Genomic DNA, 57,671 nt, shown 5'->3' on the forward strand with positions numbered 1-57,671 from the left:
GACACCAGAGGATAAAAGCACACCAACCGCCCGAACCTCCTCAGGTTTGCCGAACAAAGTCACCATAGGATACAAACAATACACGCCAAGGTCCATCAGGGAACCATTGGAAAAGGCCGGGTTAAACGCATTCAATACCTTACCTTGCTTAAAAGCATCAAAGCGGGAGGAGTATTGACAGTAGCTTGCAAAATAACGCCGAACCCGGCCTATTTTATACATATGATCCTTTATTATTTTAAAGTTAGGCATAAGTGTGGATTTAACGGCCTCCATCAGCAGAACATCGTTGTTGCGCGCGGCTTCGATCATACTCTTCACCTCTGCTGCATTAGACGCAAAAGGTTTCTCACACAACACGTGCTTTCCGTGATTCATACATAAGATCGCCTGCTCCGCATGTAAGGAATTGGGGCTGGCAATATATACGGCATCGACCTGGTCACTTGCGGCCATTTGCGCCAGGTCTGTAAAAACCTCCGGCTGGCTGTTATATTTGTCAGCAAAAGCTTTGCCCTTATCCTCTGTGCGTGAGTATACCGCCGTCAGGGAAAATTCGTCCGTCTCCATCGCAGCTTGAATAAACCTCTCTGTTATCCAGTTGGTTCCAACAATACCAAAACGCATCACAGTATCCCATCCTTCCCGTGAGTCATTACAATTCATATGTACCTATTCTCGCATTCCAGCCTAAACTTGTCCACTATACCGTTAGTCATATCTCGTGCTTCAACATGTTTATTCGACAAAAAAAGACTGCGGTCTATCAGCTTAATTTATACTGATTGTACCACAGTCCCTGTCAGTTATTTGGGGTTATATCTCTATTTTTTTGATATTACTTTTCCTACTTCTTCCAAAATAGCATCCATGGAAGCAGGGTCATGTACATCATACTCATCAATGTTCAGACGCAGTACAGGGCAGGCATCAAATTCGTTGATCCAATTGGAATATCTGCGATGCATTTGCTCCCAATAAGAACGCTCGGTCTGGATCTCCATCTCGCGACCGCGCTCCTCAATCCGACTCAGAATGGAGGGCAAACTGCCTTCCAGATAGATCAGCACATCAGGGTGAGGGAAAAACGGTGTCATCACCATCGCCTCAAACAGGCTAGTATACGTTTCATAATCGGTAGGATTCATCGTTCCCTGATCGGCATGCATTTTCGCAAAAATGCCTGTATCCTCATAAATAGAACGATCCTGCACAAAGCCTCCACCAGACAGGAAAATATTCTTTTGTTCCTTGAAGCGTTCCGCGAGAAAATAAATTTGCAAATGAAAGCTCCATCTTTCGAAATCGTGATAAAATTTCTCCAGATAGGGATTATGATCGACCTGCTCCAAAGAGGTTTTAAAACCAAGGCGTCCGGCCAAAGCACCGGTCAACGTGGATTTACCTACACCCACTGTGCCCGCTACCGTAATCAAGGCATTTGCAGGAATGTTGTAATTATTCACTATATAAGCTCCTTTACATCGGAAACAATTTGTTTAAATTGTGCCTGATTTTCTACAAAATCAATTTCATTCCCGTTCACGGTCAATATACGAGGGGAAGGGGACTGTTCAGCGAGAAACTGCATGCCTTTATCATAATCTATGATCAATTGCTCCAGATAGGCAGGGTCCATCTCCTGTTCAAAAGAGCGTGCACGCTTGCGAATTCTCCCCAGCAAGGTATCCAAATCTGCTTTGATATAAATGATAATGTCCGGCTTAGGCATATCATCTGTGAGCAAATGATAGATTTGACGATATTTTTCGAGCTTCACACCCTTAAGCGTACGTTCAGCAAAAATCAAATTCTTGTAGATATGATAATCAGAAATAACAGGCTGAGCTTTCTCGATATATTGCAGACCAGTATCCTCCAACTGCTTATACCGATTGCAGAGGAAGAACATTTCCAACTGGAAACTCCACTCATCTATATTCTGATAAAATTTATCGAGAAATGGGTTCTCCTCGACAATCTCTTTGATTATCGGCCAATGTAGCTCGGTTGAAAGCATCGAAGCTAACGTCGTTTTGCCTGCTCCGATGGGCCCTTCAACGGCTATAAATGGGGCTTGTTTCATGCGGTTCTGCTCCTCCTTGTACTCCAGTCCATCCTGTGGACAACTATCCTATTGTATCACAAGGTAGTACGCTAAAGGCATACCAAATCTATGGATAAAACAAAAAAACAGAGCGCTATATTTTGCTTCATAGCGTCTCTGTTTCTCATTTAAACCAACCTTTTTCATTAAAACGTGTAATCGCTTCGATCCGGTTACTGACACCCAACTTATCGAGAATGACTGAAATATAATTGCGCACCGTCCCTGTCGTTAAATACAGTTCACCAGCAATCTCTTTTGTGTTCTTTCCGTCAGCGATGAGCGCCAAGACGGTCTTTTCACGCTCTGTTAGCGGGTTGACTTCGGCATAAGCATCATCGACCAGTTCCGGAGCATAGATACGCCGACCTGCCATAATACTGCGAATGGAGGAAGCCAGCTCTTCACTGGGACTGTCCTTGAGTAGATAACCGTGTGTCCCCGCCTTGATCGCTCGTTCAAAATACCCAGGGCGGGCAAACGTAGTTAAAATCAGCATCTTGCAGTTCAAGCCTTTGAGTTCTTCAGCCGCATCCAATCCGCTCTTTATTGGCATTTCGATGTCCATAATGCATATATCCGGTTGATGCAGCTTCACCAGTTCTATAGCTTCTTCCCCGTTGCTTGCTTTTCCGACTACTTTCATGTCCTCTTCCAAGTCTAGCAGAGAAGCTAGAGCACCCAGCAGCATACGCTGGTCTTCTGCAATGACAATTCGAATCATGGCCCCACCTCCTCGTTCGGCTTTTCAGGGATATTGGGCACTTTAATGACCAAGGTCGTTCCCTGATCTGAACGCAGCTCCATACATCCGTTCACGAATTCGAGCCTTTCCTTCATACCTTGCAGGCCGTTTCCACGAAGGGTTCCATTTTCTCTCGTAATACCGACTCCATTATCCTGAATCCGAAGAGTTAATTCCTTACGAGACGGCTCAATCGTGATGGAGCAAGCGGTAGCTCCACTGTGTTTCACTACATTGGTTACGGCTTCCTTCATACACATGCTAAGAACATTTTCATTCATTAATGATGTATGCTCCAGCTTCGGGTCGCCCTCTAGAGTTAATTCAATGTGAGCAGCCTTTAAAATCTGCCGAATACGTAGTAGCTCATCCTCTAGTCGCATACCGCGCATTTGAGTAACCATTTCCCGTACCTCTTTTAACGCGCTTCTTGCCGTGAGACGAACATCGTTAATTTCGACATGCGCCCGCTCCGGGTACTGATCCATCAGTTTGCCCGCCAAATCGCTCTTCAGCCCAATGAGTGACAACTTCTGACCTAAGGTATCGTGCAGGTCACGCGCAATTCTTTGCCGTTCCTCCAGCTTAATCAATTCCGATATTTTCTTATTGGCATCCTCCAATTGGACTTGGAGCCGATCGCTTTTGTTGCGATTAAAATTCGTAATCGGAAGGAGAATCACACCGATCAGATTAAGCAGGATAAAAGGAATCTGTTTAATAAAAACGGGATTCTGAGAAACAAAACCATAATTGATCAATCCAATCGTAATAACCATTAAAATAATATACAGCGTCGTAAATGCAGCCTTACTTTTAATATTACCGATCAAATAGGCGATAAATATGGAAAAGTACATATAGCTGAACAGCAGTGTCATGGTAATCGATATGGCAATCTGTACACTGGTCCAAAAGTATATGAGCCAGCCTTTTGAGACAAAAGCCAGTACATAACATGCAAAGAATACCAAAATAATAGCAGTACCCAAAATAATATGACCTGTAGATGAAGAGCTAAAGTAGTAAAAGGGCAGGATGTAAAAGACGACCCAAACATAAGGGCTAAGCCCTGTATTTCTTTGGAAGATCTGATACCATTTTTGCATCCTGCCCACCCTCTTCTACTTCACATGACTTATATTCCTTATCTTATCATACCAGGTTTTGTTCAACGTTATTTTCTTTCTGTGCCTACAACAGGTGTAGGCATGGGTTTCGTAACTGCTACACGTTTGCTGAGGAGCGGCTTCACTTGTTTAAAGGTCAAAAAGGTTTTCGTATTTTCATCCCAAAGTCGGAACTTCAACGATTGCAGACTGCTACTCACTGTGATCGTGGTCGCCTTTTGAAGTAACGGTGTCGCTTCATGTGCTTTCTCCAAATTATAATTTGGAACTTTGGGACTCAGGTGATGAACGTGATGAAATCCGATATTGCCCGTAATCCATTGCAATACTTTAGGAAGCTTGTAGTAAGAACTGCCTTCTACGGCTGCATTAATATAACTCCACTCTTCATCGTGCTCAAAATACGAATCCTCAAATTGATGTTGTACATAGAACAACCAGATTCCCAACATACCGGATACAAAAAAGATAGGTGCCTGTACGAGAAGGAAGGCCTGCCATCCAATAGCCCAGCACAACAGTGCATACAATGCAACGATGGATATATTCGTCACATGAGTGTTCATTTTTTCCTTGCGTTTGGCTGTCTTGATATTAAAGCGATAGGAAATCAAAAAAGTATAGATCGGACCTAGTCCGAACATAACCCAAGGATTTCGGTATATGCGATAGGCCAACCGTGTCCATGTGGAAGCCTCTGTGTACTCTTCTACCGTAAGCACCCACATGTCACCTGTGCCTCTTTTATCCAGATTACTGCTGGTTGCATGGTGGATCGCGTGACTATTTTTCCATTGGTGATAAGGGCAGAGCGTAATAATACCTGTAATCGTTCCCACAATGTCGTTCAGCTTGCGGCTTTTGAAGAAGGATTGATGACCACAATCATGAAAAATAATAAACGTCCGTACCACAAACCCCGATGCAACAATGGCAATGGGAAGCGTCAGCCAGTACGAGACCGACAGGCTAAGATAAGCAGCATACCACAATAGGATCAGTGGACCCAAGGTATTGATAAGTTGCAGAACGCTGGATTTCGTGTTTATTTTCTCGTAGGGAGCCATATTTTTTTTCAATTGGGCTAATGGGAGTTGTGTCATACTCATTATGATCCTCCTTTAAAATGACGCCTATACCTTGATCCTGTTAGGCGTACATGTTGATCTAATCTCAGTATAAGGAGAACGCTCTAGGCGCTGTAGTCATAAACGTCAGTTCGTGTATATGACATTTGTCATATAGACAAGTAACATAACCCGTTTTCCAAATGTTCGCGGGTTTCTTTTCTGATGATTGTTTGTTAAAATATAAGGTATAATAACGCTGTATGTGACTGGCGAAGTCAGTGGAATGAACCACGAGGGAGCATACAAAAAAAGCGTACCGTTCGCCTGGGAGAAGTATTTGCAGAGGATTCGTCTGTCTTGACGACCTTGTGCAAATACTTTTTTTCGTTTTACAAGACCATGACACCCTGTTGATTCCATTATGCAATAAATTCAGAGGAGGCTCGGACTATGGCTATTATCATGAAATCCAAAGAAGCAGCTGAGCAAGTATATGCAACGATCCGTTCACAGGTAGAAGAAATGAAGCAGCAAGGACACCGTCCCCATCTGGCAACCCTATTGGTAGAAGGTGATCCGGCATCTGCATACTATGCACGGACCAAGCAAAAAATAGCGGAGAAGCTGGGCATCTCATTTCATCTCCATACGTTTGATCGTCATGTTAGCGAAACCGAGCTACTGCACCTGATCGGCAGTCTGAACGATGCATCCCATGTACATGGCATTATGCTGGAACTGCCGCTTCCCCAACATCTTTCCGCCTCCGTTATTAAACAATCCATTGCCCCCTACAAGGATATTGATGGGATTACACCCGATAACAAGCTGGCTACTGTAACAGGTGACGCCGGACTATATCCCGCAACACCTCAAGCCTGTATCGAGCTGCTCAAGCATTACGGTCACACATTGGCAGGCAAAAATGTCACGCTCGTGGGCATCGGACAGACAGTGGGACTTCCCCTTTTCCACATGTTGCAAAGAGAAAACGCCACCGTTACCGCCTGTCATGCAGGTACGCGTGATATTGCAGAGCATCTGAGCCATGCAGACATTGCCTTCGTGGCAGTCGGATGCCCTGATGTGATTACGCAAGATATGGTTCATCCCGGTTTGATTTTGGTAGATGCGGGAATTAATGAGACGCTAGAGGGAAAAATAGTGGGAGATGCCGCTTTAGACGTGGGGGAAAAAGTACATGCTATTTCTCCGGTTCCCGGCGGTGTTGGCACCTTAACGACTGCGATTTTGTACAAAAATCTGCTCAAAGCAATACATCTGCAACACTACTCCAGAGAGGTGGTTTACTCATGAGTGAACTGTCGTGGAATCATTCCATCGGACATTTTCTGAAAGAGGCTGCAAGTGCAGCTCCTACCCCTGGCGGAGGAAGTGTATCCGCACTGGCTGCGGCACTAGGCGCGGCTATGACCTCCATGACCGCCAACCTTTCACAAGGAGAAAAATACGCGCACATCCATGAACAAATCACGGACGTCATTAGCAGCATGGAAAGATTGTCTACACATTGTGAGGAATTAATGGTCGCAGACATCCAATCCTTTGAACAGTATATGACTGCCCTGCGTTTGCCCAAGGAAACAGACGAAGAAAAGCGCTATCGTACCCATTCCCTACAGACAGCGGTGATCGCTGCCATTGAGGTACCCATGCGCCTGCTGGAAGTATGCCGAGACGGATTGTCGCAAGCCTATAACATTGTGGAAGTGTCCAATAAAAATGTGATTTCGGATCTTGGCATCGGCGCGATCCTGTTCGAAGCCGCCGCTCAATCTGCCCTGCTTACCGTCGACATTAACCTTGCTTCGCTGAAAGATTTGGATGTCAAACAATCCTACGAAGCTAAAACAGCCGCACTCCTCCGTGAAATCGGACAAATCAAAGAACAAACCTTATTGATGGTGCGCAGCCGAATAACGGGCTGACCATTGGAAGAACCCGTCCCAAGTCATATTCTGCTTCCATGCTCAAAAAATAGCCTCTCAAACCCGCCTCTGCTCGTGGGTTTGGAGGCTATTTTATTGGAATCCAACGATTTGTGGAAAACTTTTCTATATATTCTTCGTCTATTGATAAGGAGATATTCCCCAAGGCGTTATTTAACCTTATATACATTGATGAAGAAATGAGGAAAAACGCATGAAAAGACGTACTCTGTTAATCAGTATGATCGCGCTGTTATTGTTCAGCTCCAGTGCATGGGCGGCCGGTGATGAATCGGCGTCCCGTATTCGCTCCTATGATTCCGGGAGTCTGATTCAATCCGATGGGAGCTTGTGGTTATGGGGCTATAATCAATCCGTACCGACTCGTGTAGAGGATAAGCCAAACGTTGTAAGAACATTTTCGAATATAATCCAGGAAGGCGATCTGATATTTACCTTACAAGATCATTCCGCCTGGTATGTGCCAAGAAACAACATTTCTGAATCCGTGAAATTCATTTCTCTGGAAGGACTACCAAACATCATAAACGTGCGTATTATGAATGATCATGTGCTCGCCCTAAACGCCGAAGGAACCGTATTATCCGCTGATCGAATCGAAAATGGTGGCAACTTTGCTCCTTTTCAAACCCTATCCGGCATCGAAAATGTTACAGAATTGGATAGTTACTATGAAAAAAGACCGCAATATGAGGAACGCTGGATCTTCTTGAAGAAGGACGGAAGTGTATGGAAAAATACAAGGTCCTTGCAGGGCTTCGAGCTTGTTCCATCATTAAAGGATATTACTGCTATCTCCAAAAACATAGCCTTAAAGAAAGACGGTACTGTATGGACATGGCCCAAAGAATTTGATAAAAATGTAACTCCGTCCGAAACTTTATCCGTATCGCAGATTCAAGCCTTATCGGACATCAAAATAATTAAGACCAATGGAAGTTCCAATCTCGCGATTGATCGACAAGGACGGTTATGGTTCTGGGGTGAAACGGTCACAGGTTACTCAGATAATACAACCTATCACAATGAAAATACCCCTGTGCTATTATCAGGAGTAAAAGATGTTAAAGACGCCTTTTTCGCCGAACGCTCCATACTCGCCCTCACCACAGCTGGGAATGTATATGTTGCGTCTCTAGATGGTGAAAAGTTACCATCCAACGCCCCCTTTACATTGCTTGCTAAAAATATTCAAAGTATCAAAGCAGGTCCACGGCACGTAATCATGCAAAAAGCAGATGGGGCCTTATGGGGCTGGGGTGTCAACAAACACGCGCAGCTAGGTATAGGAGACTATGAGTTTCTGTATAGTTCACCAGTTCCTGTACAAAAACCGATTCTTGTCCGTCTCAATGGTTCGCCTGTCTCTCTGAGTAATGGTGTCATTACCCGCAACGGGCAAGCGTTTATTCCCCTTCGTTCTGTTTTTGATAAACTGGGGGCCGAGATCGCTTATGATTTCAACAGCAAAATAGCAAAAATAGATCAGTCCAAGGCAGAAGATCACCCTGTCTTTCTAGAAATAAATTTCAAAACCAGCCAAGCAAAAGTGAACGGTAAGGCTGTAAAGCTTACCAATCCGCCCTTCATGGTGAATGGTATTGGTTATCTTCCATTAAGGCTGATCAGCGAAACGCTGGGGGCCAAGGTAGATTGGATACAAAAAGAAGATACTATTGAAATTACGACAAAATAGTAAATCAAAAACCAGTCCAAACATGATTCATGTTGGACTGGTTTTTAATGCTATATACTGTGTATAATATGCGATCTCTTATCTATTTCAACAATTTGTTATAGCGCAGAATCTGCTTATTGTTTAGCTTTATTCTCTTTTTCTCTTTCGACCAGCATATCTACGATCATATCAATCTGTCCTGTAATAGCGATTGGATCATAGCGATAATACGTATCAAAATCGTTAAAGAACACTCTATTGTTCTTCACCGCAGGAAGATTCCCCCATACAGCGGACGACTTCAGTTGCTTGAGCGCGTCACCCTTTTTCTCCGGGTCATACGTAGTCAGGAACATATAATCTGCGTCATACTGCGGCAATACCTCCATCGAAAGCTGTACCGTTTGTTCCTTGGAGTTCACTGTTTTCTTTGGCAAGTTCAGTTTGAGCGCATTGTACACGGCTTGTCCACCGCGACCCGCATTGTCGCCAAAGATCCAAAGTGCATGCTTGTCCGTCAGCTCATACAGACCGAAAGTTGCCTTTTCGTCAATCACACCTTTAAGACGTGCGCGACCTTCAGCGGCCTTTTTATCAAATGCAGCAATAAATTGCTCAGCCTTCTCCTTTTCCCCGGTGATATCGCCGAACAGCTTGACCGTATCATAAATATTAGTCGTCGTGCCGTACGGAATGTACAGGGTAGGTGCAATTTTAGACAAAGCCTCATAATTCGTATCCTTCATAACCACGATCAGATCGGGTTTGAGTTCCAACGTCTTTTCCAAATTGGTCGGATCACCCACCTCTTTGGTTCCTTGTTCCTTCAGCAAATCGGTCAGAAAAGGATTTTGAAACGCAGTCGGCTCTACACCCACCACGTTAGCACCCACGGACAGCAATTCTCCACCGTAAAAATCCGTTACAATGCGCTGTGGCTTGGTCGGAATTTGAATATCCCCTTTAACCGTTTTAAAGCTTCTCGTCTCTCCAGTAGAAGCCGACTCTTGCTTATCTCCTGAAGATGAAGCCGGATTACTTCCATTATTATTTCCGCCGCAAGCGCTGATGAATACAGACAATACAAGTAACATAGCTGTCATCATAAAATACGATTTCCTTTTCAACTGATTAGCCCCCTATATATTGTGCAGATGATCTCCCGATACATGTGATAATGATTATCAATATCGTAAGAAATATATCAAGCGTCGTCCTTGCTGTCAACTGAAAAACGAACTTTGCACATTCCTTTTTAATAAACCAAAAGACCTGCCAAAATGATGGCCAGGTCTTTTTCGTGGAGCCGTCTTCAAAAACCTACACATTGGGGCTAGGTTGCTGAAGACTGCTTTCTGGTGATCGCTGTTTTGTTTTATATTCTTCTCCCCAATCTTTCATCAAGTTAATAATCGGTATGAGCGTTTTCCCGAATTCGGTGAGAGAGTATTCAACCTTAGGCGGAACCTGCTGGTATACTTCACGGTGAACGACACCATCCTCTTCCAGCTCGCGCAATTGGAGTGTCAGCATACGCTGGGTGATCCCCGGACATATCCGCCGAAAATCACTAAATCGCTTAGTCCCATACATGAGATGATACAAAATAATCCCTTTCCATTTGCCCCCAATCACGTCCAGCGTGAACTCAACTGGACACGCCTGATCATTTCCAGCGGTACATTCCCCAAAGCCGCCTTTCCGATTGCGCATAGGCTTTTCTCCTCCTTAGTATCATTTTATATACTACAGCACATTAATGTGCGTACTTCAAAAACGATCATGTATATTCTAATATTAAGCATGTCACTTGGTAAGCGTCAATTTTAATCACATCCATAAGGAGTGGAATAACGATGGAAACCTTAGCTACTACTAAAGATCAAATCTTATCTGCATACGAGTTCAGACATGCAACGAAGGAATTCGATAGTCATAAGAAAATTAGCGATTCTGACTTCGACTTTATTCTTGAAACCGGTCGTTTATCTCCAAGCTCGTTTGGCTTTGAACCTTGGAAATTTGTTGTCGTTCAGAGTAAAGCTATGCGTGAGAAGCTACTGCCTTACTCTTGGGGGGCCCAAAAACAACTGCCAACAGCCAGCCATTTTGTACTCATCCTCTCTAGACTTCCTGAAGATATGATAGCCTCCTCCGATTATATCAAGAGTATGATGGAGAACGTGCAGCAATTACCAGCTGAAGTGATGCAAGGCAAAGAGAAAGTATATGACGCCTTCCTAAAATCAGATTTTGCGCTGGAGGAAAACAAAAGAGCCTTGTTCGAGTGGGGCTGCCGACAAACCTACATCGCACTGGGCAACATGATGACTGCCGCAGCTCAAATCGGCATTGATTCCTGCCCTATCGAAGGTTTTAATAAACAGGAAATCGAACGCATCCTCTCTGAAGAAGGCATTATGGATGCCAAGCATTTCGGTATTTCTTGTATGGTGGCATTTGGCTACCGTCTCAACGAGCCGCGTGGCAAAACTCGGCGATCTGTAGATCAGGTTATTGAGTGGGTGTAAAACCTTTTCTCTAAAACAAGGGGGTGTCCCCACAGCCATTTCGATGGCTGTGGGGACACCCCCTTTTCATAAAACCTCAGCTCTTAACTCTTTCCAATTACTTACTGATAATTTACTTCTTCTGCAAAGTAAATATCCTTCAAACGATCCTTTACGCGTTGAATTTCATCCGCTGTTAAAGGAGCCGTTGGACATAGCTTGAAGTTCCTTCCGGTGACATAGCTTACGTCCGTGTGACCATCCAAGTTGTAGTCCATCTTCGGAACCGGTTTTCGGGTATAATCGGTAAAGTCAATAATGGACCATGTCGCATCTCCATCCTCTTTGGATAAAATAATCCGCTGTGAGGCATTTTCGGTCCACAAATAGCGCAGATTTGCTGGTGAATTATTGGAATCCATAGCCGTCTTAATACCTGAGCCTCTAAACATGAGCGTAAACTCCGTATGATCATTATTGGATCCTGCTACCGATTCATAAATCTGTTTCAGCCCGTCCACGCCTACAATCTCAACCTTGCGATCAACAGGGAAGTGGTTCACAAAATTCTCCCATATTGGAGCCATGTTATGGGTGTTGGCAAGTGCGTTGATGTCCAAAATAATGGACAAGTAGTTTACCGTATTTATACGTTGATAAGGGTTATCCAAATATTGCTGTACTATATACAGTTGTGGTGCTGCATCCGTCTCAGTCACATATGGGTCAAGCGGATGAAGAGTCCAGCGTGAGGAATCTTTCGTATAGCGTGATCCAATCGGATCAATCGTAACCGAGTTCATGAATACGGTACCGCTATTATCTGCTAGTCCCTGTGCGGGAACAATTGGATTGTCCTTATGGGACCAGTAAGGCATCAATGGAGAGCCCTCACCATACATACCGTTCACATTATATTGTGTAGCCGACCATCCCATCGCGGAAGTAATCCGATAGTGATCTTTAAGCCATTGAGTCTGTTCGGGATTTACCGTAAAGCTGGTCAATGATTTCGGAAGATACTTCCGATATTGGTCTGTATCCATGCTTTCAAACACCGATGGTGATCCCATTGTACCGGATTGGTGCAGCTCATTGAATGCATTGTAACGATACATATACATCCACTCGTCCATTCGAGCTTCCCAAATAGGAAACTTTAACTGGTTCGGATACCCATCCAACATTCCGACTTCATCTCCATACTGATCGACGAATGCCAAAACCTGTTTAAGCTGCGGGCGATTTGCTTCTACAAAAACAAATCCGTTTTCCATCGCCCACGTCACTTTGATATTGGGACCAAAGTGGTCCATCAGCAATTGACGCGCTTGCTTGATTTGATCTACCGTAGTCGCGCTTCCCTGCAGCATGATGGAGACAGCAAAGTATTGCTTTTTGCGTTCTCCCGGTACTACTGTTAATTCCGCATCGGATGTGAAGAGAACCCCTTGAGATGGCGACTCAACCGTGATTTTTAATGGAATGACCGAATTTACTACCGGAATCAAATGCAGGTTAGCAATTTTTCCATCCTCATCAAATATCCCTCTGGAATCCTCTACCCGAAGTATCAAGTCTGAGGGCAGCCATCCAGGAGCTATAACCTCTCCATTAGCATTATGAAATACGTAGGACATATTCCAAGCAGCAGGATCTAAAGTAGCAGCCTCTGAAATGGTATACGTAGCCAAGTATACGGACCTGATTACGTTCGGTGGCTCTGCCGGCGGAGTCTTCCCTTTCACGATCAGCTTGGCCTGAGCTGTAAGGACCTGATAAGGTTTGGCAACGGTGACCTTCATTTCTACAGGAATGAAGCTGTCCGCAACCGGAATATTTTCGGGATGTGCAATTTTCCCTTGTTCATCAAAAATACCTAACCCATCACTAAATGTGTACGTAACACTTGTGACGCTGGCAGCAGGAATGCTTACGGGTCGCCCTTTATTGTAGAGCTGAAAAGATAGCTGATACGAAGGGTATGTCTCCGGTTGATTTACCAGCTCCTGCGCCTTGATTACGACCTCATCTACCAGAAAATCCGAAGAATGATCCGGTGGATCTACCGGAATTACTGGTGGTTTGGGTTTAGGTCCCGGCGGTGTCACCGACGGTTCCGGCTTCGGTTCTGGTGGTGTCACCGGAGATGCTGGTGAATCAGGGCTTGGGCGATGCCTTTTAGGCTCCTCGACTTCCGAATTCACAGGTTGTTGACTAATTTCCGGTGTCACATCGACCTCGATCTTCTTCGATTCTTGTTGGCTGGTCGTCTGAGGCATCGTTGCAGTTCCATCTCCTAATGACCCTAGCAAACGCTTGGCACGTTCTCTCAGACCGTCACCGCCTAACCATATTCGATAAGCAACCAGCGTGGCATCCTGCCGTCTCACAGACTCTTTAGGATGGAAATAGTGATTCGTATCTCCCTCGATCAGTTCCAGCCGTTCCATCAGCCATACGCTCGTTTGTGCATAATCTGATATATCAGATTGATCCACAAAACTGGATATACCAGCCGATCGGGTATCTTCAGTAACACCAAAATAGCGGGCATACCAAACGGCCATATCCTGACGAGTCATATTGTGCTTGGCACCGAATAATTGATCACTAATTCCTTTCGTAATGCTCTCTTCCTGTAAGGCCTGTACATAAGGTAGAGCCCATGGTGACACATCACGAAAAGAAGTTACGCCTCTGTTATTCGATGTTCGCTTTAAGGTTTTAGCGAAAATGCTTGCCCATTCCTGTCGCGAGATAAAATGTAAAGGTCGAAAGCTCCCATCCTGATAACCCGTAACATAACCTTGAGCAGCCATGGCCTCAATCGCATCAGCTGCATAGGAATGTTCGATATCGTTAAAGGCTCTGTCCGCAAAAACAGGCGCACTATGTATACAGAACAACCAGACAGCCAGTAAACCAGCCATGTAATGCCTAATTTGTTTTAACTTTTTTTCATAATTCATTATTCGGAATCATTACACCTCCTTTACTAGATAGCACTGAGCCACTTTCGCCTGTACTTTCATATCAACTTTGAAAATTAGTCTCTCTTGTTTTCAATCGGTTTTTCATTACTGTTAACACCAAACTGTATATACTTGAATTATCGGAATAATCTCCCTAGGATTGAATAAAGCCAGTAAAAAAAGTAGTTTTGGCAATCTACTATCCTGTTTATTCACCATCTTTTTTTAAGCCGTAATTCCCTATCACTAAACAATGGTTTTCATTGGTAATTAAATATTTATCATCTTTTTGTGTTACTATGTTGATCCCGTATACAAATAAAAAAAGAGATAACATCTGTATCCGCATTCGCTTGAAGAATACAAAATGTTATCTCGTTCTCGTGTACATATATACTTATAAAATCCTGTCTGCTGTTTTAATTCTCTTTAAACTCAGAACCCTTATAAACATAAAAGTAGCCGTTTAAAGCCCCATTTTGTGGATAGGCAGCAGGATCTTTGCCTTTTATTTGACCAACCAACTCTCGATTTATAAACGCAGGGGGGCCTTCCTCAACTAGCGCTTCAGCAGACATTCCAGTGATTGATTTTACTGTGTTGGACCAGAATGTAACTAAGTAGACATCGTCAGCATTAAAATGATAGCGTCCTTCACTTGGAGTTCCCTCATAAAACAGCTCTGCCAAAGAAGCTGCCTCAGACCCTCTCATAAAAATTCGAATCTCATCGGTTCCGTTCCATGTATGAGGAACTCCACCTTTTGGATTAACGTATTCTACAGTTTCTGGCTCCTTGTCGCTAATAAAATCAACAACTGCATATTTATAAACCTCATCTGTTACACTCTTGGTTGCAATTTCAGTTGTTTTCTCTGTTCTATAGCCACTGAACTTTCCATACACATTCGGGGTTTTGCCAATAGCAGCTAAGGCCTTTTCCTGATCCATGAATCCGGCTCTTCCAGCTACTGGTGTCAGCCTGTACGTCTTGATTTCAGTCCCCTTGTACTGATCCCAAGTGTATTCGTAATAATATTTCGCATAAGATACTCCACTGTTCCAGCCTACGGATAACAGCATGAGAATACCTATCATGAATACTAACGGCCATTTTTTCAACTTCATACCCTCAACCTCTTTTCTCCAAGTACACTCAAATCATCATTAGCATTATAGCTTTTCAATAAATCTATCGACAGTTAAATATTAGAAGAAAGTGTGGATAAATTATGTCCTTGATAATTTACTATTTGCCTGTGTTTTACTGATCGGTTGCAGCTTTGAGACGTTTTTCCATTTCTGTAGACACCATAATGTTTAATAGCCCCATAAGATTATTGGTCTCATCTCTTGCTTTTTGATAGGCCGCAGCGAAGGCTTTTTCATTCGCGGCAGGGTTTTTAATGTCACTTAGTTTCTTCCACTCGGGCTTAACGCGTTGATCGTACATATCGTACAAGCTGATGTCTGTAGGTGTCTGGGCAACAGGCATCATAGACTCAAATTTCGAGGCAACCTTAAAAAATCCCAGCGTATTTTGGACCGATGGACTAGAATAATCATGCGTCTTCATCGCTTCTTCTAAAATATGAAGTCCCTCTCGTGACAAATAGAGCATTTTGACGAGTCCTCTTTCAGTATTAGAGGTTTCCTCCCACTTCTTGTAGGACTCACCTGGAGCAACTCCCTCTGTAAAAAAATTATAAGCTTCATGAATAAATTCATCTGTATTCAGGTGGATGGGTTCTTCTGTATATAAATTCACGACAGAATCACTGTAATTTGCAATGTTTACATGTTTCCCAGTTGGATCGGAAACCCGCCGAATCGGATGATCCTGCACTCGTACCAGTCCATAACGATCGGCAAAGGTAAGAAGCTGCTCCTGCGTCGTATTTAACCCTATTTGTCCTGCTGGCTGATCGGGTTTCGCTGCTTCTTTAGCCACGTCGGAATACGTCTTTCCATTACTTTTTGTAGCTTGGTCTGTAGTATTGCTCACAACACCATCCACACCAGCCTGTTCCGCATTGTCCGCCTTGGCATTCTGGGTAGTCGTAGTGGTTGCCGTTGCTGCTCCAGTCGTAGATTCACCTTCAATTTGCTTCTTGGAGTCACCGCATGCGGTCAGCATAGCAGTTAAACTTATTACAGCAGTCAACAAAATAATATACGCTTTTGCCTTCATCAGTATCTTCCTCATTTCCTTATGTATCATTCTTTCGTGGTTTGATAGTAGACTTCAATAATATGGAATTAATCTTATCAAAAATAAAAATGAGAGAATACTGGACCATACTCCTGATTATCTTCGATGATTCTATAGTAATTCGTTGTTTTCTGAACTAAAGTCGTGGCTCTCAACCTACATAATGGGCAAATTGCCCGTTGACTTTCGGAATACTTGATCCTCGGTACTACTCCTGCCTGTTCAAGTTACATCATATTTGGTTCCTAGTTTTCTAAAACCGATCGTGCTGTTTTAAATCAGTAGGTTGTAGTAAATCGAATATTACAAACGAAAGCACCTGTAATTCATATAGAAATGGATGAATTACAGATGCTTATCTATTAGTTAGTAATGAGACTCCCTATTTTATTGTTTTTATGAATATTTTCCGTTCCGGCATCCAATGCAGTTTTGTAATATGAGCATTTATGTTCAATAACTTCCATTGTTTTTTTAAGTTCTTCCATTTGTGCTTCTACAGTTGCTTTTCGTTCCATAAACATGTCATATCTTTGTTGTAGTGTGGAATCCCCACCAGAACACCAATCAATGAAATTTTTAATTTCTTTGATCGGCATCCCGGTGGATTTTAGACATTCAATTATTTTTAAAGCGTCGATATCGGATTCTTTAAATAATCTTGTTCCGCTAGATGTCCGTTCTACAAAAGGCATAAGTCCCTCTTTGTCGTAGTAACGCAAAGCGTATGCTGTAAGATTCAATTCTTTTGCAACTTCGCTGATAGAATACGTCTTCATCATGTATCTCCTATTCTTAATGACATAGACTTCGAGTTAACTCTATGATATAAGGGGGATTCTATCAAGGTATTTGTAGAATGTCAAAGTCCCCTTATAGGAAAAGTAGAATCAGATGCTATCTAACGAAATATAATTAGCAAGAAAACAACATTACTGAATAGACGCTTATAAACCTGCGCTTGACTTAGAGTTAACTATAAGGATTAACATTGATTTGCAAGAGAAAAAGTATAAATGGAAATGAATGAAGGGGAACTTCAACCGACTTCAGCTAGTTTTCAATTTATACCGATATAACTGCATTCTCTTGAAAAATAAAAATAATTGGAGGCTATTTATGATAACTGCTAAAGCACGAGCTGTCGATGGCCCAGACAAACCGTTTCGATCGGCTGAAATTAAACGACGGGATCTTGATTCACACGATGTTCTGATTGAAATTAAATATGCCGGCATATGCCATTCTGACATCCACACTGCTCACGGCGAATGGGGCCCAGTGAACTACCCTCTCGTACCTGGACATGAAATTGCAGGGATTGTCACGGAGGTAGGATCTGAGGTTACAAAGTACAGCGTTGGTGACCGGGTAGGGGTTGGCTGTATGGTTGATTCCTGTGGCGAATGTGAGAACTGTCGTAAAGGAGAGGAACAATACTGCCTTAAAGGAAATGTCCCTACCTATGCTGGTGTTGACAAATACGGCGAGCCTACACAAGGCGGATATTCTACCCACATTGTCGTAACTGAGGATTTTGTAGTGAAAATTCCAGATAACATTGAGCTTGACGTGGCTGCTCCATTACTTTGTGCAGGTATTACGACTTATTCACCGTTGAACCGCTGGGGTGCTGGTCCAGATAAAAAAGTGGCCGTTGTGGGAATGGGAGGCCTTGGTCATATGGCTATCAAGATTGCACATGCTATGGGTGCTGAGGTAACCGTTCTATCCCAAACATTAAAGAAAAAAGATGATGGCTTGCAATTTGGTGCGGACCACTATTATGCTACAAGCGAACCAGAAACATTTAAAAAACTTGCTGGGCACTTTGATTTGATCATTAACACGGTAAGTGCTGCCATCGATATGGATGCTTATTTTGCACTACTCAATCTAGACGGAACTTTGGTGAATGTCGGTGCCCCTGGGGAGCCGTTGTCACTAAATGTGATGTCCCTTATCGGACATCGCCGTTCATTTGCTGGTTCAATGATAGGAGGCATCCGTGAGACACAGGAAATGTTGGATTTTTGTGCAAAACACAATATTGTTCCTAAAATTGAAGTAATTTCGGCCGACCAGATTGACGAAGCCTACAAACGAGTGTTAGCTTCTGATGTGAAGTATAGATTCGTGATTGACATTAGCACAATGTAAGCTATGCAAATCATAAGTTGTACAAGTGATTTTAATTGTGAAGGTGTCCCCAAAGTATTACTTGGGACACCTTCACTTTATTCTGTGTACCATCCTATTGTCCATTTCCTCTTTTTGTATTTATTTGTAATCCAAAGATTCCACCCTTAGAATATAATACATTAGGAATAAATAGGAAGGTGGAACTTATCTATGTTTAAGAAAATGGATATTTACAAAATCCTCACTTTAATATTTGCTGTAGTTGTTATGATCTCTTCCTCTTTATCACTCGCATACCCAAACACCTACGAGGATTTGTACAAAGTCTCACAATTTTTTCTAGGGTTTATATTTTTATTTTCGGGAATTACAGAGTTTAAGGCTAACCGTAAGAGTATGGCAATAATCAACTTCTCCATTTTCGTTCTCACTTTTTTTGTATTTGTATTTACACTTGTAGTGCGAACTGGATAACCACACGGTTCTATACCTCAGTAACAACCTTTCCATAGCCCCTCCCTCGTCATGTAAAAGAAAAGCCGAGCGAACTCAGGTCATCTGAATTGCGCTCGGCAAATGTTACGTATTTAGCAATCTTTTAGTTTTCCTCTAATTCTTCAATTCTCTGCCGCTTTCCTATGCCAAAGACAAAATATCCAACAATGACGATCGCCATGAATGTTGCCCCGACAATCAACGACAAGCGTGTGTCTGGATTAAACCACATTCCAACGATCACAAGCAACAAAAAGACAATGGTGATGTAATTACTGATTGGAAAAAAACGAGATTTAAAGGTGTGATCCTTCATTTCATCCTTCCACTTTTTCCTGAATTTAAATTGACTGATGGCTAATGCAAACCACGGTACCATGCCTGGAAGAACACTGGCGCTGTAAATATACAGAAACAGTTTGGAATCAGGCATTAAATAGTTAAATAACACCCCTACCAGTAGCAAGGAAATGGTCGTTATTATACTATTTCTAGGGACGCCGCTTGGAGAAACTTTCCCAAAGAACTTAGGAGCTTGTCCGTTCTTAGCCAATGTATATAACATTCTGCCCGCACTGTAAATACCACTGTTACAACCAGACATCGCAGCTGTAAGTACAACAAAGTTAATGATACCCGCAGCAGCCACAATTCCTACCTTGGCAAAAGTCAGAACAAATGGACTACCGATCTCGCCTATTTGGTTCCAAGGATAAATCGTAACAATGACAAAGATTGCACCCACGTAGAAAATCAGAATACGCCAGATGATGTTTTTAATGGCTTTTCGCAGTGTCATTTTCGGATTTTCTGCTTCACCTGCCGTAATACCCACCATCTCTATCCCTTGGTAAGCCGCTGTTACAATGCAGAGTGCAAATAGAAACCCTTTCAAACCACCTGCAAAGAAGCCGCCCTGGCTGTACAGATTGGATAGACCTATCGGTTGTCCACCGTTACCGAGGCCAAAGAAGATCATCCCCGTACCCACTACTAGCATGAAGATAATGGCGACAATTTTAATCATCGCAAACCAAAACTCAAATTCCCCATAAAATTTCACAGCCGCCAAATTGGCCAATGCAATAATAATTACACCTGCCAAAGCCGGCAACCATTGCGGGATATCCGGGAACCAGTAGCCCACATATACCCCAATCGCAGTGACTTCTGCCATCCCTACGGTAACCCATAAAAACCAATAGCTCCAGGCGGTCAAGAAACCGGCTAAAGGGCTGATATATTTATGAGCAAATGTAGCGAATGAGCCTGTCACCGGTTCAAGAATCAGCATTTCCCCCATGATCCGCATGACAAAAAACATAATAATCCCAGCTAAGAGATAAGCCAACAGTACTGAGGGACCTGCCCATTTTATCGTACTTGCCGACCCCATAAACAAACCGACGCCAATCGTGCCTCCAAGCGCAATCAACTCAACGTGCCGTGGCTTTAGCCCTCTCGTTAATTGTTTCGATTCCAAAAGAACGCTCCCCTTCGTATATGTTCATCATCAAACGCTAATGATCCGGAAAACTGCCCCCAAACATTATTAATTTTTCAGACTGACGTGGTCGTGAGTGAACGACTACAAAGTAGTTCCACGATTCTTAAATATACAAGGAAACCACGTCCTATTTACCGTCCAAACCTTACTGTTTCTAAGACCGAGTCCGTAGCATTAGATGCATTGTATGACAAAAAACGCCTAAATACAACTGCTAATTAACAGACATATTTAGGCATGAAATGGAAAGGAAGGTGATTCACGTTTTCTGAACAATGGTCAATTTAATGCGATGCATTAGAGTACTAAACACAACTAGTTTTTCAATGATAAATATCACGATATTAAGCCTATGTATTTATTTAAGATTTTTTATAAAATTTTTCTGATCCTTGGTAAACATATAGCCACGTCGTTCATAGAACCTGTGGGCCTGTATCCGACTTGGGTGAGATAACAGTTTGATCCCGGAAAATCCATGGGACTTTCCCCACTGTTCAAGACGCTCAATCAACATGCTACCTACACCTTGATTTCTATACTTTTCTTTAACAACAAATCCTAGTATATTCACCAGAGATTCAGAAAAAAGTAATTCATGTGGGCTTCCATGAATATATCCTAATACCTCGTTGTTTTCTTCATAAACAAAGATCATATCTTTTGATTCCTTTATAATCCTTTCAATTTTCTCTTTTACTTTTACTTCAGGAAATAGATATAGATCGGGATTAAAGTCTTGGTTTAACAAATAAATATCATGATAATCAGTTGCCCTAATTTCCCTAACATTTTTTTCTTTCACTTTTTGAAAGCCCCCTATTTTCATCATCCGATGCTTTATGTCGAATCATTACTCCTCGCAATCTTGACCGTTAAAACAATTCAGCATACCAATAAACGCTTCAAGTTTGGAATTCTCCCATGTTGAAATACGTTGATAAAACTCATTTTCTTTTTCTTTTAAAGCTTCTAGGGCTTTTTCACGACCATTAGCTGTCAGGGATATTAACACTCCCCGACGATCCTCAGGGTGAGTTTCACTTTTTACATAATTCAAGTGTTTAAGCTGAGTAACAAGTCGGCTGACAGAGCTTCGATCCATAGCGGTGGATTCCGCCAAAAATGTAGCGCTTGCCGGACCGTACGAAAGAAGGCAGCGTACGATCAGAAAAGCCGCAGGTTGTAATGATGGATCGAAAAGTGCCGCTGTTCTTACATTGAGTGCATGTGACGCGCTTATAAGTGCATTAAGTTGTTCACCAAGATTCAGTTCTAATTGCTCTCTTGTAGAATTTGAATGTTGAGTTTTATGATCCATATGTCTCCACCTTATTTGAATGAGTTCGAATATATTTGACATATATCAATTAAAATACATATACTTGATATATATCAATCATATTTTCGGCTTTGATAAGTGTCAAGCAGAAGATCTACAGTATAAAGCATCTACAACCTTAAAGCGTAAGCATGAATAAGAATGTAATTGGATCGAGAATTAGGAGGATGATGTATATGTCGACATACCCGACTATTGTAATCACTGGTGCTACTAACGGTCTTGGACAATTAGTAGCAATTGAATTAGCCCAACGCGGAGCGCATCTAGTCTTAACAGCCAGAAATGAAAAGCGTGCTGAAACGACTAAAAATGTTCTAAAAGATCTGGCGCCAAGTACAAAGGTAGACTTTTTTTTCGGGGACTTGTCTCTTATGAAAGATGTCAGGCGTATTGGTGATGAAATTAAAGCTAATTATCCAAAGATTGATGTATTAGTGAACAATGCTGGATTACATGGATTTGAACAGCGAATAACCTCAGAGGGTTTGGCAGAAATGATAGCCGTAAACTATCTTGCCCCGTGGCTGTTAACGCATACCCTACTCAATTCACTCATGGAATCCACAAATGCTAGGATCGTCAATGTGGCTTCTGAAGCGTCACGCAACCATGGCGAATTAAAATTACCGGAGGATTTAACAGATATATCTGCATTTACCGCAAGAGGCTCATCTAAGATATACGGAAAGACTAAACTTCTTAATATCATGTTTACAGAAGAACTTGGACGTCAGTTGTATGGAACCGGAATCGTAGTTAACGCACTTAATCCAGGATTTAACGTTACCGGCCTTGGCCGTGAGTTAGGATTTTCTTCAGTACTTGCAAAAATATTGAACGCTTTGCACATCGGAGACCCACGAAGAGGAGCAGAAATTATTATTCGTTTAGCAACAGAATCTCAATATCGAGAAGTGACAGGTGGATATTTTAATGTTGGCACTGGTAAGCCGATTGTGCCGACATATCCTGGTGGGGATAGCAAGATGCAACGCCTACTTTGGAGTACTACTACCGAATTGTTACGGCAAAAAGGGGTTATGGCATGAAATGGGAGCTATTATCAAATAATGCCCCCCAACGAATGGTTCATTTTGTAAACTAAATCTCTCTTTTAACCGATAAATACATATGCTGGTTCTGTACTTAAATATCTCCTTCCATCTTTACATATTCAAGTACAAACGTGTATTTTTCCTAAAAGGGGGCTTCCTATGAACTATCTAGACGAGCATATACTTAGCCTCAAAGCTAAAATGGTGGATCGGAAGACAGCTAATAACGATAATGTGAAATCCATTCCAGCTCAAACTCAGAAATCGGAACAGTACGGTTCCATGTTTGAAGAAACAAAGCTACTTCATATTGAAAACGATTATCTCGCATTGGAGCCCATTACAATACTACACGGAGAAATTGGTTTCTACATTCCCAAGTCCTTTACTCCTATGCCAATGGAGCAAGCTATAATCAAATATCCTTCAGAGCATCGACCAAAGGTCATTTATACCTCATCTGAGGAGACTATCAATATCACTTTTAATCCTACAGATACTGCTCTGGAAGCGGAAGAGCTGCCCGATTTTGTAGAGCAAATGGCGGATATTTTACGGTCTGTACAACCGATTCGCAACTGGTTAGGTACCGAAATGGTTATCAACGGTTCCGGACTTTCAGTTGGGCAGATTCGTTTTGTGGCGGCGGGGATCGACGGTAATCTATACAACGAAATGCTATTCTTCATCCACAATGGACGAGTTGTCATAGGTTCCTTTAGCTGTCTGGAGGTAGATCTCGAAATCTGGTTACCTGTAGCAGAATACTGGGTTCAATCCCTTTCTGTCCTTCCACCCTCCACCTATTCTACAAATGAGAAAGGAATGACTACACCATGAGTCTGGGATACGATCAAATTCACATTCACCCTTATGAACAAATGGACTTAGAAGAGCTCACCTTAACGAAAAAAGTTAACGAGCATACTCGGCTTTATTTTACAGGTGTTATCCCCGAAGACTTGCAAGACAGTTACGTGGAAACGACAGAAAAAAATACCATCATTGAAGTCAGTCAACAAGATGAGTCTGGCGCAAGCAAACCGCTATTTAGTGGGATTGCCCTCTCGGTCGAGGTAAAAGTCGTGCGAGGTGTGTACTATCTGGAGGTGGAAGCTATTTCCCATACGTACCGGATGGACATGAAGCAGCGTACTCGTTCTTTTCAGTATACGAAAATGACGATTCCTCAAATGCTGGAGCACATAGGTAAGGACTATGAAGGACTGGATGTGATCGACGGAGCTACTGGGGGAGAAGCCATCGGGCGGCTTGCCATTCAGTATCAGGAGACAGACTGGGCTTTTTTAAGACGCATAGCCTCCCGTTATCATACGAGTCTGATGCCTGTAGCCCGTTTTGACAGTCCCAAATTTTATTTTGGTATTGAGGACAGCCCTGCACAGGCGATACTGGATCATACCCGTTATACCGTACGTAAGCAATTGCTTCCTTTTCGTTATTTTCAGGAAAATGAACAGACCAAACTGAGTGAACACGATTTTATTTTTTATGAGGTAGAAACGGATGAGGTACTCGACTTGGGCGCTCAGTTGAATTTTCAGGGGCATAACCTGTATGTCATGGAAGCCTACACCGCCATGAGTCAAGGACTGCTGCGGCATCAGTATGTGTTGGGTTCTTACCAGGGATTTCGGCAAAAAAGCTACTACCAGGATAAGCTGGCAGGAGCCTCATTAAGCGGTGTTGTACTGGACGTACGTCAGGATCAGGTACGCATTCATCTGGATTGTGATGAACAACAAGACGCAAGCAAAGCACACTGGTTCAACTATTCTACTGTTTACAGTGGCGGTGGCCATACTGGCTGGTACGTCATGCCAGAAAAAGGCGATTCCGTTTCTCTCTATTTCCCCGGTAGTCGGGAAGAAGACGGCGTGGCAGGTAGTGCGGTGAGACGGGCAGATCGCAAGAGTACGCATAACCATTTTTCCAATCCACAAATGAAAATATGGCGTACCCCGCATGGTAAGGAAATTCGGCTGGGACCGGATGAACTGGTCGTTACAGGCAAGGACGGCGCTATTTACATCAAACTGGATGATAAAGAAGGCATTCATATCACCAGCAGCAAGCAAGTGAATATTTCGGCAGGAGGCAATCTCAGCCTGTCTGCGGGAAAGACGATGAGTCTGTCCGCAGGTAGTCAGCTCCGTATGGATTGTAACGGCAGTCATATTGAATTAAGCGGGTCAGCGGATATGAAAGGCAGCGAAGTGAAGTCAAATTAAGGATGATTAGCAATGGAAAAGCAAACAGATGTGTTAGATCAGCAACAAGCAGCTCTTCAACAGGCTTGGTCTCTCATTCGCAAAGAATGGGCGTTGAAATGTAAATCAAAACAAACACAACGATTACAGCATATAGTAGAACATTTTCGGGCCTTTTGTGAGCTCGTTCGGCAAAAGCAACTCACAGGTCGTAAAGGTCATATCGGTTACATCACCTACTCCATGCTGCGCACCACATGGCTTGAACAGAAGCCCGTTTATCTTGTTGAAGCTACGGATGCCTTATGGATGCTTGATGCTGAACCCGTTCAGTTGGAATACGATGCAAGTTGGATTTTTCTCTATTGGACTCAATTACATGAACAACTTGGGGCTGAAACCTTGAACCAGCAAGTCTCCCTTTCCGAACTTGAATTGGAACAGATCATGCTGGAAGCAGCGGGATATCTTCATACGATGATCGTTAGTCTGGTTCGTCAGGCTATGAAGCAAGCAGTCGACCTACCAGAGTTTGAGGCGTTGGATCGTGAAGAAGCTTTTGAGATTCGCGTCGGAGAGTATATGGATCATAGTGTCTCTGTGTATCGGGAAGATCGAAGACCCGTGGATGCTAACATCATAAAGTCTTGGCTGGAGGAAAAAGAAGAATCGGCCTACAGCTACCATGCACTATCTCAAGTTCAACTGTCGGATGGAGATTATAGTTCCTTGGATTTTCGCTATACAGTCTTTCGCCAGATTGGGATGCAACAAAGTCGATTGCATCACTGTATCCTCGTAGGCACGATATGGCAAGAAGCTCAGCTAGATGGAACCGACTTTTCGCACAGCCTGCTTCACGGAGCCGATTTCCGTGGCTGTTCCCTGCAAGAGGCTGTACTGGACGAAGTTATAAGCAATAGCGAATATGGATCGGATGCTTGGCTGGATTGGGAACCGCTAGGATTAGATGGAGTGGATTTTACAAGAGCTAATTTACAGGGAGCTCGTTTTCAGCATGCACAGCTTCAAGGAGCTACTTTCCAAGATGCCACGCTGCAAAGAGCTTTATTTAACGGCGCGGATCTAACAGGTGCCTGCTTTGTAGGAGCCGATGTTACTGGCGCTTCGTTTATAGGTGCATGTTTAGTAAAAGCTAATTTTACAGGGGCAAAGCTACACCGGGCAATCTTTACAGATATCCAACTAAGCGAAGCCATTGGTCTTGCTGCTGTAGAAGCACCCCTGGTTACACAGGTAACAGATACAGTGAGTAAGGAGAGTGGGGGTAAATGAGATATTTTCGACTCATGGTGGACGAGCGCGTAAAGCATCGGGTAGAGACTGCGCCCCTGTCTCCCTTGCAGGTGGAAGAACTCCTTTCGGGTCATACCATTCAGGCGGAGGACACTCCCCTGTTTTTAGCAGTACATACAGATCCACGAACCGTATATCCGGATTTTCTGGAGTTCCCTTTGCCACTGGTTTCAGACTCCATGAAAGTCCTGTTGGAAAAATATATGCCGGAGCTGGAATGGAAGGTCGCTATACTTACCGATTTTCAGAAGGCCAGGCAGGATGTGTACTGGATATTGCGTCCACCTGTGGTGGATTGTCTTTCCTCACAAACCGAGTGGTATCCTGACCATACCTTGAAGCAGTTGGTACTTAAACACGGAAAAATCCAATCGTCTATATTTCGGATCGCCGGCTTGTTGGAAGCTCATATCTATATCAATCTCGCGGTAGCGGAAAGTCTGCTGCGTCGTCCATTTACAGGTGTTCGTGTGCAAAAAGTGGAGATGTCCACAAAGGAGGAATAATCCGTATGGAAGAAGCAAGTGTGCAGCCTGGGTCAGGTGCGAAAAAAAGCTATGTCGTGGCAGGTGCGATTTTAAGCTGTAGTTACGGTACACAGCCTACGCGTTTGAAGCGCCCTTTTAGCCACGGGGTGTATGTCAAAAATAAAGCCCAGATGAATATTGGAGATTATGTGCCTGGAGTGAACATAAAATCTTTTGGAAATTGCTCCAGTCCGCTGAATCCGACTGTGCAAGCCAGTGAGATGGTCGATATTTATGGGGTGAAAAAGGCTCCATGTATTCCTGTTCTTACGATGCCTTGGCTGAACGGAAAAAGCGACATGCGCATCGAAGGCCAGCCTGCTCTTACACAGAACTGTACGCATCAATGTCTTTATTGCGGGCACATACAAATCGAAAATGACGGTCAAGAGCTGGATTAATTAGTTGCAGCCTACCAAAATAAAAACAAAATGCGCTGGTGAGAGAATGGCTATCTTCTCCACCAACGCATGAAATAGGTTATCATCGAGTTGTTCAACATGATTACATTACATTAGGTACCGCAAAAGGTTCGGTATGAGCAGTTGGATTTCTCAGGCAATGTAGAGTAAATAGCCTGTTCGTCAGAATAAGCATAAGGGTTCGAAAGAACTTCAAGGAGTTGCTCCATCACATGGTAGTCTTCTCGTTCCACCGCAGCTTCCAATGCTTCTTCTACTCGGTGGTTGCGCGGGATGATTGCAGGATTGCTGCTGCGCATCAGCTGATGCGATGAATCTTGGGATTCCTGCTGTCTGCCCAGTCTCGCCTGCCACTGCTCGTGCCACTGGGTGAATTCCTCAGTGCTGAACAGAACCGTATCCTCCAGCTTGTCCAAAGTTAGGGCACGGAAGGTATTGGTGTAGTCAGCACGATGCTTCTGCATGATATTCAGAAGATCCTCAATAAGAGATTCATCCTCCTGCTCTTCGTTAAAGATCCCTAGCTTCGCTCGCATTCCTGCAAGCCAGTGACTGTGAAACATTTTTACAAAATCTGAAATTGCATCCTCAGCCAGTGTGACAGCCTGCTCCCTGTTGTCATGCAGCAGTGGCAAGAGCGTCTCAGCAAATCTCGCGAGATTCCACGCAGCAATATGCGGCTGATTGGCATAAGCATAGCGTCCCTGCCTGTCGATGGAACTGAATACCGTCTCAGGATCATAGGTATCCATGAAGGCGCAAGGACCATAATCAATGGTTTCTCCGCTAAGGGTCATATTGTCGGTGTTCATCACCCCGTGAATAAAACCAACCAGCTGCCATTTGGCAATCAGCTCGGCCTGACGCTTAATCACTTCCTGAAGCAGTGAAAGGTAACGGTTTTCGTCATTGGCAACTTCCGGGTAGTGTCTTTCCAATGTATAATCAGCCAGAGCACGGAGATCTTCGGACGTGCCCCATGCTGAGACGTATTGAAAGGTTCCGACGCGAAGATGACTGGCAGCCACACGGGTCAGAATGGCACCGGGCTGCTCGGTTTCCCGGATGATCGTCTCACCTGTGGATACCACCGCCAAGCTGCGGGTGGTAGCAATACCTAGCGCATGCATCGCCTCACTAATGATGTATTCACGAAGCATCGGACCAAGTGCCGCACGCCCGTCACCACCACGGGAGTATGGCGTTCTGCCAGAGCCCTTGAGCTGAATATCAACCCGTTCACCCAAGGGATTGATCTGTTCGCCAAGCAGCAGAGCACGACCGTCTCCTAACATGTTAAAATGCCCGAATTGATGTCCTGCGTAAGCTTGAGCAAGAGGCGTAGCCCCTTCAGGAATTTGGTTGCCGGCCAGCTCCGCTACGCCATCATTCCTTTGCAGCGCCGTGCCGTTCAACCCCAGTGATGCTGCCAACGGATGATTAAGTATAATCAGCTTTGGTGAGCGGACAGGAGTTAGGTTGAGCTTTGTAAGCATGGATTCCGGCAGACGAGAGTAACTGTTGTCGAAGTTCCACCCTATTTTATCTGCTATTTCTTTTCTCTCCGTCATAGTGTCTCCTTTTCTGCTGTGGTATCTTGGATTTTCCCCTTTTAGTTTTTACCTCTGTCCATTTATTATCCACTTTTCACCATGCTATTGTGCTTTTTAGCTTTTAACAACCTTTTTATTGTAATCGATTATCAAACATTAATTGTATTTGAATACCGAACGGGTCTTCAATAATACCGTAGGCTTGGCTAAACATATTATTAGATAAAGGCACGATAATTTTCACGCGATTATCTGTAATTAAGCTATGATAGAAATGTTTAATTTCTTCTAAGTCAGCACTTTGAATACATAATGAAGTGTTATTACCAACTGTATATTTTTCACTGGGATTCATTGTATCTTCTGCTATCATTACTTTTGTTTTTCCGATGGATAAGACAGAATGAGAAATATAATTTTCATTTTCATCCGTAATCTGTATGGAACTGTCACGTTGGGCCATGTCTTGATAGGTAACCAGAAACAATTCCTCTGCGTTGAAGTGTTTTTTGTAAAAATGCATAGCTTCCTTTGCCTTTCCGTTCATGGATAAGAAAATAGCTACTTCCAGTGTTGCACTCATGATATCAATCTCCTTTATATATAATCTTAGTCAGGATTTTGTAAAATCCTCAGGTAGATATCTTATGAATTTGATATATTCCCTTAAGCTTATTATCATATAAAAAGGTATCAAAACATGACACCTTTATAAGGAGGTTTAGATGAAGAAATCAGAAAGATTAAATGATATGATCAGATACTTAAACAGTCGAGAGTTCTTTAATTTAAATGACCTGATGGATAAATACCATATTTCAAAAAGTACAGCTCTACGTGATATTCATTCATTAGAACAATTAGGTATGCCTATTTTTTCGGAACATGGCAGACATGGGCGATATGGTATCTTAAAAAATAGGTTGTTATCTCCCATTATTTTCACGATGGATGAAGTATATGCTCTGTACTTTGCAATGTTGACGTTAGAAGCTTATCAATCCACCCCCTTTCATTTAAGTATTAATAAACTCAATGAAAAGTTTGAACACTGTCTTTCTAAAACACAAATAGACCAGATTCATAAAATGAAAAAGGTCTTACAATTTGAAGTATATCAGCATACTCATGTTAGTCGTTATTTAGATAAAATTCTAACAAGCATTCTTAATGAGAGTACCTGTAAAGTTAAATATGTAAAAAATAATCAGAAAAAAAGTTACTATATTCAATTTTTCAAAATTTCCGCTAAGTTTGGTCAATGGTATGCTACTGGCATAGAGTTAAATACGAATAAATATAGAGTTTTCAGATGTGATCGAATAACCTTAATAGAAGAAGAGGAGAGCAATTCTGACTTTTCTATAGATGAGCTCCTTAATCGTTCATTAGAAATGTATCAATCCGAGAAGAGCATTGACTTTGAAGTAGAGATTGTAGAACAAGCGAAGGACATTTTCTATAAAGAACATTATCCCTCTATGAAAATAGAAAATGGTGATAAGACAGTCATTAAGGGATTCTATAATCCTGGAGAAGAAGAGTTTATCGCTCATTATTTTATGAGATATGGTCATTATGTACGATCTGTGAAGCCTGAATCTTTAAAACAGATTATTAAAGAAAAAGTTGAGCATCTCTTGAACCACTATCAAAAATTATAAGATCATCGAAGGTTTGTTCAACATTTCCTCTACCTTTTAGCAAGGAAAAGAAGGATCAAGCTCCTTTTCCTTGCTAACGATGACATTTGAATTATGGCTTCCGTTTGGCGATAACAGCATAGGAGACCGTTCTTGTGAATCCAGTTGGATTCCATGCAGTAAAGAACCATCTGTCTTCCGCCGCAGAATAGTTATCGAGAAGAAACCCTTGCTGATTTCCAGAGAAAATCCATGAACCGCTAATCAGATTGTAGGCGTTACCGTTAATCGTAGTGCTTCTAAAGCTATTTGGGGGGATAGTAACCGCAGCGAAAGTGAAACGCGCAAATCCATCTCCAAGTTGAGTTACACGAATGGCTTTTTTAAGATTCATAACCACGTGACTTCTTTTTTTTAACTTTCTTCCCAACTTGGCTTCCGCATTTTTAATTTTCATTAAGGTTGCCTTTCTCAAAGAAATCATCTCCTTCATTGTTTTACTTATAGTTAATGATGGAGTAGATACTTTTGAATGGACAAAATCCCCGGTAAATTGGCTGGATTTTCTGGAGGTGCTAAAACAAAGAGCCCTTCCTTAAATAAAGGAGGGCTTGACACAGCTACTCTTATTATTTTCCGTTTCTATACCGATTTTGTTAAGCCAATACGAGTGATCATGGTGTCATACGGATCTAATTCCATCGTTTGTTTGCCATATTCCGTATCAACCGTCGTTCTTTGAAGTTGATCGCTATTGTTAATAACCACCAACATTTTACTTTCTGGATAATAAGCACACTCTGTATATAGGTTATCCGTAATATACTTCGTTTCATGTAACTCATTGCCCGCAAAGCGAATCATATTCAGCAGCAATCTTGTGTTCTCCCAGCTGAATTCGAATGAAGGAAGGTAAATTCCCTTTCCTTTACCGAAGGCATGTATAGACAGTGTTATCATACCACTTGCTTCCTCCACTACCACAGCTGACCCATCCGTAAGATAAATGCTATTCTTTGGCGTTATACTTGCCCCCTCAGGCACCAAACCATACTCATCCCTAACCTCATATGTCCATCTTCCATGACCTACCCTGGAGCCTGTATCCTCATCCAGTCCGAGAACATGCGCCATTCTAAAAAAGCTGTCGTGACCTTCTACCGCCGAAGGCTGATTGATGCCAATAAAGGTACCCCCCTCATAAACCCATTGGGTCAGTAAGTCCACACACTTGTTGTCATTCCAGTACTCCCCACCACTCCATGCTGAACCAGCAGAGCCGGCATTGATCACTACATCACAATCCTGTAGAATTCCCTGACGGATATCTTCAAAATTAATGAACTGCACTTCAACCGGCAATCCAGATAAAGCTTCATTGACATGAATCAAATCATGCATATACGTTTCATGGAAATGGCCGGACAAGGTCCACGATCTCAATTTCCCCCAGCTATGCAGAATAGCTACCTTCGTCTTCATTTGATAGGGTTTGCCTTCATGATGTAGTTCTTTAATTTCTCTAAATTCATTGGCAATCTTTTCGATATAGTCACAAAAATCCGGGTAAGGCTCTACAAGATGCAAATATCCCCCCAGCCCAATCCGGTCAATAGGCTCCCGCAGCAAGGCGCGCCGGATATTAATCCAATACTTTTTGGCATCCAGCGTGGGGTTTCCCCCTTCCATAAAGGTCGGAAGCCCGCCTAAGCCAACCGGAAATAAGTAAGGATGCAGCCGAATCTCATGTGTATTCACTTTTACACCTGAACACAGCCTCGCCTCATAACCTGAGAATACACATTTAATCAACCCGTCAAATCCAAACTCTTGAAAACGGTCATTGTAAGGCTCCATGCCAACCCAACTGTCATCATAGAAAACATAGGCCAGCTTGTCGTGCTTATGCACAATATCAATTAATTTCTTGCCAAATTCGATTACAAAATCATTGATAAATGCCATCCAATCCAGCTTGCGCTGCTCAGCCGGGATATGACTGACGCGGTATTTCCCGCCATTAACAAAATCCTCGGCAGTCATCGAATACCCGTATTTCTTGGCAAACAGATCAAGCGCCCTTGAGCTTACCGTAAAATCGTATGAACCCCAGTCTGAGAACAGATGGCGATTGCGCTCATTACTGCCCCAGATCCAGACGAAATTATAAAATAAGGAGGTAAACCGAACAACCGTGGTTTCCTTATGATGAAGACACCAATCTTCCATCCAATCCAGCAGATATTGTTGCGTTTCTGCATAGATAGGATCAATCTGCATCAAATGCTCTTTGTCCCAATGATTCGTGGTGTGATTGTACATGGAAATCTCTTCCCAGATCCGGTAGGCCATAAAGCTTACCGTGTATTTATGCCAAGGAACAATTCCGGTAATGACCACATTTCCGGATTCCCTTTCATAATTCCACTGTTCTCTTGGAACTTCCTCTCCGGTCGTTCTGTCAAAAACCTGCCAATAGTTAAACGCTTCTTTGGAATCATTCACTTTGAACTGTTCAGCAAAAAAATCCTCCATCAGATAGATGGACACATAATCTTGTACAGCTACCTTTGGATTTGTAATTAAAAAACACTGCTGCAGCTTATCCAGATTACGGGACGCCCACTCATTATGATCTCTGATGATACAGATTGTCGAATATATGCCGTACCCAGCGTTAATAATCTCATCGGACAATTGCGTGCCGTCACTATCACGGATGACATCGGCACCCCACCGTTCAGCTAATTTCAGGGTCAGCGCCTCATAACCGGATTCTCCCGGTAGTGTAAAGTTCCCCGTAGTTTGTTTGGACAACTTGCTTCCCTCCTAATTCAACATATCAGACAGAAAGGCCAATGCCAGGCCTTGACCCCAGCCCTGAATCCAGTCCTTTGGAATATTGCGATACCCATCCCGATCTTTCATAACCGCTGTGCCGCCCGACACACCTAGTACCCGACCGTCCTCGCTAATATGGTTCAAGATGCCCTCCAATGCCTTTTGCACGTATTTGGTATGCAGCGGATTGCCGTTATTGATCATGGCCGCCGCGATACCGCAAGATGCCGACACTTCTTCATAGGACTCCTCGTCATCCAGTACCGTCCGCCACAAACCATTCTCCGTTTGAACACCCTTTAGTGCCGCCAGTTGATCCCGAAGCGAACACTCTACGTCCATGCATTGCGGATACAAGTACCAGTCTTTTAAATGAATTTTGACTTGCGACATGGTATATGCTCCCCAAGCATTCGCTCTCCCCCAGAAAAATCCGGACATGTGATCCTGCTTGACATTATTGTAGCCATGGTACCAGAGACCGCTACTAGGGTCTTGCAGGTATTTGATATGCCAGTAATATTGATTTAAGGCGTCCTGGATCATTGCCTCATCCTTTAATTTGGTTCCTACACGCAGCAGAAAAAATGCCGCCATAAACAATGTGTCCGCCCATGCCTGTTCTGGAAAATCATTAGCCACGGATACCGTATGCTGCAAAACATGGTCTCCGAACCGGAGAGCATTGTTTTGGATGTAATCCACCTTGCTCATCACAATATCCCAATATTTTGGGTCTCCTGTTTCTTCATACAACGTGATCAGCATATGGCCCATAGCACATGTGTTTACCGTCCAGTGCGGCAGACCCAGCTCGATATATTCATCCGCCCACTGCACAAGCATATTTAAATACTCTTTATTTCCTGTTTTCGTATAGGCTCTGGATACACCATAGTAAGCCACACCGCAGGGCCAATCCCACGTTAAATCCATCGTCATGGTTTTTCTGACGACTTTGTCGATAACTTTTAATATCTCTTCCTTGTCACAAACCAATTGAAGCATCTTTATTCCCCTCTCTTAGCGCCCACGCTCCCAAAAGCGCTTGAGAGCTGTTCGTCACTATTTTGAAAACGCTTTACTTATTCCATTCTACGCAGTAAAATAGTCTCCATCTAAGCATATTCGCAACAAAACTGCGCATTTCCAATCATTTATGTGAGGATTTTACAAAATCCTGATGTATATCTGCTGGTTAAAACCAAAGTCATGGGGGTATTGAATATGCCCAGAAAAAAGAAGCCCGTTATAGAATATCGACACTATAGCTTGCCCATAAATTTCCCTGTCTTGCTATTAAGCGGTGAACGTTGGAAGATTTCTGATATTAAAAGTGAGCATCTCCATTTCCATAACCATTTGGAGATTGGTATATGCTATTCAGATAGCGGCGTCATGGAGATCAAAGGAGAATCTGTACCCTTCAAAGCCGGCGATGTGACCTTCATCCCCAGGTATCTTCCTCATACCACGTATAGTTCGCCAAATACAGCCAGTCTGTGGTCTTATATCTTTTTTTCACCAGAGGATCTCTTTCAACATTCATTTAAAAGTGCTTACAGCAACTTCGAACCAAATTTGTGGGTGGTGAAGGGAAAAAACTGTATATTGAATAAGGAGCAGTATCCCAAGGTTTATACACTTGCAACTTCGATCGTAGAAGAATTAAAACAGCAGAATCCTTACTATCAGGAAAGTGCCTATGGCTTATTGCTATCCCTTTACATAGAACTCCTTAGAATTCATTCCAGGAATGAACTGTTGGCAGATCAAGAAACAGAGCATAGCCTGAAAAACGATTTTGTCATTTCTCCGGTTTTGGAATACATCACGAAAAACTATATGAACCCCATTACGATGGATTTTTTGGCCGACCTGTGCCATTTAAGTACAACTCATTTTCGAAGAAAATTCCATGAAATTATGGGGACGTCGCCTCTCGATTTCCTAAACAGCACCCGAATCGAAGAGGCTTGCAAGCAGTTAAAAAGCACGGAGGATTCTATTCTTTCGATCTCCGAACAAGTCGGTTTTCACTCCATTTCCAGCTTCAACCGTTGCTTCTCCAGGCTTATGGGAAAGCCGCCAAAAGAATGGCGTAAAGGGGCACAATCTGAAGCGCAATCTGCGAAAGCGTCTATACTGGAGTTTACGGGATGGGTTTAGCATAACAGCAGAAATAAACTTGATAAAACGAACTCAACCTCATGAATATGGATTAAACCTGAGCCATATAAATATAGTCTGCATGTGGAGCCTAAAAATAAACGTAATGATGAAATCGGTGAATCTCACAATATGACAACAGATGTTATATTATACTTTGGTTGAAGTTAAACAAAGGAGATGCTTATGATGAATCAAGAACTAAATCAACAATTAGGTGAGATTATTGAGCAGTTCATACATTCATTTATAGCAGAAAACAATAACATTCGATCTCAAAAAGTAATCAACACTGCAGATGGGGATACAATAGCTCATTTAAGGGGAATTGGTTTTCCGAAAAAAGGAAGACCGATACAAGAGGTCGTCGATGAAATGAGGAAAAACGTCTATCCTCACCAAACCTTCATGCAACACCCTCGCTTTTTCGCATTGGTTCCTGGTCCAATGTCTCTTTACTCGTGGTTAGGAGATATCATGACTAGCGCCTATAATACCCATGCCGGAAGCTGGATGCTGAGTTCGAGCGCAAGCCTTTTAGAGGGGGAAGTGATACGGTGGATGTGTGACCAAGCAGGATATCCCAATACTGCTGGAGGCTTATTTCTGTCGGGCGGATCGCTGTCGAATTTGACCGCTTTAGCGGCTGCACGCAATGCAAGGTTATCCGAGCAGGAATATGCCATTGGAACTGCTTATGTTTCAGATCAAACTCATTCATCGGTCGCCAAAGGGCTACGCATCCTCGGATTCCGTAGTGATCAAATCAGAAAGGTTCCAAGTGATACAAATTTTCGTATGGATGTTTCAGCCTTAGAGAAAAAAATAATGGATGATCAGGCGACTGGCATGAAACCTTTTGCGATCATTGCCACGGCAGGCACAACCAATACAGGAAGCATTGACCCGCTAAACGAAATTGCTGACCTATGTGAAAAACATAACATTTGGTTACACGTGGATGGAGCTTACGGTGCATCGATTTTGGCCTCTTCGAAATATAAGCCCCTTTTGAGCGGAATATCGCGTTCAGATAGCATTACCTGGGATGCACATAAATGGTTAATGCAGACATATTCCTGTAGCGTAGTTTTAGCCAAAGAAAATCAACAGCTCAGAAACTGCTTCAGCACACATCCAGAATATTTGAAAGATGCCGAGACTAATGAAGAACATATTAATTATTGGGATCTGGGTCCTGAATTAACGCGGCCTGCTCGAAGTTTGAAACTATGGGTGACACTACAAGCTTTAGGAACTAATGCTGTCGGTGAAGCCATAGAGCATGGAGTTCAACTCGCAGAATGGGCTGAAGATGAAATCAAAAAACATAATCATTGGGAAATTGTATCCCCCGCTAAGTTAGCGATTGTTAACTTTCGATATGCGCCAACTGGATTATCTGAGCAAGAATTAGATTCACTGAATAGAAGGATCTCCCAAGAAATGACGACAAACGGATACGCCTCTGTGCTTACAACACAACTTAATGGAAAAACGGTTCTCAGAATCTGCGCAATTCACCCAGACACTACGGAAGATGAGATAAGGAATACAATTCAGCTTTTATCGAATATAGCAAGATCATTGAATGAGAGAAAAGTTTTTTTACGATGAAAAATTTTGAAACTAATTGCTACACTTTCTGTAAATAAATGAAAATGCTCAGCATTACGAAAATAAGAGGGGCACACCGCCCCTCTTTGCTGTTTTCCCAGACATCCAAATTATTTGCCAATGTGCAATGCAGCAACAATGAACAGCACTTAATCCTGACACGACGTGCCCCCATCAATGAAAGTTATTTATTTTCATAACGTACTACGCCGTAGTTCATAAAAATACTGCACAATGGGATGCTTTAACTTCATCTTCTCGGTCATGTTTAATATTCTTTTTTTTCCAACTCGTCTGTCCACTAAAGCTAAAATATTCAATAAGATATCATTACTCTCTAAGCTTTCCTCTATAGAAGTAGTTAAAAATTTATTAGCTACAACATTAAAATTAGACTTGCTTAATGAGGCCTGTGCTGAGAAAAGCTCCTTTGCATGTTCTGATATTTTTCTACCTCTTGCAATTACTTGTAGACGCTCCTCGGGAACGTTCCCATTAGTATCTTTTCTGACCGTTTCAATGTCTTCATTGCTGATAGGAACTTGGATATCTGGATCATTCTTGATTTCCAACTCCGTCTGATACCATTTGATCGAACTAGTGATATCATTCATATTGAGTATGTTCTTCTTATCTACAGTTATATAACAGATTCCAGACTTATCAGGCAAATAACGGTAACTGGTCGCTCGGTATTCGACTCTTCCGTCTAACGCAGGACAGCGGAAGCTCTCCAGTTGTTGCTTCAATTTACTCCAGGACATATATCCTCCTATGTTTTCAATGCCTACTAACAGCCCGTCTCCCAACTTGGCAATTTAATTTCCACGTTCCTCTACCTCATCATGATCCTTGCTTCCAAACTCATCAAGCAATGTACGCACTTCACTTGTTGATTTGGCGTTCATTAAGCTGTTTCTGAGTTCACTTGCCCCTCGGAATCCACGGACATATATTTTGAAGAAGCGGGCGAGAGGGCTGAACGAACGTGGCTCCTGCGCTGAATAATGATCATGGAGATCTAGATGAAGCCGTAGCAGTTCAAGCAATTCCTCACTGCTGTGTTCCTTCGGCTCCTTCTCAAACGCAAATGGATTCTGGAAAATACCACGCCCAATCATAATGCCATCCACACCATATTGCTCAACGAGCTTCAAGCCGGTCTGACGGTCCGGAATATCTCCGTTAATGGTCAGCAGTGTATCTGGTGCCACCTCATCACGAAGTTTCTTAATCTCCGGAATTAGTTCCCAGTGAGCGTCTACTTTACTCATTTCCTCTCTTGTCCGCAGATGAATGGACAAATTCACAATGTCTTGTTTCAAAATATGGGTCAACCAGTCGCGCCATTCGTCTACGGTAGTGAAACCAAGCCTTGTTTTTACACTGACGGGCAGTCCCCCGGCTTTGGCGGCCTGAACGATATCCGCTGCGATTTCGGGACGGCAGATCAGGCCGCTTCCCTTCCCATTCTCGGCTACATTCGCTACAGGACAACCCATATTAATATCGATGCCTTTGAAGCCTTCTTTCGCCATACCGATGCTCATTTCACGAAAATATTCCGGCTTATCTCCCCAGATATGGGCCACCATGGGCTGTTCATCCTCTGTAAAAGTCAAACGCCCGCGTACACTTTTGTTCCCCTCCGGGTGACAATAACTCTCTGTATTCGCAAACTCCGTAAAAAACACATCCGGTCTGGCTGCTTCACTTACGACATGGCGAAACACAACATCCGTCACATCTTCCATCGGTGCCAGTATAAAAAAAGGTCGTGGCAAATCACGCCAAAAATTATTCGTCATATCAAAAACTCCTCTATAAATACCAGGACAAATCTTTGGTCCCAAAATGGTAAAGCTAACCTGTTCATGTCCTTGCTTCTTCTTCACATATAACATGTTTAAGCAACGTAGTCCAAACGGCAGTATATGTTAAGCATAGACATCTAAATGAGTATATCATACTCAATAGAGGAGCATACTCCCCAAAAGACTCGCAAAAAAAAGGAAGAGCGCAGCCCCTCCTTGCCATCTTCTATAACGTACTGCACCGCAGTTCATAGAAATACTGCACGGCATAACTTCCCCCAGCCTACGTCGTTCCCATGCGAATAGCTTAAAAAAAGAGCCGAGGAATAATATCCTTGGCCCACTTCGTCAATTTCTACACATGAATACCCAACATTTTCAGCTGATGCCACACGAGCATATTTATCAACATCTACACGATTTAGGTACGTTTCGATAATCTTATTGATGTTTTTATCAGTAAGTTTGTTTTGATTTTCACCTTTTTCAAACGCCAATACACCTCAACTATTAGCCTTTTCTGACCAACAGCGCAACACTCTCCACATGAACCGTATGCGGGAACATATCCACAGGCTGCACTTCCACTGTACTGTACCCACCATCCTCCAGTATCCTTAAATCCCGTGCCAGTGTGCTTGGGTTACAGGATACATACACCACGCGTTCTGGCTTCATCTCCAGAATGGTGTCGAGCAGACGTGGATCACAGCCCTTACGGGGCGGATCGACGACGATAACGTCGGCGGTGATGCCTTGCTCTTTCCACGCAGGAATGACGTCCTCGGACGCGCCTACCTCAAATTTCACATTACGCATTTCGTTCAACAGCGCATTACTTCGTGCATCGTCGATGGCTTCTTTGACGATCTCCACCCCATACACCTGGTCCGCATGCTGAGCGAGGAACAGAGAAATCGTACCGATGCCGCAATACGCATCAATCACCGTTTCTTTGCCTGTGAGCCCGGCATATTCGACGGTTTTGCCATACAGCACTTCCGTTTGTACGGGATTCACCTGATAAAAGGATCTTGGGGAAATCGCAAACTGTACGTTTCCAATGTAGTCGTAGATCACGTCACGACCCCACAGTACACGAGTCTCGTCGCCAAAAATAACGTTCGTTCGCTTTGTATTCACGTTCTGGCATATGCTTGCCACGTGTGGAATATGCTCACGGATACTGCCGATCCACGCATCTGCATGCGGAATATCTCGTCCATTCGTGACGAGCACCAGCATCATTTCACCCGTGCGAAAAGCGGTCTTTACAACGACATGGCGCAGTAGCCCACGTCCGGTTTCTTCATTATATGCACTGATGCCCAGCATTCGGCCAATCTCTTTCACACGTGCGACAACTTCGTCATTACGCTCGTCCTGAATGAGACAGGTGTTCATATCCACAATCCGATGGCTGCCACGTGCGTAGAAGCCACCGACAAGCCCGCCCTCTGTGACACCAATCGGCACCTGGGCTTTGTTGCGATATCGCCAAGGCTCACTCATACCGAGTGTAGGATGCACGACTACGCCATGTACACGCGACATACTGTCGGCATTTCCATCCGCATTCATGGCCGAATCAGCAGTCGTGACTGTATCGGCCTCACCATCTGTATCCGCAGAAGCAGCCAAGACCTGTGCAGTATGCTCACTGGGCTCTGTAGCCACACTCAGCTTCCCGATACGCTCCAGCACATCCACGACATGCTGGCGTTTCCAGCTGAGCTGCGCTGCGTAGCTCATGTGCTGGATCTGACAGCCACCGCATTGATCGTAGATAGCGCACGGAGCTGCAATCCGGTCAGGGCTAGCCTGCGCAATATCCAGCAGCTTGGCATAGCCGTACTGCTTTTTCGTTTTCAACACCTTTACTCGTACCTTTTCACCTGGCAATGCACCCGGAACGAACAGCGTAAAACCCTCAACACGTCCTACACCCTCGCCATCGTGGTTCATGCCGATGATGTCTATCACAGCCTCATCGTTCTTTTGCACAGGCAGATCGCTACGCTCTACACTAGACCGGTTACGATTGGAAGCATCATGACTTCGTCCACCGTTGGAAGAAAGACGAGTATCTCGTCCGTTCTTTCTCTTCTTCCTATCCGAATCATTCATATTTTCATTCACATTTCCATTTTTATATTTGATTTCGGCTTGAAGTAACCCATTTCCAGCTCTAACTTGAGACTGTTCCGGTTCGCTCTCTCTTGTCGCCTTCATAGTGTTTTGGTGCTGATTTCCTTGAACAGGAGTTGCTGTTGCTGCATTCCGGCGGCTTTTTCCACGTCCGCTACGGTTATTCGTCATGATTGTCACTTCTTTCTGATCTTCTTTTTATGCGGTATTTTCCTTCGGACGTCTAATTAGAATGGTCATCTAAACATACAAACATCAACTCGAAAATGCCGTTACTCCCCACGGAGAACGGCAAGAACCAATATGTTCACACAAAAAAACAACTACCTACTCTGCATTCCATATACTATATTGCGTTGCCGTCCGGAAGCAGAAATATTTCCTCATCATTCCTCACCGGAAAACATTCAAATGATGCGGTAAATTCCGGAAGGTCGCTGGCAAGGTGCCCCCTAATTCGCCATCCAGGTTAAGCTGGACATAGCCAGGTGAGGTCACTTCCATGTAATCTGTTTTGAAATAAACAATCTTCTTGTCCTGCAAATGCTCACCACGCAGCGCGAGTGTTACCAATCGGATCATTTCCGCCAGATTGCATTTCCGCACAGCGATGACATCGAGCAGCCCATCATCTATTGTCGCCCCGGGAGCAAGCTTTTCAAACCCACCCACCGAATTCGTATTTGCAATCAGGAAGAGCATAAACTCGTCGTGGATCACTTCCTGACCCGATGCCTTGATGATCAGCTCCTGTGGTGCAAGGCTGACCATCTTCTCCATACCTTTAAAATAATACGCCAACTGGCCAATCATCGTTTTGAGCTTGCTCGGAACTTCATACGTAAGCTCGGTTAAAGTTCCCCCGCCTGCAATGTTGATAAAGTAGCGGTCATTCGCTTTTCCGATATCCAGTGGCTTCGGATTTTGACGAATAACGAGGTCGCAATAATCCTCCCAGTGCTTGGGGATGCCCAATGCTCTGGCGAAATCATTCGTCGTCCCCAGAGGAAACACACCTAGGGGCGGGCGGTTTTCTCTTTCAGCCATGCCGTTAATGACCTCATACAATGTACCGTCGCCACCAGCGGCGATAATCATGTCATACCCACGCTCAATGGCCTCTATTGCCGCACGTGTTGCGTCCCCTTCACCCGTAGTTGCATGGCAAGAGGCTTCAATACCACCTTCATCCAGGCGCTGCAAAACATCCGCAAGACGACGCTTCATTTCCTCACGCCCAGAGGTCGGATTATAGATTAATCTAGCTCTTTTCATTCCGTTACGCCACCCGTATATTTAATGATATTTATATTCACATCGCAGTTCATCATATTCAGTCTGTACAAAATATCATCATACTGGAAAAAGACCTCTTTTACAATAAAAGAAGCCAGACTTCGCCCAAATAAGGAAATTTAAGGCTGAAATGACGTTATAGCCGAACCAGACTATCTATTACTTGACCTCGCTTGCTTCTGCATGCTTTGCAATAATTCATGAATTTGCCTGTCTATCCAGCTTGTGAGCAAAGGATGCGGCAATAAAGGATCTCCCGAATAACGGTATTCGAGCCCCTGCAAGCGTTTAGGAATTATGTGACTTGTAAAATATCCCGAACTCAAAAATAGCGGCGCCACAATAACATCATGACCCCGATCCTGATTCCAGTACGCTGCCTTGTCGTACACACTCTCGGGATTTAGCAAAGCGTAGTCCGTGATGATACCACTCACGTTTTGCACCGTACGGGCCAACGAAGAAATCCCCTGCTCCCAGCGCTGAAAAAAGCCGTTGTGCACACTGCCGTGACCTACGAGTAAAATAACCTCTCCCGCAGGATCGGCCGACAGCAGGCGAACCTTGTCCCACACCATGTGAGCAACATCTTCTCCGTCATCCAGCGGGCTACCAAAATGCACTCGGGCTTTCAATCGAAACGGCTCCAAATCTGTTTCTTTGTCCAGCGCATCTTTGACACCCAGCGCATAGCTAATCTCATCTACATGCGTACTGCCTGATGACACAAACAAAGGAATAACCAATATATCTGTTACACCCAAGGCTTCCAGACGGTCAATACCATTTTGAATCAATCTTTCTTTAACCGTTTCCAAAAATGAAACCTCTACCGGTATTTCTTCCGGCAAATGAAGCTTTGCAACTGCCTGATCCACCTGTTCTACCCAATATGGCTCCCTAGAGCCATGGCTGATGACCAGTATCCCAGGGCTCCGCATTAGCGTCCCAGACGTTCCAGAGTCATTTTGTACCCGTCATTACCGTAGTTCAGGCAACGTTTAACACGTGAAATGGTAGCTGTACTGGCTCCTGTCTCTGCTTCAATCTGATTATATGTGCTGCCTTTGCCTAGCATACGGGCAACCTCCAGACGTTGGGAGAGGGATTGAATTTCGTTAATCGTGCACAGATCATCAAAAAACACATAGCATTCTTCCAAATTTTTAAGAGTTAAAATAGCTTCGAACAATTGATCAATACTTTTATCATTAAGCTTTTTAAGCTGCATGGATTATCATCTCCCAAGGTTACGATCTCTCCTCATTGTACCTGAGGAATAGTCAGTTTTTCAAGCATTAACGGTTTCACGCATTACAGAACAACATTATGATCATAGAAACATACCGTACGAATGCCCAAATCCGCTTTTATACCTGATTTCGGGACACGCGCCTAAACCCACTGTGCGTTTGTAACATACAGTAGAGTATCAACCTGCAAAGGAATGTGATCTCATGCCTGGACATTACTATCATCGGAGGGCGCAAACGCGTGCCATTTCCGATCCGTATAGTTCATCTCCTTATCCTGGACTCGATCCATACAGCGAGGTTCCGCAAGTCGATTCCTCCGCACTGGTTCCTTACGAGGCGCCAGCGAGTATAACAGACTCTGCCGTGGTTACGCCAGACCCCGCCCCTGCCAAAGGAGGACTGCTTGGCGGCCTTGGCAATCTTGGTAATCTCAACGATATTAAAGGTATTATTGACCGTATGGGCGGTATTGACGGGATTGTTGCTACGGTCGGCAAGGTACAAAAGATCATGTCTAGCGTGCAGCAATTTGCTCCGATGGCAAAACTGATTATGGGCTCGCTCCCAGCATTCAACAAAAACGCAAGCAAAAAATCTACAACGCAAATTACTGAGGAACTGGATGAATATACACCACCACGCCGACGCCGAAAAAAGACACAGCGCAAAAGTACCACTACCCCGCGCAGACGTCCGCGCAAACGCACAAGAAAGTAGACTATACTATTTGAACCAGCCTCGGCGCATAAACCAGACCACCATGGCAACACTCAACAAAAACATGAAGAACAGTACGCCAAAATATCCATATTTCCAGCCTAACTCGGGCATATTCGAAAAATTCATACCATAGATTCCTGCAATCAGCGTCAAGGGCATAAAAACAGTCGTAATTACGGTTAGCGTCTTCATAATTGAATTCATGCGATTGGAATTGAGCGATATATAACTGTCCCTCAGGTCGGCTGTCATCTCGCGGTCGGCCTCCAGCATGTCTGTCAGCTTCAATAAATGATCATATATATCGGTAAAATAAGCCATATGATCTCCTTGGCCCTGCACATGCTGCGAATTCAAAACTCGGTACATCAGATCACGCATAGGTACGATGGTACGGCGCAGCTTGAGCAGCCTGCCACGCAGGTCAAACACCTGCTTCATTAATTCCTCTACGGATTCGCGACCGCCCAAGCCCTCCAGCTCAGCCAATTCATCCTCAATCATAAAAAGGCTCGGAAAATAGTTATCTACCAGTTTGTCCATCACCGTGTAGGCTGCAGCCAGCGGTCCTCGCGACCATATTTTGCGTTCATTCGCATGCTGGACAATCCGCTCCCAGGCTTGATCCAGCTCCTCTAACTCATGATGGTGATATGTTACCAAAAAACGAGCGCTGATAAACATATCCACTTCTTCCGCAGCTAACGTATCTACATCGAGCGCATGCACGACCAGAAACTGCACATCCTCGTAATAATCCAATTTGGGACGTTGCAGAACATGCATACAATCCTCCACAGCCAATGGGTGAAAATGAAAATAACTTGTCAGCAGCTCCGTCTCGCGATCTGTAGGCTCGCTAAAATCTACCCACATCCATATGTAATCCTCCATGACGATCTGATCCAATGGTTTTCCCACTGTTACCTGATGATCATGGCCTATAGCCAATGTACGTATCACCGTACGTCCCCCTCGCTTACACTTCCGTCTGATATGTTATTTATATTTTATATAAGCCAATCAGCATTATACAAATCTCACGCCCTACATTTCCATACACTAAATAAGAAAAGGATATCTCCGGGTCAACAAGCCATCCCAAGATATCCTTTATCCTCGTGCAGAGCAGTTCTTATCTTCAAAGCAAGCCTTCCACTTCAGAATTTTGCAAAATTCTCACTTATGAAAATAAACATCATAAGCCACAAAGCGGTCGGATGCTTACCTCGCTATATCCCCCTCGGCGCAGCAAGCACCGAGCTGCGCCAATTCCTTCTGCCTATACTCACTCATTTAAGCAGGCTTTTGCGAAGAAAGAAGCAGATTTAGCGAGTGGTAGCGTAGCGGGCCATTTGAATCTGGAGAAGCGAAGCGTTCGCCTTTGCCCTAGAATTTTCACCTTATAAGGTCTTTTATAATCGAAAAAATTCAAGGGCAACAGCGATCGAAAGATCAAATGGAACGCGGAGCGGTCTCACACTACGTCCTCACCTGCACTCACGGCAAACCTTGCCCACTTACAATACTTTTTCTAAGAAACTAATGGTCCGCTCGTTTTTCGGATTACCAAATACCTCTTGTGGCGTTCCTTCTTCTACGATGTAACCACCGTCCATAAAAACAACACGGTCGCTTACTTCGCGTGCAAAACCCATCTCATGCGTTACGATCATCATCGTCATGCCTTCACGCGCCAGATCATTCATTACGCCAAGCACTTCGCCCACCATTTCAGGATCGAGCGCCGAGGTCGGCTCGTCGAACAGCATAATGTCTGGGTTCATGGCCAGCGCACGTGCAATCGCCACACGCTGCTTCTGACCGCCGGAAAGCTGTCCTGGCAGTGCATCTGCCTTATCGGCCAACCCCACACGATCCAGCAGCTTCATGGCCGTTTCCCGGGCCTCTGCCTTAGACTGCTTCCCCAGTTCAGTCGGCGCGAACATAATGTTCTTAAGCACGGTCATATGCGGAAACAGATTGAAGTGCTGAAATACCATACCTATATTTTCACGAACTTTGTTAATGTCCACGTTTTTGTCACTCAAGTTGTAGTCATCGACAATGACCTCACCTGCGGTAATTTCTTCAAGCATGTTCATACAACGCAAAAACGTACTTTTTCCCGAACCAGAGGGGCCAATGACACACACAACTTCGCCTTCACGTACTTGCATGTCGATGCCCTTTAGCACTTGGTTACTACCATAGCTTTTTTTAAGATTTTTAACGATAATTTTACCCACGGCGAACTCTCCCTTCAAGACGGTTGGAAATTTTGGTCAGGACTGTAATGACGATAAGATACATCACCGCTACTACCAGCCAAATATCAAAGGATTGGAATGTCCGCGCAATAATGATCTTACCCGATTGGGTCAATTCGACCAGACCGATAACAGACAAAATGGACGTATCCTTCAATGTAATAACCAACTGATTGATAAACGACGGGATCATGATTTTCACAGCTTGTGGCAAAATGATTTTAAGCATAGCCGTCCGATAGGGTAGACCAAGCGAACGAGCTGCTTCCATTTGTCCCGGATCAATGGACTGAATACCACCACGGATAATCTCAGTTACATACGCACCCGCATTCAGGGATAGCGTCAATACAGCCGCAACAAAAAGTGGCATTTTGAAGTCCAGTGCCTGTGGAATACCAAAGTAAATAAAGAAAGCAAGCACGATCAGCGGAATACCGCGGAATATATCGACGAAAACAGTTGCAATACCACGGAACACCTTGTTATGGCTTACTTTCATAAAGCCAAACACCAAACCTAGGATAAAGGCTACGAGTAAAGATACAAGTGTGTACAACAACGTATTTCCCATGCCTTTAATCAGCGAAGGCAGCGAAGCGGAAATCAGCCCCCAGCGGCTGGTCTCTACAGGCGCCACACCTTTGCCCGATTCGCCAAGGTATTTAGCCAAAATCTTATCGTATTCCCCGCTATTACGCAGATTAACAAGCCCTGCATTAAATTTCTCCAGCAACTCCTTGTTTTTGCCTTGGTTAACAGCAAACCCGTAAGAAGCACCTTTTTCCTTATCTGTTACCAGCTTAAGGCCGTTATTCTGGTTTACACCGTATGCCAGTACCGGATAGTCATCAAAGCAGGCAACCGAATTACCTGTTTTAACTTCATCATACATTTGAGAAGAATCGTCGAACGGTACTGTAGTAAAGCCGTATTTGGCCTTAATGGACTCTGCGAATGTATAACCTTCCGTTCCTGTTTTGACAGCGACACGCTGCCCTTTCAAGTCCTCATAGCGTTTAACCGTATCATTATCCTTACGGACCGCCATGACGACGCCTGAATCAAAATAAGGCTCAGAAAAATCAAATTTCCGCTTGCGTTCATCGGTAATACTCATCCCGGCAATGACACCATCCACTTGATTCGTTTCAAGGGCCTGCACTGCCGCGTTAAAGCCAAGAGGCTTAATGGTATATTCAAAATTCTGATCCTTGGCAATAGCTGCCAGCAAATCCATATCAATTCCGACGAATTTACCATCTACATCTTCAAACTCAAAAGGCGCGAACGTTGTATCCGTGCCGATATCATACTTTGTTTTATTTTCTGCATGTGCCACTACACCGAAATTACCGGCCAGGGCAACCACAAAAAACAAACAAATGATAAGTGCTATTAGTTTTCTAGATTTTTGCATAATTTCCTCCAGTCAGTTGAACGGTTCAAAGTTTTCTGTTTATTTTACAGGAGTTATTAAAAATTGACTACTTTGATGTCAGGTATTTTTGAAAAACGTTTCATGGAACTATCTGGAGGTGTAAACTTTGAAGAAGCCGTTTTGCCCCAGAATGCCAATAAGCCCCTGCCGCAAAAAGCGGACGGAAGCTTATTGTGTGTTCTATAGTGTGTACCTATTTTTCAAGAAATAATAACGAACTAGAAAAGAATTTTGAAAATCAATCCAGATAACAGCGCAGCAATCGGTATCGTTATCACCCAAGTAATAATAATTCGACCGGCCAGCGACCAACGCACAGCGGAAAAACGCTTCGCAGAACCCACACCCAAAATAGCCGAAGTAATGGCATGAGTGGTACTTACGGGCAAATGAAGCAATGTAGCTGTGAAAATAACAGAGGCTCCCGAAATGTCGGCTGCAAATCCGTTAATTGGCTCGATTTTAAAAATCTTGGTTCCCATCGTCTTGATGATTTTCCAGCCCCCGATAGATGTACCTAGCGCCATGGCTGTTGCGGCTGAAATTTTTACCCACATGGGTACTTCCAAATGGTCCTGATACCCCGACGAAACGAGTGCGAATGTAATAATCCCCATCGCCTTTTGAGCATCATTCGTACCATGCGTGAACGACTGAAGCGCTGCTGTAATGACCTGCATTGTACGGAACCCTTTGTTCACCGTATGCGGACTACGATGAGCGAAGATGTATTTTAAAATCATCATCACGATGTAACCGACAACAAAAGCAATCAACGGGGAGAAAATAAGTCCTTCGACAATCCCGATGAAGCCGCTCCAGTTTAATTTTTCCGATCCTGCACCTACATACACCGCTCCAGCCAATGCACCAATCAATGCATGAGAAGAGGATGAAGGAATACCGAACCACCAGGTTAAGAGGTTCCAGATAATCGCAGCGATCAGCGTCGCAATGACGATATCAATTCCATTCGTAAGCTTGGTTGGATCAGCCACACTTCCACCAATCGTCTTCGCAACCCCTGTAAACAATATTGCCCCGAGAAAGTTCATGACCGCAGCCATAATAATCGCACGTCGCGGGGTCAATGCACGGGTCGATACCGAAGTTGCAATCGCGTTCGCCGTATCATGAAACCCATTAATAAAATCAAATGCCAGAGCAAGAAAAATAACAATACCCAATACCAGTAAACTTGTATCCATGTAAAAGGACTCCTTACGAGTTACGCATAATGATGGATTCCAGCATATTTGCAACATCCTCGCATGAATCCGTTGTCGTTTCAAGGCGTTCGTACAATTCTTTGCGTTTAATCAGTTCAATAGGGTCAGTTACAGTTGCAAACAGGTTTTTGATGCAAATACGCAACAATTCATCCCCCTGATTTTCCAAATCATTCAGACGAATAGTGTATTCACGAATGGCCAGCAATTTTTTCTGTGAAAGCAGATGTACAGCTTTCTGAATTTCGTAAGCTGATTGACGCAGAATATCAGCGAACTGCACAATATACTCGTCCGGCTCCGTAATGTTGTACATATAAAAACGGGAAGCCGTCGCTTCAAGACCGTCCAACACATCATCCATGGTTGTTGTCAGTTCCATGATGTCGTCGCGTTCCAACGGCGTAATGAAGGTCTTGTTCAGTTCAGTAATAATCGTGTGTGTGTAATCATCACACTTATTTTCATACTTCTTCATTTCATTTGTAAACAAAGTCACATCTTGAAGATTTGAAGTATGTTGGGCAAAATAATCGGCTGCTTGCACGATCGTATCTGCCATATTTTCCAACGTCTCGAAGAATATATCCTTTTTCTTCAATCTCATAACGATTACCCCTTTACGAAAATATCCGCAACCTGTTTCGACTGCAATAGACAACCTTTGCTATCTTATCACACTCATCAATGTTTTTGTAATGTTTGTAAAAGCAAATTTCATGATATACGTATACAGTGCCCGACATATAAGCTCATTATCCGACAATTTTTTCCTAAAAAGGTGTAATTCGTTTTCTAATTCACTTCTATGGTTACATGTTCCTTTAGTGGTGTATCTGCAGGCACCACATGTATATAGGATGTACCTGGCGTTAACGGAATTTCAACCCCATTCTTCATAAAACGAATCGCATCACCTGGCGTATGTTGCCACTCAGCCTGTATTAACTGTCCTTGTTGAAACACCATGGCCTCTCCGCTGCCGTCCAGTTCAACACTTAATCTGCCTACATCATCCAACGTTCGATGCCTGGTGCTCATCACAATGACATTGGCTGCTGAGAGCTGTTGGTTATTATTTTGATCCACATGTGACTTTTCGTTCACAAAACGCTTATATTGTTGATCCGCTGGATCATAGGTATAAGATACCCGGTAGCTTTTAAGCAAAAACCGGATTTGTAAAGATGTTGCAGTCTCGTCCACCATAACTGGGGTTTCGCCGGATTTAAGGTAAGTATATACTGGAACGTCCGTATGCGTAGCATACCCTTTACTATCGCTTCCTTTGCGCAGTCTATTCACGTCCGTGTATAGATTATGCGGAGGACGACGATCTTTGCTTCGCCAGAAGTATGCCCCTCCATTTGAAATCTCATCTAAATGTTCCTTCCGCTGCTGCTGTAAAATCGCATAGGCATCTGTGCTTCCCCCTGCGTGTATCGGCAACGCACCATAAGTTTCGCCCAGCTCAATCAAATACGGACGAATGCTACGGACCGGACCAACCTTTACATCTCCGCCATGACTTTGGAAAAAAGCGACCAGACGGGTAATTCCGCCTTCTGCAAGAACTTCATATACCATATCTGCCTGACTAAGTCCTGCCTGCGGACGTGCTGCTGGAGCATTGTTAATCATGACAGCGAGCGGTCGCTCCAAAACTGGCTGCTCCACCGGAAGACCGGTAAGCGGAGCTGTAAATGCCGGAGTAGACTGCTCCTTCGGCGGTTCAAGCGCCTCCTTCTCTGTTTTATGCTTGGTCGGTTGAGGAACGGGTTCAGTATCTCCCGTATTGGACATAGCAGAACAAGACATCAGCGTCATGCATAACAGAGCTGAGGCCATTACACGCAACCAATGATTTCGTTGGGAAATGGGCCCGGACAAGTTCATCCCTCCACTTCGTTATTTTTCTCATTATAAGCTTTATTTCCTGTTTTTGTCTTGATTGAAGCATGACCTCTCTATAGAATACTTATCTGAAGACATTAAAATTTTAAAAATATTCATACTTTGTGATTTTTATCACAAATAACTGTAACTGAACCTACTACAATAAAGGTGTAGCAAAGATGATCATCCCAACAAAATGAAATACAACCAACATTATAGATTAAGAAAGAGGAGTGGTTTGAATGTTTAATAGCTGGTTACGTGAGAACAAAGTCGCAATGTGGTTGCTGACTGTCGTACGGGTTTATCTAGGTTATGAATGGATGACTCACGGACTTGAAAAGCTGACAGGTGGATTCGATGCAGGCGGATTTATCTCGGGGGCCATTGCTAAAACAGGTGGAGACCATCCCGCTGTACAAGGCTGGTGGGGATCGTTCCTCGAAGCCTTTGCCCTGCCGAATGTAGGTTTGTTCAACGTCCTGATCCCGTTGGGTGAGTTCTTGGTCGGGGTTGGCCTGCTTCTCGGTACATTGACTACACTGGCTGCTTTGATGGCCATGGTTATGAACTTCTCGTTCCTGTTCTCGGGTACAGTAAGCACCAATGCAATCTACCTGCTGTTTGAAATCTTCCTCGTAGTTGCTGGCGCAAATGCCGGAAGAATTGGCTTTGACCGTTGGGTACTGCCCTTCCTGCGTGGACTGTTTGGTAAAAATAAAGATACCTTTCCAGCGGACCCTAGTCGAAAAATAGCTTAAACATCCCCCAAATAACCGTTATCCTCCGGGATAATGGTTATTTTTTTTGCGCTGTTATGCTCACAAGGAGGATTTTAGCTCCTCCTAACTCGGACTCTTTTATCGGATTCATTATCCTCCCCAAACGTTTACAAGTTGGATACAACATGGAATGCTCACGATACATTTACCCTATACACTACAGTTACATCAAAGAACGTAATGGAGGGTTATATCATGAAAAAAATCACCAAAGCCTATCTCATGCTCGCAGCAGTAACTTTCACAGTGCAGACTATGGGATCGGGATATACGGCATCAGCCCAAGCGGCGACGTCTACTACGACATCTCAGGCAGAAAGTGTACAACATATCTCCAAGACCTTCGAGCAGCTACTAGGCCAACCCGGCAAGCTATCTCAGGCATTCACTTATTTGCAAAAGCATATTCAATCCATTCCAGCTTCTCAAGCTACCCTCATGGTGCTTCATCTGGAAAATGCACAGAACCAGCAATTGGATTCCTATGCACAGACCCTATACCCGACCTCTGTTCAAACCAAAATAAATCAAATCTATAAACCCGGTGATTCGTTCACAAATGTAATCAGCCGTACAAGCGATGCGAACCTGAAAAAGTTGCTAACTCAAACAAGAGATGCCGGCTACAAACTTGAAACCGCAGAAGGCATGTATTACCCAATCATCAACTATGAAAAATATAAAGTATTCGGGAAGCACACCACGGCAGATATCCGCAGCTATATTGACATCATGTCGATGGAATCCGGACAGGCTGCTACCAAAGATGCCGCGCTCCGTATCGGCTATCAACAGTTAGCCGGACGAGTGCTGGCACAGGAATTGTTTTTAAACCAATATCCACATTCCAATCGTACACAAGCTATAAAAAAATTGCACGATCTGTACTTTTTCTATACTTTCTACGGCACGAACAATACGCCATTATTCGATCATGATACCGGGAAGATTCATCCGTATGCCAAAAAAGGGTATCAATGGTTCGTTCAACGTAATATGGATTCGAAGATCACCTATATTCAAAAGCTGAAAGCATTTATGACACTGTTGGATCAAAATGGAGATCAACGTACTTCGCAGGTATCCACTTGGCTAAAAAAGAACGTGCCTTCTAATTAATCGAAGACGCAAAAAACACAAAAGAACTTCCATTCCCACACAGCATGTGGATTCGGAAGTTCTTTTTTACATTTACGTATCACTTTCTTGACCAAAAGCCCAACAATTGAGACTCAGCGAGCCAAGGACATACGACTGAAAAAGCTTATGCGCGGAGCGCTCCTGATCCGCAGCCCCCATCGCATAAAACAAAGGTGAAAAATGCTCTATTCCATAAGAAGGTACCGCTTGTTTGGCATATGGAGCCTTCTTGTCATATTGGAATAAGTGACGTAAATTCCAGTCTTGAAGCTGCTGTGCAATCCAGTCATCATATTGAACGGCCCAATCGGCTGGCTCACTCGTCTGCTTGAGTGTCCGCAAGTTGTGGACCAATCCGCCGCTACCGATAATCAAAATCCCTTGTTCTCGCAACGGCGCCAGCATCCGTCCAATCTCGTATTGCTCTTGAGGAGCGCGCCGAGAATCAATAGATAACGGTACGACCGGTATGTCCGCATCAGGATATATATGCCGCAAAACCACCCATGCTCCATGATCCAGTCCCCGGTTCCGAACCGGCTGGTGGAACAAGTTATGCTGACTGAACAGATGCTCTATCTCCTCATACAGCTTTGGATCGCCTGGTGCAGGGTAATCGATTGAGTACATTTCTTCAGGAAAGCCATAGAAATCGTGCAACGCTGCATGCTGATCATCCGCGCCAATACATTGATCGGGGCTATCCCAATGCGCGGAAAAAATGACAATTCCTTTGGGTCGGGGCAGGCTCGCGCCCAGCTTTGCAAGAAAGCTGGTATATGCGTTATTTTCTACAGCCAGTGTCGGTGAACCATGCGCAACAAAAATTGAGGGTAATGTCATCGCTGCCAACCTCCACACGCCAGTATAGTGTTACTCTTCCATTTTACTCCGGCGGAGGCGCAATTTCCAATACAATCCGTTACACACTGAAATCAGATCATCCAGTGCTGCCAATCACGTTGAATATTTTCCTGTTCATCCAGCCATTCAAGCGTCCGATCAATGAGCCGTTGCCGCTCTTTACCTGACGAGAAAGTGTGATCTCCCTGGAAAATAATCTCTTTATCACAGCGTCCCTCTGGACGCATCCAGAATATCTTTTGAAACAGAAATGCATAATCGACAGGAATAATATCATCCGAGGTTCCATGAATGACGAGCACATCCCCGTTAAATTTAACGGCCTCCTGGAACGGCTGAAATTGAGCTAACGACTCAAAGTAAGCAGGCGTAAACTTATAGCCCAAATAATCGGCATGACCAGTTTTAACAGACTCATCGTACACGCTTCGCTCCGTAATTTTGACGATGTCATTGAACGGATAGCCCACTGCTGACCAAAGGACCAGATTTTGTACTCTCTTGTCCCGTACGGCTGTGAGAAGAGCAACCGCGCCCCCCAGACTGTGACCGATCAGCGTCACCTTGGTCGGGTCAATGTCCGCACAATTGACGGCGTAATCCAATACGGTACGTGTCTGATTAATCATGGACTCGAGCCCCTGCTTGCCGTATTCACCTGTGCTCTCCCCACAACCGGCAAAATCAAAGCGCAGGACAAAATATCCCCCTTCGGCCAGTTCACGCGCAGTCTTGACGAATAATCGATCTACGCCGATACGATTGCCTACAAAACCGTGACATATAACAACGAGGGGAACTCGTCTCTGACGCTCTCCCTCATTTGTACGGTTTGGATAATGAATTGTTGCGGCCAGCTCTTCATGTTCAAAACGAATTCCAATTTGCCGTTCCATCCTGATTCCCCCTGTTTCAAGCTTCACTACACATTTATGAATTCGAACTCATATAGTAACGTGGAATATCCATCCAGGATATTTATTCACTTTAATTCCGATAAGTTTAATAAGTTTTATAGTAAAGTCAGTCTATCATCGCCCTGCTTCCTTGTCAACCTGTCAGTTCACATCGTTAAAAAAGTAAACAAATAGCGCTCCCCGATGCGATTCCGGAGAACGCTATACTACACTTATGTGAGTGAATCCACTACATTTAAAGTGACATTCGTTATTCGTAGCTGTTCCTGAACATTTGGTGGGTCTCCGTTCGTCCTTCCCACTGCAGTTTACAAGAGTCGCCGTTATGTTCATCCTCATGCCACAGGCTGCGGTAGTTCTGTGCACCTAGCTCACCTGCAAATTCTGTATCCTCAGCCACTTCGATATCGTCCACTATACGGTACGTTGGAGATGTTCCTTGAACGCTCCGGTGACTCACATTTGTAGACGAGGCCGCCCCGCTATTCCCATTCGAAGCGTTTCCCAGTCGTTTTTGGACTAAATAATCTGCCTGGTTCTCCAGTTTCATGATGCCACATCCTCTCAACGTTTATATTCAGGTTGCTCCACGTGCTCACCCTCTATCCAGTTTGAGGAGAATGCAACGGTAATATACATGCTATAGATAAAGTCTTTTGCCATCCGACGCTTCCTCACGTATACTGTCTTTGTTACGAAATGGCGGTTCCATCAGCTTGGAATACGCTCATAAAGCAGGAGGAAGCAATGAATAAAGCAAAAAATTATACGCTTATTGCATGGGTTGCCTTGTCCATGTTTTTTTTGACACAGGCGATTATCGGATGGTTTGTCACCTTTACAGGCGGAGATCTCAAACCCTTTGAAGAAATCAGCCTATCCACTCTTATCATCATCGCCGCAGGAGCCATTCTACTCGTTGAAGCCCTGATGAATTTTATGGATCGTCCCGAAGAAGGCGAGGAGATACAACATCCAAACCCCGTCCCCGTAAAGCCCCAGATGAATCTTAAATCCATCTTGATGTATATTGTGTTAGTTGTCGTGATTCTTGTCGCCGGACTAGCGCTGCGCAGTGTACTGCCAGTATTCAGGATCTCACCTTGGGTAAATTTAATTCTCGCCGCCATCGGCTTTATTGGACTCAAACCAATTTTTCTGCGTAAAAAACGTTCATAGCCCGCAATTTTCATTATATGGAGCTGCCCCATTTTGGGTCATAGCAGCTCCTTTTCATTTCGATCAGGCAATCGACTTACAGCTGGGGTGTGCGCCAAAAAGCCGTATTCCTGGCCTGCAAGAAGCTGCATGGAGGAATACGGCTTGATATATTTTAGAACTTATTTGGAAAATAGTTGTTCTGCATTATCCAGAGCAATTTTGTGTCCCATTGCGGAATAGTCCAGCCAAGGCTGTCCGTCCAACATGTAGACATGCCCTTGCTTCACCGCTTTGAGACCTTGCCATACTGTGTTTCCTTTCAGCTGCTTGTATACCTTTTGGGCATCCGCGCCTTTACTGATGATAACAAGAATCGCATCGGCATCATAATCCGGTAAAACCTCTTGGGAAACCACCTGATAAGCCTTGTTGATCTTTTCTACACCTTTGGCTGGCTTCAAGCCCAAATCCTGATATAACAGCGGTCCTACCGGACGCTTCATCCCCATAACACGAACCTCTTTCGCCGTCACACGTACAGCCATAACCGTTCCGTCCCCAATTTTTGAATGAATCAGCTTTTTGACTCGTTCCCTCTGTGTATCATAGTCTTTTAGAAATGCGTCTGCCTGTGCTTCATGTTTGACCATAACGGCTATTTTTTTCAATTGATCTTTCCATGTGCCTTCATCCAGATCAAAAACGTCGGTCGGCGCAATTTTTTCAAACTTGGCCACATCGGTTCCCGAATATTTTTTGTCTAAGAAAATATGATCAGGTTGAAGCTCCAGTACCGCTTCCATATCCGGATCAGTGACAACACCTAGCTTACGGGTACTTTGAAGACGATCTTTTACATGCGGTAGAAAATCCTTCACATCTCCGCCAATGACCGAACCAGCCGGAGTAATGCCCAATGCCAGCAGGTTGTTCGTCAAATGAATTGACATCGAAGCAATACGCGAATCCGCACTAATGGTTGTCTGCGCACTGTCCGCCGCTTTCGTATCGGCAGTCTGTTTGTCGGCTGCTTGTCCGCAAGCAGATAGCATGATCATGCATACAACAAGAGTTGTGACTACCCATGAACGTTTAAAACCTGAACCCTCAAATCTGTGTTTTCTCATGTTTATTCTCTCCTATGCTATAGAAACTCTACATTATAATGATCAATATAGAAGCCTTCTTCTGTCATTTTGTTCGGGACAACAGGAATAAAAAATACGGAGCTCCTACCACAGCAACCACCACACCTGCGGGAATCGCATTTGGCTGAAACACCGAACGCCCAATCGTGTCGGCGGTGACCAGAATGACGACCCCGACCAAACAGGCTACTGGCAGCAAATGCTGGTACATCGGCCCAACCAGGCGGCGAGCCAGATGAGGCGCAATGAGCCCGATAAAGCCAATGCCTCCGGCCATAGATACACTGGCACTAGATAGAGCCACAGCTGCGCCTAGCAGTAATAGGCGC

57 protein-coding genes and 1 riboswitch (2 of these 58 cut by a window edge) are annotated in these 57,671 nt (G+C 43.9%); of the genes, 19 read left to right on the top strand and 38 right to left on the bottom strand.

Annotated features, from left to right (window positions below; all coding sequences use genetic code 11):
- The 6 genes from ACEN8J_RS17795 to desA form a co-directional block, all read right to left on the bottom strand.
- Positions 1-627, bottom strand: the 5' portion of a protein-coding gene (locus ACEN8J_RS17795; RefSeq protein WP_029517621.1) for a Gfo/Idh/MocA family protein. 375 nt of this gene lie to the left of the window's left edge; only the first 627 of its 1,002 coding nucleotides appear in the window; it begins with the start codon at positions 625-627; its stop codon lies off the left edge, out of view.
- 197 nt (positions 628-824) lie between these two features.
- Entirely contained in the window at positions 825-1,466 is a 642-nt protein-coding gene (locus tag ACEN8J_RS17800; protein ID WP_013308920.1) for a deoxynucleoside kinase, read from the bottom strand.
- Positions 1,466-2,086, bottom strand: coding sequence for a deoxynucleoside kinase (locus tag ACEN8J_RS17805; protein WP_029517622.1), 621 nt, complete (start codon positions 2,084-2,086; stop codon positions 1,466-1,468). The genes ACEN8J_RS17800 and ACEN8J_RS17805 overlap by 1 nt, the downstream gene beginning before the upstream one ends.
- A 145-nt stretch (positions 2,087-2,231) precedes the next feature.
- Positions 2,232-2,831, bottom strand: coding sequence for a response regulator transcription factor (locus tag ACEN8J_RS17810; RefSeq protein ID WP_029517623.1), 600 nt, complete (start codon positions 2,829-2,831; stop codon positions 2,232-2,234).
- On the bottom strand, positions 2,828-3,961 hold the full coding sequence (locus ACEN8J_RS17815) for a sensor histidine kinase (RefSeq protein ID WP_029517624.1): 1,134 nt from the start codon (positions 3,959-3,961) through the stop codon (positions 2,828-2,830). Before ACEN8J_RS17815 ends, ACEN8J_RS17810 begins: the two co-directional genes overlap by 4 nt.
- A gap of 68 nt (positions 3,962-4,029) precedes the next feature.
- Positions 4,030-5,091 (bottom strand): Delta(5) desaturase DesA, encoded by a 1,062-nt coding sequence (gene desA, locus ACEN8J_RS17820; protein ID WP_029517625.1) that lies wholly within the window; start codon positions 5,089-5,091, stop codon positions 4,030-4,032.
- Positions 5,092-5,304: 213 nt separating this feature from the next.
- Positions 5,305-5,389, top strand: a riboswitch (ZMP/ZTP riboswitch).
- Positions 5,390-5,502: 113 nt separating this feature from the next.
- Here desA and ACEN8J_RS17825 point away from each other — a divergent pair.
- From ACEN8J_RS17825 to ACEN8J_RS17835, 3 genes are all read left to right on the top strand, one after another.
- Positions 5,503-6,369: a bifunctional 5,10-methylenetetrahydrofolate dehydrogenase/5,10-methenyltetrahydrofolate cyclohydrolase gene (locus ACEN8J_RS17825; RefSeq protein ID WP_029517626.1), complete on the top strand. Its 867-nt coding sequence runs from the start codon at positions 5,503-5,505 to the stop codon at positions 6,367-6,369.
- A complete protein-coding gene (locus tag ACEN8J_RS17830; protein ID WP_069012904.1) occupies positions 6,366-7,001 on the top strand; it encodes a cyclodeaminase/cyclohydrolase family protein in 636 nt (211 codons plus the stop codon). The genes ACEN8J_RS17825 and ACEN8J_RS17830 overlap by 4 nt, the downstream gene beginning before the upstream one ends.
- 214 nt (positions 7,002-7,215) lie before the next feature.
- Positions 7,216-8,718 carry a stalk domain-containing protein gene (locus ACEN8J_RS17835; protein WP_069012903.1) on the top strand — a complete coding sequence of 501 codons (1,503 nt, stop codon included), beginning with the start codon at positions 7,216-7,218 and terminating at the stop codon, positions 8,716-8,718.
- 116 nt (positions 8,719-8,834) lie between these two features.
- Here ACEN8J_RS17835 and ACEN8J_RS17840 read toward each other — a convergent pair whose 3' ends face one another.
- Complete coding sequence (locus tag ACEN8J_RS17840; protein ID WP_449292563.1) at positions 8,835-9,827, bottom strand: ABC transporter substrate-binding protein; 993 nt, start codon at positions 9,825-9,827, stop codon at positions 8,835-8,837.
- 193 nt (positions 9,828-10,020) lie between these two features.
- The gene (locus tag ACEN8J_RS17845) at positions 10,021-10,413 is read right to left on the bottom strand and encodes a winged helix-turn-helix transcriptional regulator (protein ID WP_068938572.1); all 393 of its coding nucleotides are present in this window, start codon (positions 10,411-10,413) and stop codon (positions 10,021-10,023) included.
- 143 nt (positions 10,414-10,556) lie between these two features.
- Here ACEN8J_RS17845 and ACEN8J_RS17850 point away from each other — a divergent pair, with 143 nt between their 5' ends.
- A complete protein-coding gene (locus tag ACEN8J_RS17850) occupies positions 10,557-11,231 on the top strand; it encodes an NAD(P)H-dependent oxidoreductase (protein WP_029517631.1) in 675 nt (224 codons plus the stop codon).
- 101 nt (positions 11,232-11,332) lie between these two features.
- On the opposite strand, the gene ACEN8J_RS17855 is transcribed toward ACEN8J_RS17850, so the two are convergent.
- The 4 genes from ACEN8J_RS17855 to ACEN8J_RS17870 all read right to left on the bottom strand — a co-directional run bounded on the left by ACEN8J_RS17855 (position 11,333) and on the right by ACEN8J_RS17870 (position 17,175).
- Positions 11,333-14,182, bottom strand: coding sequence for a DUF3863 domain-containing protein (locus ACEN8J_RS17855; protein WP_495593806.1), 2,850 nt, complete (start codon positions 14,180-14,182; stop codon positions 11,333-11,335).
- 422 nt (positions 14,183-14,604) lie between these two features.
- The gene (locus tag ACEN8J_RS17860; RefSeq protein WP_029517090.1) at positions 14,605-15,312 is read right to left on the bottom strand and encodes a hypothetical protein; all 708 of its coding nucleotides are present in this window, start codon (positions 15,310-15,312) and stop codon (positions 14,605-14,607) included.
- Between the two features lie 136 nt (positions 15,313-15,448).
- Positions 15,449-16,375, bottom strand: coding sequence for a hypothetical protein (locus ACEN8J_RS17865; protein WP_165149971.1), 927 nt, complete (start codon positions 16,373-16,375; stop codon positions 15,449-15,451).
- 383 nt (positions 16,376-16,758) lie between these two features.
- Complete coding sequence (locus ACEN8J_RS17870; RefSeq protein ID WP_029517092.1) at positions 16,759-17,175, bottom strand: MerR family transcriptional regulator; 417 nt, start codon at positions 17,173-17,175, stop codon at positions 16,759-16,761.
- Between the two features lie 340 nt (positions 17,176-17,515).
- Here ACEN8J_RS17870 and ACEN8J_RS17875 point away from each other — a divergent pair, with 340 nt between their 5' ends.
- Complete coding sequence (locus ACEN8J_RS17875) at positions 17,516-18,556, top strand: NAD(P)-dependent alcohol dehydrogenase (protein WP_029517093.1); 1,041 nt, start codon at positions 17,516-17,518, stop codon at positions 18,554-18,556.
- 580 nt (positions 18,557-19,136) lie between these two features.
- Here the strand turns inward: ACEN8J_RS17875 and ACEN8J_RS17880 are convergent.
- The 3 genes from ACEN8J_RS17880 to ACEN8J_RS17890 all read right to left on the bottom strand — a co-directional run bounded on the left by ACEN8J_RS17880 (position 19,137) and on the right by ACEN8J_RS17890 (position 21,861).
- The gene (locus ACEN8J_RS17880) at positions 19,137-20,516 is read right to left on the bottom strand and encodes an amino acid permease (protein ID WP_061831603.1); all 1,380 of its coding nucleotides are present in this window, start codon (positions 20,514-20,516) and stop codon (positions 19,137-19,139) included.
- A gap of 382 nt (positions 20,517-20,898) precedes the next feature.
- Positions 20,899-21,345, bottom strand: a complete 447-nt coding sequence (locus tag ACEN8J_RS17885; RefSeq protein WP_165149969.1) for a GNAT family N-acetyltransferase — start codon at positions 21,343-21,345, stop codon at positions 20,899-20,901.
- Positions 21,346-21,393: 48 nt separating this feature from the next.
- Positions 21,394-21,861, bottom strand: a complete 468-nt coding sequence (locus ACEN8J_RS17890; RefSeq protein ID WP_029517097.1) for a MarR family winged helix-turn-helix transcriptional regulator — start codon at positions 21,859-21,861, stop codon at positions 21,394-21,396.
- Between the two features lie 197 nt (positions 21,862-22,058).
- Here ACEN8J_RS17890 and ACEN8J_RS17895 point away from each other — a divergent pair, with 197 nt between their 5' ends.
- From ACEN8J_RS17895 to ACEN8J_RS17920, 6 genes are all read left to right on the top strand, one after another.
- Positions 22,059-22,934, top strand: coding sequence for an SDR family NAD(P)-dependent oxidoreductase (locus ACEN8J_RS17895; protein ID WP_340954341.1), 876 nt, complete (start codon positions 22,059-22,061; stop codon positions 22,932-22,934).
- Between the two features lie 165 nt (positions 22,935-23,099).
- Positions 23,100-23,780, top strand: coding sequence for a hypothetical protein (locus ACEN8J_RS17900; protein ID WP_029517099.1), 681 nt, complete (start codon positions 23,100-23,102; stop codon positions 23,778-23,780).
- The gene (locus tag ACEN8J_RS17905) at positions 23,777-25,192 is read left to right on the top strand and encodes a phage baseplate assembly protein V (protein WP_340884435.1); all 1,416 of its coding nucleotides are present in this window, start codon (positions 23,777-23,779) and stop codon (positions 25,190-25,192) included. The genes ACEN8J_RS17900 and ACEN8J_RS17905 overlap by 4 nt, the downstream gene beginning before the upstream one ends.
- 12 nt (positions 25,193-25,204) lie before the next feature.
- Complete coding sequence (locus ACEN8J_RS17910) at positions 25,205-26,467, top strand: pentapeptide repeat-containing protein (protein WP_495593807.1); 1,263 nt, start codon at positions 25,205-25,207, stop codon at positions 26,465-26,467.
- Positions 26,464-26,994, top strand: a complete 531-nt coding sequence (locus tag ACEN8J_RS17915; RefSeq protein ID WP_176715766.1) for a hypothetical protein — start codon at positions 26,464-26,466, stop codon at positions 26,992-26,994. Before ACEN8J_RS17910 ends, ACEN8J_RS17915 begins: the two co-directional genes overlap by 4 nt.
- Before the next feature lie 5 nt (positions 26,995-26,999).
- Positions 27,000-27,416: a DUF4280 domain-containing protein gene (locus ACEN8J_RS17920; protein ID WP_069012891.1), complete on the top strand. Its 417-nt coding sequence runs from the start codon at positions 27,000-27,002 to the stop codon at positions 27,414-27,416.
- A 113-nt stretch (positions 27,417-27,529) separates the two neighbouring features.
- On the opposite strand, the gene ACEN8J_RS17925 is transcribed toward ACEN8J_RS17920, so the two are convergent.
- Together ACEN8J_RS17925 and ACEN8J_RS17930 are read right to left on the bottom strand one after the other, a co-directional pair.
- Complete coding sequence (locus tag ACEN8J_RS17925; protein WP_069012890.1) at positions 27,530-29,008, bottom strand: protein adenylyltransferase SelO; 1,479 nt, start codon at positions 29,006-29,008, stop codon at positions 27,530-27,532.
- Between the two features lie 115 nt (positions 29,009-29,123).
- Positions 29,124-29,573, bottom strand: coding sequence for a VOC family protein (locus ACEN8J_RS17930; RefSeq protein ID WP_029517105.1), 450 nt, complete (start codon positions 29,571-29,573; stop codon positions 29,124-29,126).
- A gap of 142 nt (positions 29,574-29,715) precedes the next feature.
- Here ACEN8J_RS17930 and ACEN8J_RS17935 point away from each other — a divergent pair, with 142 nt between their 5' ends.
- Complete coding sequence (locus tag ACEN8J_RS17935) at positions 29,716-30,654, top strand: helix-turn-helix transcriptional regulator (RefSeq protein WP_029517106.1); 939 nt, start codon at positions 29,716-29,718, stop codon at positions 30,652-30,654.
- A gap of 91 nt (positions 30,655-30,745) precedes the next feature.
- On the opposite strand, the gene ACEN8J_RS17940 is transcribed toward ACEN8J_RS17935, so the two are convergent.
- The 3 genes from ACEN8J_RS17940 to ACEN8J_RS17950 all read right to left on the bottom strand — a co-directional run bounded on the left by ACEN8J_RS17940 (position 30,746) and on the right by ACEN8J_RS17950 (position 34,482).
- Positions 30,746-31,117, bottom strand: a complete 372-nt coding sequence (locus ACEN8J_RS17940) for a hypothetical protein (protein ID WP_238437976.1) — start codon at positions 31,115-31,117, stop codon at positions 30,746-30,748.
- 158 nt (positions 31,118-31,275) lie between these two features.
- Entirely contained in the window at positions 31,276-33,450 is a 2,175-nt protein-coding gene (gene gnpA / locus ACEN8J_RS17945) for a 1,3-beta-galactosyl-N-acetylhexosamine phosphorylase (RefSeq protein WP_029517108.1), read from the bottom strand.
- 12 nt (positions 33,451-33,462) lie between these two features.
- The gene (locus tag ACEN8J_RS17950) at positions 33,463-34,482 is read right to left on the bottom strand and encodes a glycoside hydrolase family 88/105 protein (RefSeq protein WP_069012888.1); all 1,020 of its coding nucleotides are present in this window, start codon (positions 34,480-34,482) and stop codon (positions 33,463-33,465) included.
- A gap of 219 nt (positions 34,483-34,701) precedes the next feature.
- Between ACEN8J_RS17950 and ACEN8J_RS17955 the strand changes: the two genes are divergently transcribed.
- The gene (locus ACEN8J_RS17955) at positions 34,702-35,643 is read left to right on the top strand and encodes an AraC family transcriptional regulator (protein ID WP_069012887.1); all 942 of its coding nucleotides are present in this window, start codon (positions 34,702-34,704) and stop codon (positions 35,641-35,643) included.
- 186 nt (positions 35,644-35,829) lie between these two features.
- Positions 35,830-37,260, top strand: a complete 1,431-nt coding sequence (locus ACEN8J_RS17960) for a pyridoxal phosphate-dependent decarboxylase family protein (protein WP_495593809.1) — start codon at positions 35,830-35,832, stop codon at positions 37,258-37,260.
- A gap of 194 nt (positions 37,261-37,454) precedes the next feature.
- Here ACEN8J_RS17960 and ACEN8J_RS17965 read toward each other — a convergent pair whose 3' ends face one another.
- From ACEN8J_RS17965 to ACEN8J_RS17995, 7 genes are all read right to left on the bottom strand, one after another.
- Positions 37,455-38,024, bottom strand: coding sequence for an SF0329 family protein (locus ACEN8J_RS17965; RefSeq protein WP_340884425.1), 570 nt, complete (start codon positions 38,022-38,024; stop codon positions 37,455-37,457).
- Positions 38,025-38,078: 54 nt separating this feature from the next.
- Entirely contained in the window at positions 38,079-39,068 is a 990-nt protein-coding gene (locus ACEN8J_RS17970; protein ID WP_449292574.1) for a tRNA dihydrouridine synthase, read from the bottom strand.
- Between the two features lie 254 nt (positions 39,069-39,322).
- Positions 39,323-39,571, bottom strand: coding sequence for an N-6 DNA methylase (locus ACEN8J_RS17975; protein ID WP_445671522.1), 249 nt, complete (start codon positions 39,569-39,571; stop codon positions 39,323-39,325).
- A gap of 13 nt (positions 39,572-39,584) precedes the next feature.
- Positions 39,585-41,393 carry a 23S rRNA (uracil(1939)-C(5))-methyltransferase RlmD gene (gene rlmD / locus ACEN8J_RS17980; protein ID WP_495593810.1) on the bottom strand — a complete coding sequence of 603 codons (1,809 nt, stop codon included), beginning with the start codon at positions 41,391-41,393 and terminating at the stop codon, positions 39,585-39,587.
- Between the two features lie 222 nt (positions 41,394-41,615).
- Complete coding sequence (locus ACEN8J_RS17985) at positions 41,616-42,497, bottom strand: diacylglycerol kinase (RefSeq protein ID WP_013308843.1); 882 nt, start codon at positions 42,495-42,497, stop codon at positions 41,616-41,618.
- Between the two features lie 173 nt (positions 42,498-42,670).
- The gene (locus ACEN8J_RS17990) at positions 42,671-43,459 is read right to left on the bottom strand and encodes a sirohydrochlorin chelatase (RefSeq protein ID WP_495593811.1); all 789 of its coding nucleotides are present in this window, start codon (positions 43,457-43,459) and stop codon (positions 42,671-42,673) included.
- Complete coding sequence (locus tag ACEN8J_RS17995; protein ID WP_007428885.1) at positions 43,459-43,749, bottom strand: YerC/YecD family TrpR-related protein; 291 nt, start codon at positions 43,747-43,749, stop codon at positions 43,459-43,461. Before ACEN8J_RS17995 ends, ACEN8J_RS17990 begins: the two co-directional genes overlap by 1 nt.
- Before the next feature lie 226 nt (positions 43,750-43,975).
- Between ACEN8J_RS17995 and ACEN8J_RS18000 the strand changes: the two genes are divergently transcribed.
- Complete coding sequence (locus tag ACEN8J_RS18000) at positions 43,976-44,491, top strand: tyrosine protein kinase (RefSeq protein WP_165149959.1); 516 nt, start codon at positions 43,976-43,978, stop codon at positions 44,489-44,491.
- A 6-nt stretch (positions 44,492-44,497) separates the two neighbouring features.
- On the opposite strand, the gene corA is transcribed toward ACEN8J_RS18000, so the two are convergent.
- From corA to ACEN8J_RS18015, 3 genes are all read right to left on the bottom strand, one after another.
- Entirely contained in the window at positions 44,498-45,457 is a 960-nt protein-coding gene (corA, locus tag ACEN8J_RS18005) for a magnesium/cobalt transporter CorA (RefSeq protein WP_029517120.1), read from the bottom strand.
- A gap of 557 nt (positions 45,458-46,014) precedes the next feature.
- Positions 46,015-46,743, bottom strand: a complete 729-nt coding sequence (locus ACEN8J_RS18010; RefSeq protein WP_029517121.1) for an amino acid ABC transporter ATP-binding protein — start codon at positions 46,741-46,743, stop codon at positions 46,015-46,017.
- A complete protein-coding gene (locus tag ACEN8J_RS18015; protein WP_029517122.1) occupies positions 46,736-48,184 on the bottom strand; it encodes an amino acid ABC transporter substrate-binding protein/permease in 1,449 nt (482 codons plus the stop codon). Before ACEN8J_RS18015 ends, ACEN8J_RS18010 begins: the two co-directional genes overlap by 8 nt.
- A 63-nt stretch (positions 48,185-48,247) precedes the next feature.
- Between ACEN8J_RS18015 and ACEN8J_RS18020 the strand changes: the two genes are divergently transcribed.
- The gene (locus ACEN8J_RS18020) at positions 48,248-48,391 is read left to right on the top strand and encodes a hypothetical protein (RefSeq protein ID WP_155271710.1); all 144 of its coding nucleotides are present in this window, start codon (positions 48,248-48,250) and stop codon (positions 48,389-48,391) included.
- Between the two features lie 32 nt (positions 48,392-48,423).
- Here the strand turns inward: ACEN8J_RS18020 and ACEN8J_RS18025 are convergent, their stop codons facing one another.
- The 3 genes from ACEN8J_RS18025 to ACEN8J_RS18035 all read right to left on the bottom strand — a co-directional run bounded on the left by ACEN8J_RS18025 (position 48,424) and on the right by ACEN8J_RS18035 (position 51,324).
- Positions 48,424-49,413: an inorganic phosphate transporter gene (locus ACEN8J_RS18025; RefSeq protein ID WP_029517123.1), complete on the bottom strand. Its 990-nt coding sequence runs from the start codon at positions 49,411-49,413 to the stop codon at positions 48,424-48,426.
- Between the two features lie 13 nt (positions 49,414-49,426).
- A complete protein-coding gene (locus ACEN8J_RS18030) occupies positions 49,427-50,041 on the bottom strand; it encodes a DUF47 domain-containing protein (protein WP_007428879.1) in 615 nt (204 codons plus the stop codon).
- A 188-nt stretch (positions 50,042-50,229) separates the two neighbouring features.
- Positions 50,230-51,324 (bottom strand): DUF3048 domain-containing protein, encoded by a 1,095-nt coding sequence (locus ACEN8J_RS18035; protein WP_165149957.1) that lies wholly within the window; start codon positions 51,322-51,324, stop codon positions 50,230-50,232.
- A 248-nt stretch (positions 51,325-51,572) separates the two neighbouring features.
- On the opposite strand from ACEN8J_RS18035, the gene ACEN8J_RS18040 reads away from it, so the two are divergent.
- Together ACEN8J_RS18040 and ACEN8J_RS18045 are read left to right on the top strand one after the other, a co-directional pair.
- Entirely contained in the window at positions 51,573-52,091 is a 519-nt protein-coding gene (locus ACEN8J_RS18040) for a DoxX family membrane protein (RefSeq protein ID WP_029517125.1), read from the top strand.
- Between the two features lie 216 nt (positions 52,092-52,307).
- Positions 52,308-53,231 carry a hypothetical protein gene (locus tag ACEN8J_RS18045; RefSeq protein ID WP_495593813.1) on the top strand — a complete coding sequence of 308 codons (924 nt, stop codon included), beginning with the start codon at positions 52,308-52,310 and terminating at the stop codon, positions 53,229-53,231.
- A gap of 72 nt (positions 53,232-53,303) precedes the next feature.
- On the opposite strand, the gene ACEN8J_RS18050 is transcribed toward ACEN8J_RS18045, so the two are convergent.
- The 3 genes from ACEN8J_RS18050 to ACEN8J_RS18060 all read right to left on the bottom strand — a co-directional run bounded on the left by ACEN8J_RS18050 (position 53,304) and on the right by ACEN8J_RS18060 (position 55,583).
- Positions 53,304-54,095 carry a dioxygenase family protein gene (locus ACEN8J_RS18050; RefSeq protein WP_029517127.1) on the bottom strand — a complete coding sequence of 264 codons (792 nt, stop codon included), beginning with the start codon at positions 54,093-54,095 and terminating at the stop codon, positions 53,304-53,306.
- 92 nt (positions 54,096-54,187) lie between these two features.
- Positions 54,188-55,012, bottom strand: a complete 825-nt coding sequence (locus ACEN8J_RS18055) for an alpha/beta hydrolase (protein ID WP_029517128.1) — start codon at positions 55,010-55,012, stop codon at positions 54,188-54,190.
- A gap of 271 nt (positions 55,013-55,283) precedes the next feature.
- Positions 55,284-55,583: a hypothetical protein gene (locus ACEN8J_RS18060; protein ID WP_029517129.1), complete on the bottom strand. Its 300-nt coding sequence runs from the start codon at positions 55,581-55,583 to the stop codon at positions 55,284-55,286.
- A 197-nt stretch (positions 55,584-55,780) separates the two neighbouring features.
- On the opposite strand from ACEN8J_RS18060, the gene ACEN8J_RS18065 reads away from it, so the two are divergent.
- The gene (locus ACEN8J_RS18065) at positions 55,781-56,212 is read left to right on the top strand and encodes a hypothetical protein (protein ID WP_340931363.1); all 432 of its coding nucleotides are present in this window, start codon (positions 55,781-55,783) and stop codon (positions 56,210-56,212) included.
- Positions 56,213-56,373: 161 nt separating this feature from the next.
- Here the strand turns inward: ACEN8J_RS18065 and ACEN8J_RS18070 are convergent, their stop codons facing one another.
- A complete protein-coding gene (locus ACEN8J_RS18070; protein WP_340931362.1) occupies positions 56,374-57,321 on the bottom strand; it encodes an ABC transporter substrate-binding protein in 948 nt (315 codons plus the stop codon).
- Between the two features lie 64 nt (positions 57,322-57,385).
- Positions 57,386-57,671: the 3' portion of a FecCD family ABC transporter permease gene (locus ACEN8J_RS18075; protein ID WP_069012875.1), read on the bottom strand. It continues 740 nt past the right edge of the window; the window shows 286 of its 1,026 coding nt (coding positions 741-1,026); the start codon falls outside the window, past its right edge; it ends in the stop codon at positions 57,386-57,388.

Source organism: Paenibacillus sp. Paensp38 (assembly GCF_059491915.1).

What these genes read in the sequence shown, in the direction of transcription:
- ACEN8J_RS17805 (WP_029517622.1), bottom strand. Translation starts at nt 2,086, where the DNA reads ATGAAACAAGCCCCATTTATAGCCGTTGAAGGGCCCATCGGAGCAGGC.
- ACEN8J_RS17810 (WP_029517623.1), bottom strand. Translation starts at nt 2,831, where the DNA reads ATGATTCGAATTGTCATTGCAGAAGACCAGCGTATGCTGCTGGGTGCT.
- ACEN8J_RS17815 (WP_029517624.1), bottom strand. Translation starts at nt 3,961, where the DNA reads ATGCAAAAATGGTATCAGATCTTCCAAAGAAATACAGGGCTTAGCCCT.
- desA (WP_029517625.1), bottom strand. Translation starts at nt 5,091, where the DNA reads ATGAGTATGACACAACTCCCATTAGCCCAATTGAAAAAAAATATGGCT.
- ACEN8J_RS17825 (WP_029517626.1), top strand. Translation starts at nt 5,503, where the DNA reads ATGGCTATTATCATGAAATCCAAAGAAGCAGCTGAGCAAGTATATGCA.
- ACEN8J_RS17830 (WP_069012904.1), top strand. Translation starts at nt 6,366, where the DNA reads ATGAGTGAACTGTCGTGGAATCATTCCATCGGACATTTTCTGAAAGAG.
- ACEN8J_RS17835 (WP_069012903.1), top strand. Translation starts at nt 7,216, where the DNA reads ATGAAAAGACGTACTCTGTTAATCAGTATGATCGCGCTGTTATTGTTC.
- ACEN8J_RS17845 (WP_068938572.1), bottom strand. Translation starts at nt 10,413, where the DNA reads ATGCGCAATCGGAAAGGCGGCTTTGGGGAATGTACCGCTGGAAATGAT.
- ACEN8J_RS17850 (WP_029517631.1), top strand. Translation starts at nt 10,557, where the DNA reads ATGGAAACCTTAGCTACTACTAAAGATCAAATCTTATCTGCATACGAG.
- ACEN8J_RS17855 (WP_495593806.1), bottom strand. Translation starts at nt 14,182, where the DNA reads ATGAATTATGAAAAAAAGTTAAAACAAATTAGGCATTACATGGCTGGT.
- ACEN8J_RS17860 (WP_029517090.1), bottom strand. Translation starts at nt 15,312, where the DNA reads ATGAAGTTGAAAAAATGGCCGTTAGTATTCATGATAGGTATTCTCATG.
- ACEN8J_RS17865 (WP_165149971.1), bottom strand. Translation starts at nt 16,375, where the DNA reads ATGAAGGCAAAAGCGTATATTATTTTGTTGACTGCTGTAATAAGTTTA.
- ACEN8J_RS17870 (WP_029517092.1), bottom strand. Translation starts at nt 17,175, where the DNA reads ATGAAGACGTATTCTATCAGCGAAGTTGCAAAAGAATTGAATCTTACA.
- ACEN8J_RS17875 (WP_029517093.1), top strand. Translation starts at nt 17,516, where the DNA reads ATGATAACTGCTAAAGCACGAGCTGTCGATGGCCCAGACAAACCGTTT.
- ACEN8J_RS17890 (WP_029517097.1), bottom strand. Translation starts at nt 21,861, where the DNA reads ATGGATCATAAAACTCAACATTCAAATTCTACAAGAGAGCAATTAGAA.
- ACEN8J_RS17895 (WP_340954341.1), top strand. Translation starts at nt 22,059, where the DNA reads ATGTCGACATACCCGACTATTGTAATCACTGGTGCTACTAACGGTCTT.
- ACEN8J_RS17900 (WP_029517099.1), top strand. Translation starts at nt 23,100, where the DNA reads ATGAACTATCTAGACGAGCATATACTTAGCCTCAAAGCTAAAATGGTG.
- ACEN8J_RS17905 (WP_340884435.1), top strand. Translation starts at nt 23,777, where the DNA reads ATGAGTCTGGGATACGATCAAATTCACATTCACCCTTATGAACAAATG.
- ACEN8J_RS17910 (WP_495593807.1), top strand. Translation starts at nt 25,205, where the DNA reads ATGGAAAAGCAAACAGATGTGTTAGATCAGCAACAAGCAGCTCTTCAA.
- ACEN8J_RS17915 (WP_176715766.1), top strand. Translation starts at nt 26,464, where the DNA reads ATGAGATATTTTCGACTCATGGTGGACGAGCGCGTAAAGCATCGGGTA.
- ACEN8J_RS17920 (WP_069012891.1), top strand. Translation starts at nt 27,000, where the DNA reads ATGGAAGAAGCAAGTGTGCAGCCTGGGTCAGGTGCGAAAAAAAGCTAT.
- ACEN8J_RS17925 (WP_069012890.1), bottom strand. Translation starts at nt 29,008, where the DNA reads ATGACGGAGAGAAAAGAAATAGCAGATAAAATAGGGTGGAACTTCGAC.
- ACEN8J_RS17930 (WP_029517105.1), bottom strand. Translation starts at nt 29,573, where the DNA reads ATGAGTGCAACACTGGAAGTAGCTATTTTCTTATCCATGAACGGAAAG.
- ACEN8J_RS17935 (WP_029517106.1), top strand. Translation starts at nt 29,716, where the DNA reads ATGAAGAAATCAGAAAGATTAAATGATATGATCAGATACTTAAACAGT.
- ACEN8J_RS17940 (WP_238437976.1), bottom strand. Translation starts at nt 31,117, where the DNA reads ATGATTTCTTTGAGAAAGGCAACCTTAATGAAAATTAAAAATGCGGAA.
- ACEN8J_RS17950 (WP_069012888.1), bottom strand. Translation starts at nt 34,482, where the DNA reads ATGCTTCAATTGGTTTGTGACAAGGAAGAGATATTAAAAGTTATCGAC.
- ACEN8J_RS17955 (WP_069012887.1), top strand. Translation starts at nt 34,702, where the DNA reads ATGCCCAGAAAAAAGAAGCCCGTTATAGAATATCGACACTATAGCTTG.
- ACEN8J_RS17960 (WP_495593809.1), top strand. Translation starts at nt 35,830, where the DNA reads ATGATGAATCAAGAACTAAATCAACAATTAGGTGAGATTATTGAGCAG.
- ACEN8J_RS17965 (WP_340884425.1), bottom strand. Translation starts at nt 38,024, where the DNA reads ATGTCCTGGAGTAAATTGAAGCAACAACTGGAGAGCTTCCGCTGTCCT.
- ACEN8J_RS17970 (WP_449292574.1), bottom strand. Translation starts at nt 39,068, where the DNA reads ATGACGAATAATTTTTGGCGTGATTTGCCACGACCTTTTTTTATACTG.
- rlmD (WP_495593810.1), bottom strand. Translation starts at nt 41,393, where the DNA reads ATGACGAATAACCGTAGCGGACGTGGAAAAAGCCGCCGGAATGCAGCA.
- ACEN8J_RS17985 (WP_013308843.1), bottom strand. Translation starts at nt 42,497, where the DNA reads ATGAAAAGAGCTAGATTAATCTATAATCCGACCTCTGGGCGTGAGGAA.
- ACEN8J_RS17990 (WP_495593811.1), bottom strand. Translation starts at nt 43,459, where the DNA reads ATGCGGAGCCCTGGGATACTGGTCATCAGCCATGGCTCTAGGGAGCCA.
- ACEN8J_RS17995 (WP_007428885.1), bottom strand. Translation starts at nt 43,749, where the DNA reads ATGCAGCTTAAAAAGCTTAATGATAAAAGTATTGATCAATTGTTCGAA.
- ACEN8J_RS18000 (WP_165149959.1), top strand. Translation starts at nt 43,976, where the DNA reads ATGCCTGGACATTACTATCATCGGAGGGCGCAAACGCGTGCCATTTCC.
- ACEN8J_RS18015 (WP_029517122.1), bottom strand. Translation starts at nt 48,184, where the DNA reads ATGCAAAAATCTAGAAAACTAATAGCACTTATCATTTGTTTGTTTTTT.
- ACEN8J_RS18025 (WP_029517123.1), bottom strand. Translation starts at nt 49,413, where the DNA reads ATGGATACAAGTTTACTGGTATTGGGTATTGTTATTTTTCTTGCTCTG.
- ACEN8J_RS18030 (WP_007428879.1), bottom strand. Translation starts at nt 50,041, where the DNA reads ATGAGATTGAAGAAAAAGGATATATTCTTCGAGACGTTGGAAAATATG.
- ACEN8J_RS18040 (WP_029517125.1), top strand. Translation starts at nt 51,573, where the DNA reads ATGTTTAATAGCTGGTTACGTGAGAACAAAGTCGCAATGTGGTTGCTG.
- ACEN8J_RS18045 (WP_495593813.1), top strand. Translation starts at nt 52,308, where the DNA reads ATGAAAAAAATCACCAAAGCCTATCTCATGCTCGCAGCAGTAACTTTC.
- ACEN8J_RS18050 (WP_029517127.1), bottom strand. Translation starts at nt 54,095, where the DNA reads ATGACATTACCCTCAATTTTTGTTGCGCATGGTTCACCGACACTGGCT.
- ACEN8J_RS18055 (WP_029517128.1), bottom strand. Translation starts at nt 55,012, where the DNA reads ATGGAACGGCAAATTGGAATTCGTTTTGAACATGAAGAGCTGGCCGCA.
- ACEN8J_RS18060 (WP_029517129.1), bottom strand. Translation starts at nt 55,583, where the DNA reads ATGAAACTGGAGAACCAGGCAGATTATTTAGTCCAAAAACGACTGGGA.
- ACEN8J_RS18065 (WP_340931363.1), top strand. Translation starts at nt 55,781, where the DNA reads ATGAATAAAGCAAAAAATTATACGCTTATTGCATGGGTTGCCTTGTCC.
- ACEN8J_RS18070 (WP_340931362.1), bottom strand. Translation starts at nt 57,321, where the DNA reads ATGAGAAAACACAGATTTGAGGGTTCAGGTTTTAAACGTTCATGGGTA.